Annotated in this window: 39 protein-coding genes (2 of these 39 cut by a window edge); 4 read left to right on the forward strand and 35 right to left on the reverse strand. The window is 40.7% G+C overall.

The window, feature by feature from the left end; all coding sequences use genetic code 11:
- The 3 genes from HXT51_RS02795 to HXT51_RS02805 form a co-directional block, all read right to left on the reverse strand.
- Nucleotides 1–7,163, reverse strand: the 5' portion of a protein-coding gene (locus tag HXT51_RS02795; protein WP_421776731.1) for a hypothetical protein. 2,692 nt of this gene lie to the left of the window's left edge; 7,163 of the gene's 9,855 nt are visible here — the first part of the coding sequence; it begins with the start codon at nucleotides 7,161–7,163; the stop codon falls past the left edge of the window.
- A 443-nt stretch (nucleotides 7,164–7,606) separates the two neighbouring features.
- Nucleotides 7,607–9,406 carry a SpaH/EbpB family LPXTG-anchored major pilin gene (locus tag HXT51_RS02800; protein WP_421776732.1) on the reverse strand — a complete coding sequence of 600 codons (1,800 nt, stop codon included), beginning with the start codon at nucleotides 9,404–9,406 and terminating at the stop codon, nucleotides 7,607–7,609.
- Between the two features lie 1,025 nt (nucleotides 9,407–10,431).
- The gene (locus tag HXT51_RS02805) at nucleotides 10,432–11,514 is read right to left on the reverse strand and encodes an ORF6N domain-containing protein (RefSeq protein ID WP_421776733.1); all 1,083 of its coding nucleotides are present in this window, start codon (nucleotides 11,512–11,514) and stop codon (nucleotides 10,432–10,434) included.
- Between the two features lie 710 nt (nucleotides 11,515–12,224).
- Between HXT51_RS02805 and HXT51_RS02810 the strand changes: the two genes are divergently transcribed.
- Complete coding sequence (locus tag HXT51_RS02810; RefSeq protein ID WP_415692261.1) at nucleotides 12,225–13,613, forward strand: hypothetical protein; 1,389 nt, start codon at nucleotides 12,225–12,227, stop codon at nucleotides 13,611–13,613.
- Between the two features lie 728 nt (nucleotides 13,614–14,341).
- Here the strand turns inward: HXT51_RS02810 and tuf are convergent.
- From tuf to HXT51_RS02970, 32 genes are all read right to left on the reverse strand, one after another.
- Entirely contained in the window at nucleotides 14,342–15,541 is a 1,200-nt protein-coding gene (tuf, locus tag HXT51_RS02815; RefSeq protein WP_103084883.1) for an elongation factor Tu, read from the reverse strand.
- A 168-nt stretch (nucleotides 15,542–15,709) separates the two neighbouring features.
- On the reverse strand, nucleotides 15,710–17,839 hold the full coding sequence (gene fusA, locus HXT51_RS02820; RefSeq protein WP_103084882.1) for an elongation factor G: 2,130 nt from the start codon (nucleotides 17,837–17,839) through the stop codon (nucleotides 15,710–15,712).
- Nucleotides 17,840–17,881: 42 nt separating this feature from the next.
- Nucleotides 17,882–18,352, reverse strand: a complete 471-nt coding sequence (gene rpsG / locus HXT51_RS02825) for a 30S ribosomal protein S7 (protein WP_075523050.1) — start codon at nucleotides 18,350–18,352, stop codon at nucleotides 17,882–17,884.
- A 3-nt stretch (nucleotides 18,353–18,355) separates the two neighbouring features.
- The gene (rpsL, locus tag HXT51_RS02830) at nucleotides 18,356–18,727 is read right to left on the reverse strand and encodes a 30S ribosomal protein S12 (protein WP_003813881.1); all 372 of its coding nucleotides are present in this window, start codon (nucleotides 18,725–18,727) and stop codon (nucleotides 18,356–18,358) included.
- A gap of 308 nt (nucleotides 18,728–19,035) precedes the next feature.
- Nucleotides 19,036–20,229, reverse strand: a complete 1,194-nt coding sequence (locus HXT51_RS02835) for a cell division protein FtsQ/DivIB (RefSeq protein WP_421776734.1) — start codon at nucleotides 20,227–20,229, stop codon at nucleotides 19,036–19,038.
- Between the two features lie 172 nt (nucleotides 20,230–20,401).
- Nucleotides 20,402–22,012, reverse strand: coding sequence for a UDP-N-acetylmuramate--L-alanine ligase (locus tag HXT51_RS02840; protein WP_421776805.1), 1,611 nt, complete (start codon nucleotides 22,010–22,012; stop codon nucleotides 20,402–20,404).
- A gap of 110 nt (nucleotides 22,013–22,122) precedes the next feature.
- Nucleotides 22,123–23,316 (reverse strand): UDP-N-acetylglucosamine--N-acetylmuramyl-(pentapeptide) pyrophosphoryl-undecaprenol N-acetylglucosamine transferase, encoded by a 1,194-nt coding sequence (locus HXT51_RS02845; RefSeq protein ID WP_421776735.1) that lies wholly within the window; start codon nucleotides 23,314–23,316, stop codon nucleotides 22,123–22,125.
- A 121-nt stretch (nucleotides 23,317–23,437) separates the two neighbouring features.
- Nucleotides 23,438–24,979 (reverse strand): peptidoglycan glycosyltransferase FtsW, encoded by a 1,542-nt coding sequence (locus tag HXT51_RS02850; protein ID WP_421776736.1) that lies wholly within the window; start codon nucleotides 24,977–24,979, stop codon nucleotides 23,438–23,440.
- Nucleotides 24,972–26,522, reverse strand: coding sequence for a UDP-N-acetylmuramoyl-L-alanine--D-glutamate ligase (murD, locus tag HXT51_RS02855; RefSeq protein WP_103084879.1), 1,551 nt, complete (start codon nucleotides 26,520–26,522; stop codon nucleotides 24,972–24,974). The genes HXT51_RS02850 and murD overlap by 8 nt, the downstream gene beginning before the upstream one ends.
- Nucleotides 26,523–26,575: 53 nt before the next feature.
- The gene (gene mraY, locus HXT51_RS02860; RefSeq protein WP_103084878.1) at nucleotides 26,576–27,679 is read right to left on the reverse strand and encodes a phospho-N-acetylmuramoyl-pentapeptide-transferase; all 1,104 of its coding nucleotides are present in this window, start codon (nucleotides 27,677–27,679) and stop codon (nucleotides 26,576–26,578) included.
- Nucleotides 27,676–29,355, reverse strand: a complete 1,680-nt coding sequence (locus tag HXT51_RS02865) for a UDP-N-acetylmuramoyl-tripeptide--D-alanyl-D-alanine ligase (protein WP_421776737.1) — start codon at nucleotides 29,353–29,355, stop codon at nucleotides 27,676–27,678. The genes mraY and HXT51_RS02865 overlap by 4 nt, the downstream gene beginning before the upstream one ends.
- Before the next feature lie 121 nt (nucleotides 29,356–29,476).
- Nucleotides 29,477–30,511, reverse strand: a complete 1,035-nt coding sequence (locus HXT51_RS02870; protein WP_103084876.1) for a UDP-N-acetylmuramyl peptide synthase — start codon at nucleotides 30,509–30,511, stop codon at nucleotides 29,477–29,479.
- Nucleotides 30,512–30,538: 27 nt separating this feature from the next.
- Complete coding sequence (locus HXT51_RS02875; protein WP_103084875.1) at nucleotides 30,539–32,383, reverse strand: peptidoglycan D,D-transpeptidase FtsI family protein; 1,845 nt, start codon at nucleotides 32,381–32,383, stop codon at nucleotides 30,539–30,541.
- The gene (locus HXT51_RS02880) at nucleotides 32,383–33,123 is read right to left on the reverse strand and encodes a hypothetical protein (RefSeq protein ID WP_421776738.1); all 741 of its coding nucleotides are present in this window, start codon (nucleotides 33,121–33,123) and stop codon (nucleotides 32,383–32,385) included. The genes HXT51_RS02875 and HXT51_RS02880 overlap by 1 nt, the downstream gene beginning before the upstream one ends.
- Entirely contained in the window at nucleotides 33,124–34,185 is a 1,062-nt protein-coding gene (gene rsmH / locus HXT51_RS02885; RefSeq protein ID WP_103084874.1) for a 16S rRNA (cytosine(1402)-N(4))-methyltransferase RsmH, read from the reverse strand.
- Nucleotides 34,185–35,048 carry a division/cell wall cluster transcriptional repressor MraZ gene (gene mraZ, locus HXT51_RS02890; protein WP_421776739.1) on the reverse strand — a complete coding sequence of 288 codons (864 nt, stop codon included), beginning with the start codon at nucleotides 35,046–35,048 and terminating at the stop codon, nucleotides 34,185–34,187. Before mraZ ends, rsmH begins: the two co-directional genes overlap by 1 nt.
- 389 nt (nucleotides 35,049–35,437) lie before the next feature.
- Nucleotides 35,438–35,917: a GreA/GreB family elongation factor gene (locus HXT51_RS02895; protein ID WP_103084872.1), complete on the reverse strand. Its 480-nt coding sequence runs from the start codon at nucleotides 35,915–35,917 to the stop codon at nucleotides 35,438–35,440.
- 31 nt (nucleotides 35,918–35,948) lie between these two features.
- On the reverse strand, nucleotides 35,949–36,356 hold the full coding sequence (locus HXT51_RS02900) for an FKBP-type peptidyl-prolyl cis-trans isomerase (protein WP_103084871.1): 408 nt from the start codon (nucleotides 36,354–36,356) through the stop codon (nucleotides 35,949–35,951).
- Nucleotides 36,357–36,520: 164 nt separating this feature from the next.
- Nucleotides 36,521–38,035 carry an L-serine ammonia-lyase gene (locus tag HXT51_RS02905; RefSeq protein ID WP_421776740.1) on the reverse strand — a complete coding sequence of 505 codons (1,515 nt, stop codon included), beginning with the start codon at nucleotides 38,033–38,035 and terminating at the stop codon, nucleotides 36,521–36,523.
- 124 nt (nucleotides 38,036–38,159) lie between these two features.
- Entirely contained in the window at nucleotides 38,160–40,757 is a 2,598-nt protein-coding gene (locus tag HXT51_RS02910) for an HAD-IC family P-type ATPase (RefSeq protein ID WP_421776806.1), read from the reverse strand.
- Nucleotides 40,758–40,806: 49 nt separating this feature from the next.
- The gene (locus HXT51_RS02915) at nucleotides 40,807–41,616 is read right to left on the reverse strand and encodes a hypothetical protein (RefSeq protein WP_415692249.1); all 810 of its coding nucleotides are present in this window, start codon (nucleotides 41,614–41,616) and stop codon (nucleotides 40,807–40,809) included.
- Nucleotides 41,582–42,085 (reverse strand): DUF3180 domain-containing protein, encoded by a 504-nt coding sequence (locus tag HXT51_RS02920; protein ID WP_103084868.1) that lies wholly within the window; start codon nucleotides 42,083–42,085, stop codon nucleotides 41,582–41,584. The genes HXT51_RS02915 and HXT51_RS02920 overlap by 35 nt, the downstream gene beginning before the upstream one ends.
- Nucleotides 42,085–43,773 (reverse strand): hypothetical protein, encoded by a 1,689-nt coding sequence (locus HXT51_RS02925; protein WP_415692248.1) that lies wholly within the window; start codon nucleotides 43,771–43,773, stop codon nucleotides 42,085–42,087. The genes HXT51_RS02920 and HXT51_RS02925 overlap by 1 nt, the downstream gene beginning before the upstream one ends.
- A gap of 156 nt (nucleotides 43,774–43,929) precedes the next feature.
- Complete coding sequence (ftsH, locus tag HXT51_RS02930) at nucleotides 43,930–46,155, reverse strand: ATP-dependent zinc metalloprotease FtsH (protein ID WP_415692247.1); 2,226 nt, start codon at nucleotides 46,153–46,155, stop codon at nucleotides 43,930–43,932.
- Between the two features lie 174 nt (nucleotides 46,156–46,329).
- Nucleotides 46,330–46,884 (reverse strand): hypoxanthine phosphoribosyltransferase, encoded by a 555-nt coding sequence (hpt, locus tag HXT51_RS02935; protein ID WP_103084905.1) that lies wholly within the window; start codon nucleotides 46,882–46,884, stop codon nucleotides 46,330–46,332.
- 1 nt (nucleotide 46,885) lies between these two features.
- On the reverse strand, nucleotides 46,886–48,031 hold the full coding sequence (tilS, locus tag HXT51_RS02940) for a tRNA lysidine(34) synthetase TilS (RefSeq protein WP_421776741.1): 1,146 nt from the start codon (nucleotides 48,029–48,031) through the stop codon (nucleotides 46,886–46,888).
- A gap of 7 nt (nucleotides 48,032–48,038) precedes the next feature.
- Nucleotides 48,039–49,505 (reverse strand): D-alanyl-D-alanine carboxypeptidase/D-alanyl-D-alanine-endopeptidase, encoded by a 1,467-nt coding sequence (locus HXT51_RS02945; RefSeq protein WP_421776742.1) that lies wholly within the window; start codon nucleotides 49,503–49,505, stop codon nucleotides 48,039–48,041.
- Nucleotides 49,506–49,539: 34 nt separating this feature from the next.
- Nucleotides 49,540–51,246, reverse strand: coding sequence for a signal recognition particle protein (gene ffh, locus HXT51_RS02950; protein ID WP_421776743.1), 1,707 nt, complete (start codon nucleotides 51,244–51,246; stop codon nucleotides 49,540–49,542).
- Nucleotides 51,247–51,334: 88 nt separating this feature from the next.
- Nucleotides 51,335–52,999 (reverse strand): cysteine--tRNA ligase, encoded by a 1,665-nt coding sequence (gene cysS / locus HXT51_RS02955; protein ID WP_421776807.1) that lies wholly within the window; start codon nucleotides 52,997–52,999, stop codon nucleotides 51,335–51,337.
- Nucleotides 53,000–53,141: 142 nt separating this feature from the next.
- Nucleotides 53,142–54,191: an endonuclease/exonuclease/phosphatase family protein gene (locus HXT51_RS02960; RefSeq protein WP_421776744.1), complete on the reverse strand. Its 1,050-nt coding sequence runs from the start codon at nucleotides 54,189–54,191 to the stop codon at nucleotides 53,142–53,144.
- 212 nt (nucleotides 54,192–54,403) lie between these two features.
- Nucleotides 54,404–54,790, reverse strand: coding sequence for a DUF3039 domain-containing protein (locus HXT51_RS02965; protein WP_421776745.1), 387 nt, complete (start codon nucleotides 54,788–54,790; stop codon nucleotides 54,404–54,406).
- A 196-nt stretch (nucleotides 54,791–54,986) separates the two neighbouring features.
- On the reverse strand, nucleotides 54,987–56,330 hold the full coding sequence (locus HXT51_RS02970; protein ID WP_421776746.1) for a nicotinate phosphoribosyltransferase: 1,344 nt from the start codon (nucleotides 56,328–56,330) through the stop codon (nucleotides 54,987–54,989).
- Nucleotides 56,331–56,680: 350 nt separating this feature from the next.
- Between HXT51_RS02970 and rpsP the strand changes: the two genes are divergently transcribed.
- The 3 genes in view from rpsP to rimM are tightly spaced (at most 27 nt apart) and all read left to right on the forward strand, a layout consistent with a single transcriptional unit that may run on beyond the window.
- Nucleotides 56,681–57,139: a 30S ribosomal protein S16 gene (gene rpsP / locus HXT51_RS02975; RefSeq protein ID WP_103084859.1), complete on the forward strand. Its 459-nt coding sequence runs from the start codon at nucleotides 56,681–56,683 to the stop codon at nucleotides 57,137–57,139.
- Between the two features lie 2 nt (nucleotides 57,140–57,141).
- The gene (locus HXT51_RS02980) at nucleotides 57,142–57,375 is read left to right on the forward strand and encodes an RNA-binding protein (RefSeq protein WP_103084858.1); all 234 of its coding nucleotides are present in this window, start codon (nucleotides 57,142–57,144) and stop codon (nucleotides 57,373–57,375) included.
- Between the two features lie 27 nt (nucleotides 57,376–57,402).
- Nucleotides 57,403–57,671, forward strand: partial view of a ribosome maturation factor RimM gene (rimM, locus tag HXT51_RS02985; RefSeq protein ID WP_421776747.1) — the start only. The gene runs 328 nt beyond the window's last position; only the first 269 of its 597 coding nucleotides appear in the window; its start codon is at nucleotides 57,403–57,405; its stop codon lies off the right edge, out of view.

Consider the following 57,671-nt stretch of genomic DNA (forward strand, 5'->3'; position numbering starts at 1 on the left):
TTTGCAACCTCATCTGTTTCACCATCATATGCAACAACGGATGGCTTAACAACATTTTCCCACGTCGCCTTGAAGCATCCAACAACAGTTCTTTCACTTTGCTTTCCAGCACTATCCGTAGTTTCAGCATACATTGTAAATACAGTTTGCTTCTCTTTGATTGGATTTTGCAAATCCGTACTTCTGTATTTTTCAACAAACCTTCTAATCAAATGTTTATTTGTAACGCCGTTACTAACAAACTTCACCATTGGACTAGAAATTTTACCGTCAGGATACTGAATGTTGTTCGCTTTAATATACACATTCAGATTATTAAGCAACACTTTACTGTTTATACTATCCGGATACAAAGTAACCTTTATTCTATCTTTTTTATATGGTATACCTTTACCCTGTTCGTATACATTGAAATCATCGTCTAACTTTAACGCTGAAGGCAAATTCATTGTGGCATTATCAGCTTCATACCAAGCTTTAGTGTCACCTGCATAAGCTTTCTTATCCAAGAAAACAAGATTATCGTTATTTACAGTGCAGTTATTCACATCACCATTAACCATGCATTTTCCGTGAATATCCCATGGATTACCATTACTATCAATACTCTTCGCACTAATAGTTGGCTTCTCACTATCAACCGGCATAAACCACACGTTTATTACGTTCGTTGTGTTATCTGGCGTCTTACCAGGTTCGCGAAGCAAAAGATCGTTCGTAACCTGACCATTATTCACATAAAGTTGCGCATGCGTGAACGGCCTGTTATTTGCGTATCCCTCAGGCGTTGAAGCACCCTCACCGTACGCGTCGTAGTCGTTCATAGTGTCAACATCAATATTCTTAGTTATAATGTCGCCAATATTTTCGCCATCCGCTTGACCGTTCAGATATTCACCGCCAGGCATAAGGAAGTCCTTGTGAATAGCATATTCACTAACATACTTATCTTCACCAGCATGTTGACTACCCTTATTTTCAATAAGCCTATCTGTAATATGTACTTCACTTCCGTTCTTCATATTTACAGAAGCATTGTAATCAAATGAAGAATCCTTCATAATAAATTCATTAGGCGTATACTTAACTAAATTAAGCTTATTTCGCCACTGGCACTTACCTTTTTGCGCAACATGAGTATCAGCATTCATAGATGCGGCACATGTATTGTCGCGCACAGCGTAATTTATTCCACCACCATCGACTGCCTTAGGGTATTCTCCACCCCATGCGTCAAATTGCTTATTATCCGCCGCGCTCATAGGAGTTAGAGAAGGCTGTGGATTATTTTCATCTTTCGTATTGATACTAGGCGTACCTTTTACAAGCTTTAGCACATCCTGAAGGTTTAACGCCTTACCATTGCCGCCCTTGCGGTATGAGTTTATGTTCCACTTGTACACAAAGTATTGCGTGCCATACTTCTGATTTCCATACAAGCCATTTTGCGGCCCGTCAAATCCAGGATCGTTTCGCCCATCAACACTCTTCTTGTTGTTATCTACTAATCCCCACGTATAGTCCTTACGCATATCAACGAAGCGCGTCACCTTATGCTCAATCGGGTTAAGCGTAGTCTCGTCATCAGCTTCCAACTTATTGAAAACAAGCTTCTTTTCTGCATACTTCTTTTCGGAAATTTCTCCTAGCGTGCCAATACCAGTAACACCACCTAAGCACAGCTTCCACTGCTGCTCCCTCTCCACCGCGCATGAGTATTGAGGCTTATCTTCACCATAAGCATACTTTGCTGTAGTTTTTGCAGGATTAAAGCCATTGTCGTACTGATCGTAAGTATCGTACTTATTTTCACCCTTAACGCCAATTTCTTCCTTGCGGTAGCCAAAGATTCGCTCGTTTCGCTTATCGTGCCTCATCCAAGAAAGCATTGCCACGATTTCGTTATTATTAAGCTCAAACGGGTTCACTTGCACTAAGCCGTTTGGCCACGCAATATCGAGCGGAAGCGGGTCAGACTCTTCGTAATCCTGCATATTGCTTGGATCCATAAGCTTCCAAAGTTTATGTTGACTCTCATCTGGATTTTTATCCGACACAGAGTAAGTGTCTACGTAAATTCTGGAACCAATTTCCGCAAAGTATTCCGGAATCGTAATATTTCCAGTTACAGGATCAAAAGTGATTTCGCATTTATCGTCGCCGTTAGCAGTGCAACCCTTGATATGGTCTCCAAGATTTGCTGTAATAATGCGCTTACTAAATTCTTTACGCCAATCATCGTTACTTTTCGCAGTAGAACGATCTTCGCCTTCAGCACTGCGATCCTGATCCTTAGATTCTTCTGACTTATCTTCAGAATCCTTGGCATCCTTGTTATCTTTACTGACTTTATTATCTTTGCTTGCGCTACCGTTTTCTGCAGTATTAGCAGCATCACTCTGCTTGTTACCATCACTTACTTCAGGTTTTTGTACTTCAGATTTCTGTGTATTGTCCTTCTTAGAAGAATCACCTTCGTTTAGCACAGCAAGCTTTACACTACCGCGCCTTCCAGGAACATTGCGCTTCTTAGCATTCTTCTTAGAAATATTCTTAGCTGTCTTATTCTTAGCATTCTTCTTAGAATTCTTCTTAGAATTCTTCTTAGTCGCTTTAGAAATCTTCAAAGAAGCAGGCTTGTTGCTAGTTTGAGGCTTATTAGTCTGCTGCTCCTGCTGCTTATTTTCTGACTTCTGCGACTTCTGCTGCTGACCTTGTTCCTGCTTACCCTGCTGATTTTGGGTAGATTTCTCCCCTGGTTTAGCATTATCAGTTTTTTCGCTATCAGCTTTAGCTTTGTTGTCAACTTTCGCCTTGCCGTCAGCAGCCTTACCGTCAGCCACTTTATCGTCAGCAGTCTTATCGCCAGCTTTAGATTTATCTTTATCCTTGCCGTCAGCCGACTTTCCATCAGCTGCCTTATCGTCAGCTGCGTCTCTGTCCTCTAAAGCAGCTCTATCCTCAGCAGACCTATCCACTGCAGCTCTAGACCCATCCGGGCTTGCAGCATCATTATTGTGGTTATAAGTATTAACCTGATGCCAAAGATCAGTCTTCTTATTACCGTCTCGCTGAATAACAATGCCGTAGCAGCTGCCATCCTTTGGACAAATCTTATCGTAGTTGTGCTCATTCCCCGGCTTTTCTTTACCTCGCGCCCAAATGCGTACCATAATCGAGCGCACGCGCTTATCTTCATCCCAAGGATTCACGCGCCCAACATAATGTCCATTCGGCTTCTTATCCCACCAAACGTTTGGCAAACCATAGCCAGGAGATACAATAATCAGCCTAAGTTTCTTTATTACGGAATTACCTGCAGCATCCCAACCGTGGAATATCAAATCATGCACACCGTGATTTCTAGTCTGATCGCCCACTAATACTGTAGGAGAACCATCATCTTTAGAATTACCGCTGTTAATAACCCATCCAACTTGATCCGTTTTATTATCAAGTTCACCATTTTTATGAATGAATTGATTGTAGCTTATTGTAGTAAAATCGCCGCAGCCGCGGGTATCGCAATCATTCTTCTTATCACGATTAGTCGTAATCATATCGAAATCATTGCGAACAGCGACTTTTTTACTATCAAAGAATCTCTTATTTTTATTGTTAGTAAAGTATTCAGTAGCTTCCTTCGGCTTTACGCCAAGCAAAATCCTCTTATCGTCATGGCCCTTAACCCAGAACTTAATTTTGCTATCAACAGGAATCTTCAAACCATCAGCTGGAACGTCAACAGGATTTCCGTTATTTACGCTCACTTTTACATCCAACGTTGGCTTCTCGTAATCAACATACGGGAATACAACAGGTATAACAGTAGTCGAGTTATCCCAGAACGTAATCTTTACGTACTTTACAAACACGTAATTTGGCAAAACTTTAGGTTCCTTGCCATCTTGCAGCTGAGCACTATACTTGTTGCGCATCCAAGTTCTGTAAATACGCTTGATTTTAGCCAAGACTTTGTCATGCAAGTCTTGCTTTACAGGATCTCCAGGCTTCAACTCCTTACCATCATCACCTGTCTTAGGAGCATCGCTTACAAACCAAACATTACGCTTAGTAGCATTTTGCGCTTTAGGCCAGCATGCAGGCATACTGTCTTCACGATCCTCACCAAGAGCTGCACGATCGTCATTCACAGCAGAATCATCGCCGCTATCTACAGACCTAAATTGAATAGAAGACCTAGATTGACCGGTAATTTTATCCTTGTACTCATCAAGAATCTTAGAGTGTCCGCAAGGATTTACAACGCTGACAATAGGCACTTTGGCAGCAACGCTTAAATCAGCATCTTGAAGAGTATTCGAGCGAGGCTCATCACCCCACTTATCCGTCCACTCAGCTTTGTAAACAGCAAGATTCTTAAGAGGAGTATTAGAATCTCCATCCGGATCATTAGTCAAATAGTTAGCATCAAGTGGATAAGGGTTTGCATTAGCGCCCTTCTTCTGCCTTATGGAACCATACCTATTTCTTGTACCATAATCATCCTTATTAACAGGCGGGAACAAGTTAGGATCAAAAGCCATTACCTGCCTATACAAATCAGAACGCTTACCAACAAAATTCACGAACCCAGCATTATTATCACGATCATCAATAATAAGAGGATTAGGAAGCGGCTGATCGTAAGAATAATACTTAGGAGTCTTGTTATTCTCGTCATATTCCTCAGTTTGCAAAGGCTTAAACACATCCGCTTGCGTAATAATCCTATACCACAAATCCTGAGTTTCGCTCATGTGATACGTTCTATCGTTATATCTAAGCTCAAGCTTGTGTCTACCAGGCTCTGAATCCTTCGTATTATGGTCGTTCATACCAGGATTACGGAACCACTGATTGCCTCGAGCGTAGCCGTTATTCGGGGAATAATAATCAGGCAATAAGCGTATATCTTGGCCTTCTTGCATAAGATGTGAAGATCCCAAAGGCTGATTTACTATTCCAAGCAACACGCTAGAGAATGAGATATTCCTGTGCTCAAGATAATTACCGCTGTCACTGTTGTACGGACCCAAACCAGTACCCTTAAGGAAGTGGTATCTAGGAGCCTGAATATCCATAATTCGCGGCGCACCATACCACTGCTGATGCATGATAGTGTACATGTAAAGGTTAGCGTCACGTCCAAAATTAGTCATGGAGTATTTACCGGCTTTAGTCATACCGAACGGATCATTAGCACCATAAAAGCCGCTACTCATATCTCTATGACCGAAGTAAGATCCTGCAGCGTAGAAGAATGAAAAGTTTTCGCAACCTGTTCCATCTCCCTCGTTAGCAGCGCAATATAGGTCGTTTTTATTCGTAGCAGTTGTAGTAGTGAAGTGAATCTTGTAAGTATAAGCAATCTCACCAGATTTAATATTGTTCACGAAACCAAACACGCGCTGTGTGTCACTTTTTATAGACCAATAAAGATTTTGCACAAGAGCAACATAAGCAGGACTATAGCCTCTGTTATAGCTTCCTTCAACTTTAGGGACAACTCTAAGATCGCCTTCATCCAAAGCAGCATAGCTACTAGACTTAATGCAGTCCAAACCTTGACCACCATCACGGCACTTACCAAAATCCTTACTATTCAAATCAGTAGTTGTCATAGCGGATGGAAGGAGCCTAGAATAATTGCCGTTCTGACTGTCGTTGTCGCCTTTCATCTTTCCCCAAGCTGCGGTAAGATCATCACCCGGAGCAAAATCGCTACTCTTCACTTCCTTGCTGCACAAACCGTTAGGATTATCCCAAGAGAAGGAGCAAGTTTCGCGAGGAGGCTTATAATTACCAAGATTTCCGCCATGATTCTTCTTGTACTGATTCTGCTTATACAAAGCAGTTTCTTCCCTGCCGCTGTAAAGAACTCGCTGAATATACTGCCTTCCGCCTTCGCTACCTTTGTCTAGAATCTGACCTTTTGGAATCGTAAAGTAATTAAAAGCAGCACCAGCGCCCTGAGTACGACCGCCAGCGTTAAAAATAATATCCCACACGAATCCGCCGCCGGAAAGCTTAGGCGTGCGCTTTACAAACACGAAGTCTGCAGTGTCGTCAACAGGCACGTTCATTCTATCGACGCCGGCACCCTTATGGTTAAATGCCATATTGCGGAAGCGGCCCATAATAAAAGTGCCCTTAGGGTACGGAGTGAAGTAAGTTGCGCCGTAATGATCCGTGCCGGAAGGATCTTCAGGCACAGGACCGTTCTCGTAGTGGCCACGAGGTCTCGTTGCTGCACCAATGAATGGGTCGCCGGAATCCAAGTTGTATCCAAGACTATTAACATCCAAATCGTGGCCGTTCGTGGCTCGCAAACCAGCACCGTCGCCGTCAGTAGTAATGCATGCGCCTAAAGCGTAATCCTTGTTGCACCCAGGGTGATACACTTCGTAAGATTCGCGAGCTGAGTAATTCTTAGCTTCGCGGTTTTGTGCTTTGGCTTGGGCTTCTTCTGCAGCGCGCTCAAAAAGTGACGATCTTGATTGGGAGCCGTACAGGGAGGCTAAGCCTGATGATGAGCCGAATGGGGAGGCTGCGCCATTACCCGAGTAATATGATCCTGCGCCATTACCTAAGCTATTGCCTGCTCTATTGCCTAGCAGAGAGCTATTGCCTAGCAAAGAGCTATTGCCTAAGCCATTGACTAAGCCTAAGCCTAATGGAGAGCCTGCTCCTGCACCAAAGCCGTTGCCCGCGCCGTTGCCCGCGCCATTGTCTAGCTGAGAAGAATTGATATATCGTTGTAATGAATTTGAATCTAAATTATTTGATCCGTTTGCGGATGGATTGCCGGAAGTAGCCGAAGTTCCGTTGCCGTTAGAGTTGCCGGAATTAGCGGAATTGTTGGCATTACCGGATTTCTTTGAAGTATTATTTGCAGTACTATTTGCAGTATTAGCAGAAGATGCAGTATTAGTAGAAGTATTAGATGCAGATTCGTGCGAATTTGTCCCCGTTGCATTAGTTTCTGCTGCTTGCGCAGTATAAGTAGTGATGCACATCGGCAGCCACATCGCCACCGAAATCAGGCAAATAAGAATAGTTTTAGCAATATTTTGGGCATATTTATATGAATAGACGAAAATGTTTCGCAAAATCGTCAAAATACTGCTCATAATTCCACTTAAACTCTTCATTATAATCATTTTATTGTGCACCCCAATGCACATATTCGTACGCGCGACGACCTGCTTTAGCACTGCGATATAGCGTGCGAAAGCAACTCGGAGCGTGAGCTTGCTCAGACGGAAAGTCCAGTGGACTTTCCGTGCAAGCTCAGCCGAACGGCGATTAGCCGTGAGGACAGCGCTTCGCTTTTATATTGCTCGACCAAGCAATTCTTATCCCACACTACCAATAAACCGATAGTGTTCTCTAGAGCGCTCCGGATTTATTTGAAGCGCTGGACTATCAAACCTCCCGGATTTGCCGAAGTGTTAACACACAAACTTGGCCGGTAAGTCTGGCTAAAAGTCAGCGCTTACAAGCCAAGTTTGCGCAAATCCACAAAACTATTCAAAACATCGTATTAATAATTCGAGTATTGAATAATTCAGTATCGAATAATTCGAAGCATTCAGCTTCCCGACTATTCGGCTTCTTGCTCCTTGCGACGCTTCATCACAATGTAGAAGAACGTGCCAGCGATGCCAACAATGCCGCAAACCGTCAAAATCACCAAGCCGCGAGCACCAGTCATAGGCAAGTTGCCGAGGATTTTGTCGAGTTCAGTAGCCTGGGAATTAACGATCTCGTGAGCGTTATCAGTATTACCTGTTGTTGCCTGAGCTTCGGTTTCTACTTTAACCTCGTAGCAGTGAGGTTTTTCATCCTTCTTGAAGCCGGCAGGAGCCTTGGTCTCAGCAACGCAGTAGATCTTGGAAGCAACATCATTAGTTCCAATGAACAAGTCTGCAGTCGTTACACCCGCATTATCAGTTGCCGCAAGCTTAATAGCGTTGGCATCGTCCTTGCCTTTATCAAGCTTTCCTTCGATAGTTTCCTTAGTTACGTTCTCACCTGAAACATCAGTAAGCTTTGTACCTTCTGTAACTGGATAAACAGTGAACTCTGCACCCTTTAATGGCTTCTTGCCTTTCTCTTTAGTATCAGCATCATTAACCTTGGTGATCTTCAAGGTAGCAAAATGCGAAGTGCCGTGAGGATTACTATCGCATGGATTATCTGCAGTTGGGACACATGGGTTGTTTTCGTCACCATCACCAATCTTGCTGTCGTCAATCCAGCCAGTAATAAAGTTAGAGAAGTTCTTGGTTCCCTTAGTAACCTTAGTGTTTAAAGTGACCTTCAAAACGTAAGTATTGGTGCCGAAATCTTTGGAGATCTCTTCCAATCTCGAAGCAGAAAGGTTAAACGTTACCTTCGCAGGAGCCGACTCAGTCTTTTCTGTTAATGTAACCGTGTAGTCAGTAGTTACAGCAAGCGGTACATCAGTTGCTTTAGCAGTAGCAGGCGTCTTTGCTTTCTTAACGAGCGTAACGTCAGATACGTCTTTATACGTCAAACCCTTAGGAAGAGCATCGATGAATCCAATCTTCTTATAAGCTTTATTGTCAGAAGGAGGCGTCAAAGGAATAGAAATATCCCACGGAATAACAGTGCTACCATCTTTATCAACATAAAGCTTGGTTGGAGTCTTTGGCGTTTTAGTAGGAACGTCGTCACTTGTATCATTCTTTGGATACACATCAACGTTGTACAACCATTCCCATGAAGTAGGAGTCTTGTGAGGCAAAGGCGTTGTGATGAAGAACGGATCAACCTTACCAGTAACAGTTACAGACTTCCAATTGTTTTTTTCATCCTTAATTTGAGCACCTTTTGTGTCAGTTTCTTCAACGTAGTAAAGCGATTCGTCAAGATTTTCAAACTTTGCGGAACCATCTTCACCAGTTGTTTTAGTATCTGTACAATTATCAACCAATTTGAATTTAGGAGAATTGCCTTCTAAGAATGAAGCAGCCTTCTTAGTAGAAGGGTCGAGCTTCTGAATATCTTTGATTTTCTCCCAGCCTTCAGCCTTAGACAAATCAATCTTCTTGTCATCTTCAGCAATGCCTGTTGCAAGCTCGACCCTGCAAACCTTGAACACAACGCCCTTAACTGGCTTCTTACCGAAAAGCAGATCGCTTTTATTGGCAAAAGGTTTCACAGAGCCATCAGATTTAGTAGAAGTTGCAGGACCTTGGTACTTGTGAATGATTATAGAAGTTTTTTTATTAGAATCAATGTTTGCAGTATTTGCACTGTCGGCATTATTTTCACCATTAGCCCATGCGATGGATCCGGCGATGCAGCAGGTGCCAAGTGTACATGCAGCGGCTATGAGTGCTACCGCGCGCTTTAATGAATTTGGTTTTGTACCCATAATTCCTCGATTGTAAAATTGTAATCTCTTGCGAGATTTATTCCTGTTAATTTCAATGATCATAAAACATCGCCAACGTAATAACATCTTCCATTCATTGCAAATGTTCACTGTTGTTAGTTGTATAATCATTTGTTATAAGGCTAAACGCACACACTTAACCTTATTTATACTAAATAGACTACTTCGACGCTAGACAAATTTGCGTTTCAAAACACCAACAAAAGCTTGTTAATACTAGCAAATTGATACCCCCCCCCCAGGTTTGTCAATAATACCAACGTTTTCTGGGCCTGTACTAAAAATATAACAAAAAAATTTTTCATTTTTAATACAAATAACTCCCCCCATTGCCCCCTACTTAATGCGTAGTCTCGCTTGCAATCTCAACGTGAGTTTCGTTCGCGCTAACGAGCGAGCTCCCCCCCGATTTTGTTTACTTACACACCACATAAGTAAACAAAACCAAGAACACCTCCCCGAATTTGTTTACCAACACACCCTATAAGCGCGACGACTTGCTTTGCTATTAATTAGGCAGAGATTTAAGATTTTTCGCCCATTTATTTTTTTATGTGTGCATTACCAGGTACTAGTGAGGGATAAGGATTGCTTGGTCGAGCAATATAAGAGTGGAGCGATTCTAAATAAATTCCCACATAATCCAATCCTATTGGGAATCAAAACTTAACTAAGAATCTAAAGACTAGTAGCACAAGCATAAAAACCATGTACTGTACGAGAGCGTAACGTCTGCGAGACAAGCAACCCTCATCACTCACCGCCAGAGTAAAAACTAATTACTTCGCTGACGGCGGGAGTCCACTGGACTTTACATTTAAGCCAAATCACGCTTTGAAGGAGCCTGAAATTCCAATAATTTCAGACTCAGTCAAAGCGCGCGCAAATGCTGTACTCTAATTTGCAGCAATTAAAAAGACGATAGATTTTCGATTCTACCGTCTTGCTTAAAGCTCATACAACTATCTAAAGCCCATACAACTGTCTACTCCGTTAAGCGTGTATTAAATTTTCAAATTCTTATTATTTAACATTCCAGCAAACATTGTATGATACATATCCTTCGATGATTCTTCTATTCGGGTAATACTCGATATTTTATTTCCCGCATCCTTTGATGACGCTCCACAAAGATAAAAGGCTTCATTTTCTGCCCCAAAGTCTAGTGCAATATATCTATCGTGGTATTTTTTATCGGATACCTTCAGATTCATGTCTATGTTAGGATAATCTTTTCTAAAATCATCTAAAATATTTTTTGTAAGCATATCTTTATTTCTTACATTATCGCTAAAAATTATGATTTGTACGTTATCTCTTGCAGCCCTTAAAAGTTCCAAAGTTTTAAGCCCTATATAGTTATCTATAACATAAATGCTTTTCTTCGCTGACTTATATATTTTTGTATAGGCAACATCCGCTTCTATCTTATCTCCATTAAGCAAAAGAAAATGCTTGTAGGTGTTACTATCTATAAAATTATCCATTACATTTTTCAAATCTTCTTTTGTTGCCAATGTGCTAATTTTATCGTTTATATTTGCTATTTCTTTTGAATGCTGCATTATATCATTTGTATTTTGACTTGTTTGCAATGACAGTTGCGTCATTTCTTTTGAGCTAAGAAAGTCTCTATTTTCTACAATGAAGTCTTTCATCTGCTTAAACATTCGTATTAAAGCCTTACTTTGCTTAACTGCCAGTTCTCCCCTTAATACAGTCATAAGCATATAGATGCCCTGTTCTGTAAAGGCATAAGGCTTGTATTTAATGTTACTGCCTCTGCCTTGCCTTTTGTCCAAGGTCGCAAAATGCGACCTTGAAAGTTCATATACTTCCTCATCGTTCAAGGTACCAAAATGGCACCTTGAAAGTTCATACACTTCCTCATCGGTTAATTGGAACATAAAATCGTCATCGAATTTTTCAATATTCCTTTTAACCTGTTCGTTAAATCTTTTTGTAGAATAGCCATAAATTTCAGCTAAATCCGAATCAAGCATAACTTTTTGATTTCTTATATAGTGAATCTTACTTTTAATCGTAGTTTCATCTATTAACACAATCTCTTTATTCTCTTCTGCCATAATGCCCCCAACATTATCTAAATATCTTTTCCAATCCGCCGCGCACTGCGTAATTTTTACTGCATAACTTATACTGCGTAACTTATACTGCGCAGCTTATACTATGCAACTTTCACTGTTTAATTTATACTATTTAACTTATACTCTTTAACTTTTACTGCGCAGCTTTCACTACGCGGCTTTCACTGCGTGACTTTTTAAATCAATATCATATTCTTTTTAATTTTTCTACTCCACCTTCAGCTTTTCCGACGTGTTCTGCATTTCTCTAATACATAAGCACTCAGGCAGGTCATCAGCGCACCATAGCCACAACCAAACTGCACCAGTGTCCCACCAAAAACAAGCAAAATGAGACACTCGCGCAGCGCGACGACCTGCCTGAGATCAATAACGAGCGCTTCCACGAGTTTGTTTACTTACACACCCCATAAGTACACAAAACCAAGCAACCCTTCTTGCTTTTGTTTACCAACACACCCCAAAAGTAAACAAAACCAAGAACACTCCCCCGAATTTGTTTACTTACACACCCCATAAGTACACAAAACCAAGAACACCTCCCCTATTTTGTTTACTTACACACCACATAAGTAAACAAAACCAAGCAACCCTTCTTGCTTTTGTTTACCAACACACCCCAAAAGTAAACAAAACCAAGAACACTCCCCCGACTTTGTTTACTTATGCTCGCACTCGCATACCACTACATGGTACTTTTGTCAACCAAAATAAAGGTATGTGGACAGAACATAACTTCTGACCACATTAACCAAAATCTCTTGCACATAGTAAAAGATAAAAATAACATCATCATCATGAAATATTCAAAAACACTTTCAGACATTTTAGAAGCAGAAAATCAAGGCTCATGCTTTATGGCCTCGAATACACTATCACGTAAAACACTGCGCAAACACTTAGAATCACGCTATCTAATTGAACCTTACTACGGATTATACGCAAGGCGCGAACACTGGGAAAACCTCTGGCACAATGAAAGAATATGTCATATAGCTACATCTCTTACTCAAAAAATACGAATAAAAGAATGGAAATTTACCGGAGAAACTGCCGCAGCACTATTAGGACTCGACGTAGTTGAAGAATACAGCAATCAGTCAAAGAAGATAAACATATACGTATCATGCCCATACGCAGATAAACATACTGAATCAACAAATCAGAAAGATGCAATAAAACTAGCGAAACGTCAACTTAAGCGCATTCATCTTCCAGATATTATTGAAGATGACAATGGAATCAGGCTAGAAGACTGCCATAAAAAGTACAACGACGCAAAATTGACAGCTACTAGCCGAGCGTATACGGCATCGAATGACAGCATAATGCCACTAAAAACTTCAGAATTCGGACATGTTAAAGATCAAAAAGAAAACGCAATAAATCATGTTGCCAGTATTTACAACACTCTATTTGTTGAAGCTTGGACAAATACATTTAAAACTGCACTACCAACCTTCGACTCAGCAGCTCGAAATGGCATGGATCTTAAGAAAATTTACAACACTTGTATCGAATTTTACAAATTTGCGAGATACCAACAAAGCGCTCAATCCTTCTACAATAACGAGTATTTTAAAAAATCTCAAAACCCTTATTTTGCAAACATTGATGAAAATGACATTTTTGCACGACTGCGTATTCTTTGCGACTTTGCGTCATCAAAAAGCGAAAATGCCGGAGAATCTTTGGCTAGAGCTGCGATGATTGAACTAGGATTCGTTAAACCATATTTACAATATGAATTCCCAAATAACAACAATCCAGATTGGCCAATTCGCGCTGATTTTGCATGGAAAGTTAATGGAAATCTAATAGTTGGAGAATTAGATGGCACCGATAAGTATTTAATTGCATGCGGGAAAAATTCAGATAATTTTATTGATGACAATGCTAACTTAAACAAAAATCTTATATATGATCGCGATTCTGTTAGGCGAGAACGTGATAGAGAACGACATATATACGATTGCGGCGCAAGTAATATTGTGCGATTTGATTTCGCAGATGTTATAAATCCTAAAATCCTGGAGCAAAAACTGTTATCTGCAGGCGTTCCAAAAGTGCATGTGTAAAAAAATATTAGAACATGCACATGTCAACACGCGCTATAAGCGCGACGACCTGCCTGAGCACTGCTCCTCACGGCATAGCCGTTCGGCTGATTTGGCATGTGAAGCGCACTGTGCTTCACAATTAAGCCAAATCACGCTTTGAAGGAGCCTGAAATTCCAATAATTTCAGACTCAGTCAAAGCGCACAAAAGCAACTCGAAGCGCCGAGCTTGCTTAAAGTTGAAAGCACAGCGCGCTTTCAACGCAAGCGAGGTCTGCCTTCGTTCCTACTAACGAAGGCAGTGTGATTTATTCGGTATTGCATTGCGAGTTTCGTAAGCGAGCAAACAAACAAGCTTTCCCCAATTTTGTTTACCTACACACCCAATAAGTAAACAAAACCAAGAACACATCCCCGATTTTGTTTACCAACACGCACTCTAAGTAAACAAAACCAAGAACACTCCCCCAATTTTGTTTACCAACACGCACTCTAAGTCCACAAAACCAAGAACCCTACCCCGATTTTGTTTACCACAACACACCCCATAAGTAACCATAAACCAAAAAGACCCCGCGAGCAAAAGCCCACGAGGTCTTTTCAATAAAAGCCCTAGCTAATATTTTCAGTTTTCAGTTCTCAATTTTCAGCTTTCAACTTCCAACTTTCGGTTTTCAGCTTTCAGTTTTCAACTTCAATCAGAAAATCCGAAAGTCAGAAAATCCGAAAATCAAGAAATCAGAAAATACTAGGCAAGAATCTTGGTCACACGACCGGAACCAACGGTACGGCCACCTTCACGAACTGCGAAGGTCAAGCCCTCTTCCATAGCGATTGGCTGAATCAACTCAACAGTGAAGGTTGCGTGATCGCCAGGCTGAACCATCTCAACGCCTTCTGGCAAGGTGATAACGCCAGTAACGTCGGTGGTGCGGAAGTAGAACTGTGGACGGTAGTTGGAGAAGAACGGCGAGTGACGGCCACCTTCATCCTTAGTCAAGACGTAAACTTCGCCTTCGAACTTGGTGTGTGGGGTCACAGAACCTGGAGCAGCCACAACCTGACCACGCTCAACGTCGGTACGGTTGATACCACGGAGAAGAAGACCGGTGTTATCGCCAGCTTCGGCCTCATCCATCTGCTTGTGGAAGGTCTCGATGGAGGTAACGGTGGTGGTCTGAGTTGGACGCAAACCAACGATTTCAACTGGGGTGTTGATTGGGAGCTTACCGCGCTCAACACGACCGGTGACAACGGTACCACGACCGGAGATGGTGAACACATCTTCGATTGGCATCAAGAATGGCTTATCAAGATCGTGAACTGGAGTTGGAACGTACTCATCAACAGCCTTCATGAGCTCCTTGACGGTCTCAACCCACTTCTCGTGATCTGGAGCTTCATCATGCAAAGCACCGTAAGCAGAGGTGCGGATGACTGGGCAGTCGCGATCGAAGCCGTTTTCTTCGAGGAGGTCACGAACCTCTTCTTCAACGAGATCGATAAGCTCTGGATCGTCAACCATATCGCACTTGTTCAAAGCAACGAGAATCTTCGGGACACCGACCTGCTTAGCAAGCAACACGTGCTCGCGAGTCTGAGCCATAGGACCATCGGTAGCAGCGACAACGAGGATTGCGCCATCCATCTGAGCAGCACCGGTGATCATGTTCTTAACGTAATCAGCGTGGCCTGGAGCATCCACGTGAGCATAGTGGCGTTCAGCCGTCTGATACTCAATGTGTGCGATGTTGATGGTAATACCGCGTTCCTTCTCTTCTGGAGCGGCATCAATCTGATCGAAGTCGTACTGTGGGTTCAAATCAGGATATTCGCCATGCAGCACCTTAGAAATAGCTGCGGTCAAGGTAGTCTTACCGTGATCAACGTGGCCAATGGTACCAATGTTAACATGCGGCTTAGTACGCTCGTACTTTTCCTTTGCCATGTGTTTGTCCTCCTGGACGTCTAGTAGTTTGCCTCACAATCTTATGTGAAGCATCTCGCTACATATTTACTGGGTTTCTGGGTTAGGTGCCACTTCGGTGCCAGAACCCAGTCAACTTAGAAATTCTAACGTTGACCGGGGACAGAAAACACCGAAGTAGCGTGCGCTTTATTCGCCGCGCTGAGCCTTAATAATCTCGTCCGAAACGGCCTTCGGAACCTCCGCGTAAGAGTCCATCTGCATGGTGAACATTGCGCGGCCCTGAGTCTTGGAACGAAGATCGCCAATGTAGCCGAACATTTCGCTCAGCGGTACCTTGGCATCGATAACTTTCACGCCAGTGGCATCAGTCATAGACTGGATGTTACCGCGACGAGAGTTCAAATCGCCCATAACGTCGCCCATGTACTCTTCTGGAGTACGGACTTCGACGGCCATAATTGGTTCGAGAATTACCGGATTAGCCTTAGGAGCAGCTTCCTTGAAGCACATGGAACCTGCAATCTTGAAGGCCATTTCCGAAGAATCGACATCGTGGGTCTGACCGTCGGTGACGGTTGCCTTTACGCCCACAACTGGGAAGCCAGCCAAAACGCCGGATTCCATAGCTTCCTGCACGCCTGCATCGATTGAAGGAATGAATTCCTTGGTGATGTGGCCGCCGGTAACTTCGTTGACGAACTGGTAAGTTTCGCCGGATTCTGTGTCGAGAGGTTCGAAGTTCATCAAAACCTTTGCGAACTGGCCAGAACCACCGGTCTGCTTCTTGTGAGTGTATTCCTGGTTCATAACAGCCTTACGAATCGTCTCACGGTAAGCAACCTGTGGCTTACCAACGTTCGCTTCGACCTTGAACTCACGACGCATACGATCAACGATAATGTCAAGCTGAAGCTCGCCCATACCGGAAATCAAAGTCTGACCGGATTCCTCATCAGTCTTAACCTGGAATGTAGGATCCTCATCAGAAAGCTTAGCCAAAGCCAAGCTCATCTTTTCCTGATCAGCCTTCGTCTTTGGCTCCACAGCAACCTCGATAACAGGATCTGGGAATGTCATGGATTCCAAAGAAATTGGGTTCTTTTCGTCGCACAAAGTATCACCAGTGCTGACGTTCTTCAAACCAACGAAGGTGTAGATGTTACCAGCTTCAGCTGAATCTACAGGATTTTCCTTATCGGCATGCATCTGGAAGATCTTACCAACGCGTTCCTTCTTGGACTTCGTGGAATCGTACACGGAATCGCCTGGCTTTACTTCGCCAGAGTAAACGCGCACGAACACGAGCTTTCCATAGAATGGATGGGTTGAAATCTTGAAGACCAAAGCTGCGAATGGATCAGTATTAACTGGCTTACGGTCAATTTCAACGGATTCGTCGCCTGGCTTGAAGCCCTTAATAGATGGAACATCTTCTGGGCTTGGGAGGAAGTCGACAACAGCATCCAGCATTGGCTGAACACCCTTATCCTTGAATGCAGAACCGCAAGTTACTGGGAAGGCCTTGCGCTCAATGGTAAGCTTACGGATACCAGCGCGCATTTCTTCTTCAGTAAGTTCGCCGGTTTCGAGATACTTCTCAACCAGCTCATCGTCAGCTTCAGCAACCTGATCCATAAGCTCAGCACGATACTGTTCTGCACGCTCCTGCAAATCTGCAGGAATGTCAACGGTGTCATAGTGAGCACCCATATCGTCCTTAACGTCATTCCAGACGTAAGCCTTCATACGAATCAAGTCAACAACGCCGAGGAAGTCATTTTCAGCACCGATTGGGAGCTGAATAACAAGTGGCGTTGCGCCAAGCTTTTCCTTGATCGTCTTGACGGAGTAATAGAAGTCAGCGCCAAGCTTATCCATCTTGTTGATGAAGCAGATACGTGGGACGCTGTACTTATCAGCCTGACGCCATACGGTTTCAGACTGAGGCTCCACGCCTTCCTTACCATCAAAAACAGCAACAGCACCATCAAGAACGCGCAAAGAACGCTCCACCTCAGCGGTGAAGTCGACGTGTCCTGGTGTATCGATGATGTTGATCTGGTAACGATCATCAGTGTCATGGGTTTGACGCTTCCAGAAGCAGGTAGTTGCTGCGGACTGAATAGTAATACCGCGTTCCTGCTCCTGTGCCATGAAGTCCATGGTTGAAGCACCATCGTGCGTTTCACCGATCTTATAGTTCTTACCGGTGTAGTACAAAATACGCTCGGTGGTGGTAGTCTTACCAGCATCAATGTGAGCCATGATGCCGATGTTACGAACCATATTCAGGTCGTTAAGCACATCTTGTGCCATAATTTTTTCCTTAGCTCTTTACGATACCGAATATCTTGTGGATTACCAGCGATAATGAGCGAAGGCCTTGTTGGCCTCTGCCATCTTATGGGTATCTTCGCGACGCTTCACAGAAGCACCCAAGCCATTGGAGGCATCGAGGATTTCGTTAGCCAAACGCTCAGCCATTGTCTTCTCACGACGTGCGCGGGAGAAGTCGGTAAGCCAGCGGAGGGACAAAGTGTTTGCACGGGCAGGCTTAACTTCAACTGGAACCTGGTAGGTTGCACCACCGACGCGGCGGGAACGAACCTCAAGGCTTGGTCGAATGTTATCAAGAGCACGCTTCAAAACAGAAACTGGCTCCTGCTCGGTCTTTGCCTTCACCTGCTCGAGAGCGGTGTAGACAATGTTTTCTGCGATGGACTTCTTACCATCGAGAAGGATTTTGTTAATCAACTGAGCCACGACGGTCGAGCCGTAGATTGGATCAGGAAGCAACTGATGCTTTTTTGCAGGTCCTTTACGTGACATGTTTTACTTCGCCTTCTTTGCTCCATACAGGGAACGACCCTGCTTGCGGTCCTTGACACCCTGGGTATCTAATGCGCCACGCACGATGTGGTAACGCACACCTGGGAGATCCTTCACACGGCCACCACGCACGAGCACGATGGAGTGCTCCTGCAAGTTATGACCTTCGCCTGGAATATAGGCGGTTACTTCAATACCCGAGCTGAGGCGCACACGAGCAACCTTACGAAGCGCGGAATTTGGCTTCTTAGGAGTGGTGGTGTACACACGGGTGCACACGCCACGACGCAACGGGCTACCTTTCAAGGCCAAAGTCTTTGACTTCTTTGGCTTGGCCTGACGTCCCTTACGGACGAGTTGTTCAATCGTAGGCAACTTAAGTTCTCCGATTCATTGATATCTTCTATTTGGTGAAACCGCCACACTGCAGCACACCTTAACGCATGAATCAGTTAAGAAGTAAAAGCCACAGTCCACCGGCCCGATGGCCCTCGCGCCTCCAGCCACACATTACTGCGCGCTATCTTCAGCACTTGGGATATCCCAACACGCACGCCTATAACATAAGGCACGCCGTTGGCACACACGAATTACTATTATACAACAAGCTAAGACAAAAAATCCGATACCAAAACCGAGAGAAAAATCCGAAACAAAAAATCTAATACCAATTAGTCCCAGCATCACTTAAGTATCGGCCGCGTTGGAGCAGAAACATCCAACTGTGTTTTGTTGCCAATCTTACTTGGATCGTTAATGATTTTCTCTACAATCGCATTTTTCAATTTCAAATCAGATGAATCTCCCCAAACAATAACTCTGCCAGGAGTACCTAATTGAGTTTTTACAGAATCCTGAGTTTGCGCGCTGACTTTAGTTATTTTCGCTCTTAAAGACTCAGACATCGAGCTAACTACTTTTATTGCTTCTAAAACAGCTCTAGTATTCAAGCCCTTATTCACATCATTAACTTCTATAACCGGTATGCCCTGAATCGAAGCATTCGTGACCACGTTCAGCACACGCCCTTTAACGTCAACAGCTGTTAAACTTCCGTTATATTTGGTTTTCAGCATTGCAGCTGGCCTTTGAGAAATAACAGTAATTTTTAGGCTTTTTGGAAATTCTTTTTTGACTTTTGCTTCTGTAACACCAGGTATATCATTCAACTGGTTAGTCACATCCTGCGAGGATACCAAGAATAAGGATTTGTTGATTTGACCTGAAGCGATATCTGAAATTCGTTTTTCGCTCACCCATTCATTGGCCCCAGAAATGCTGATATTTTCTTTTTCTAACCGGAAAACTTGGGATAAAAATAGCAGCCATACTAAAGACGATATTACTACAAGCGCAATCAATACGTATAAAACTCTGATTGCAATTGTGCGAACTTTTACAGAAGTGCGTTCTTTTTTACGATCTTTAAAGTCAATAACTTTCGGACGAGAAACTACGCCTAATGGGCTGATAGTTCCAGAAAGTATTTTGGACGCAAAATCCGCAACAGCTAATTTTCTTGCATCTACAAAAGCCGAAAATTGGGATGCGCTAGAAGAGTATGAATTTTCGCTTTTAGAGGAATTAGACTTTGAAGCAGAATTAGACGAATTGGAAGCAGACCTAGCAGACTTAGAGGCAGACTTTGAGACAGAACTAGAAGAATTATACGAATCAGCCCCAGAATTCGCAGCCCCAGAATCCACAATCCCAGAATCTTTATTCGAAGTCCATAAACTACTTTTAGATACCCTAACTCTAGGTTTTACAGGCGTATCAAATTCTTTTCCAGCAGCATTAGAAACAGTTCTGCGAATCGAAGACTTACGTTTTCGAGAATTGTCATCATTAGATTTGCCAAATATCGTACGCGACATACCATACCTACGTATCTTTAGTGTTATTACAAGACTTACTTAATCTTACATAAAACCTTACATAAACCCTACATAAGAAACTACATAAACCCTACATAAACCCTACATAAGAACCTACATAAAACCTTACATAAGAACTACACAAGACCTTACACAAGCCATAATTTTTCTATTATAAACTCAAGCCTTTAAGCATAACAGATGTCATATTAGTAATACTTCCTGCTCCAACAGTAAAAAGAACATCGCCAGACTTAGCGCGATTACTCAAAATCTCAGCAGCCTCATTCATATCTTCTACAGCTTCGATGCGAGTTTTCAAACCGTCTTCATGAGAAGCATTAACAATCGTATCGGCATGAATATCTGGGAAATCCTCTTGCTTTTCGCGCGCAGGGAAAATTCCAGTAACAATAACGTCATCCGCAAAACTTAAAGCGTAAGCAAATTCGTGAGCAAACGAACGCGTGCGAGAGAACAAATGCGGCTGGAATAATACTCTAATATTAGAATCAGGGTACTTTCTACGAGCGGCCTTAAGTAAAGCTTCAATTTCAGTAGGATGATGCGCGTAATCGTCTACTACAGTAACGTTATTAACACATCCGCGAATATCAAATCGTCTAGAAGCACCACGGAAATCCGATGCACCTTTGGCGGCAAGATCAGGATCTAAGCCCAATAGTATTGCCGCAATAATAGCCGCAGAAGCGTTACGAGCATTATGCAATCCTGGAATCATTAAACTTACAGGCAAAACGCGCGCATTATCGCCATCAACACACGCACACCCACAACCGCCATCAACACACGCAGACTCGCCATCAACACACGCACACTCACAACCACCATCAACACGAGCACACCCACAGCCAGCAATCTTTGCCGGCAGCTTCAATGAAAATACTTCTTTACCGCTACCAGCTTTCTCATCTTCATGCTCAATTCCAGCAAACAAAACAGAATCAGAAACACGCTTACTTACTTCATTAGGCCAATTTTTTGCCAATCCGTAAACAATAGTCTTAGAAAGCAAAGATTCAGGCAACTTCTCCAATACCATGCGAGCGCCTTCATCGTCAGCACACAAAACTATATGATTTTCAGCGTTAGAAAGATGTTTTACGAAAGCTGCACGATAATTTTCAGCATTACCATAATGATCTAAATGATCTGCTTCAACATTTGTGACGATAGAAATATAAGGGTGATATTTTTCAAAGCTACCGTCAGATTCATCAGCTTCAGCAACCATTACAGATCCAGATCCAGCATGACCCCCATCCAATACAGCACCATTATCTGCTTGAATCGATCCGCCAATAGCATAACTTGGGTCAGCTAACTCCCCCACGCCTTGAGTTGTAAGAATATGAGACAGCAATGAGCTAGTGGTTGTTTTACCATGCGCTCCAGCTACAGTAACTCCGCGCTTTTCTCTTAGAAGCAAAGATAAAATATCGCTTCTGTGAACTATTTTCACGCCTTTATTGAAAGCTTCAACAATCTCTGGATTAGTAGGCTTAATCGCGCTCGAATAGACAATTACGTCTGCGTCATGAACGTGTGAAGCTGACTGACCTATATAAATTTTGACTCCCAAATCGCGAAAATGCTTAGTATGATCGTTTTCTTCACGATCGCAGCCGCTTACTTCCACACCATCTTCATGAAGCATTTGTGCAAGAACGCTCATTCCGGATCCGCCGATTCCGATGAAATGAACACGCCCTAAGGAAGATATAGTTTGATTGGAATCGAAAGCTTCACGCACAGGATCCATAGAATTTTGACGCACTGTATCTACAGAATCAACAGAATTCCCAGCATCCCCATTCATAGAATCAACAGCATCCCCATTAGCAGGATTACCACTTGCAATTTCGCTCATAATTATTTTCTTCCTTCTTCAACTATTTCAAGAATTCTCTGTGCCATAACGTCTGCAGCATTACGAATGCCATATCTCCACGATTTATCGCGCATATCTTCTAAGCGATTCTTATCGCTTAACAACTTCACGCCTTCAGTTCTCAGCCATTTATCCGTAAAATCAGAATCTTCTACCATAACAGCACCAGAAGCATTAACAACAGGTTGTGCGTTAAAGCGCTGCTCGCCATTACCAATAGGCAAAGGAACATATATTGCAGGCAATCCAAGAGCTGAAATTTCTGCCACGGTACCAGCACCAGCGCGGCAAATAACTAAATCAGCACACGCAAAAGCCCAATCGATTCGCTCTAAATATTCCGCTATATGATAATCCCCAAGACCTGCATGTTCAGGCTTAATATCATTAATATTCGAAGAACTAGAATGCACGGATACTAACGCTCTAACTGATTCTGCTTTTCCTCGACCCGTTAGATGTATGATTTGTGCAACTTTAAGTAGATCATCGGAAGCAGATGCAACAGCGCGATTAATACTTGCAGCACCAAGAGAACCACCAGTAACAAGTATTATTGGACGATAAGGATCTAATCCCAAATGCGAAGCACCTTCTACGCGCGCAGCATAACAATCAGCAGAACGTTCAATGCACAATTGCGAAATCGCAGGACGCAAAGGCAAACCAACTCTTTCAACACTAACGCCAGACTTGGTTCTAAGTCCAGTTGACTCATAAACTGATCCAACCATAGCAGCCCATTTAGAGCCTAATTTATTTGCCATACCAGCTCTTGCGTTTTGCTCGTGAACAACAATAGGAATATTCTGTGCATGCGCTTGAACATAAACCGGAGCTGAAGCATATCCTCCAAAACCAACAACAACGTCAGCTTTGCGAGAGATTAAAATATCACGCACTTTTTTGCGCTCGCGTAACCACTTAAATGGGAAATTGATAATGTCCATATTCAGCTTACGCGGGAAAGGTACTTTTTCTATAACATCAAGCTCATATCCAGCTTTAGGAACTAAATCTTTTTCCAAGCCGACAGCAGTGCCTATAACGCTAATTAAAGCATCTTCATCACGCTCTTTTATGGCATCTGCTACTGCTAATAGCGGATTTACGTGCCCTGCAGTTCCGCCTCCTGCTAGAACTATATGCGCATGCGATTTAATACTTGCTACCATTGATACCCCTAATCCACATTGAAACACAATGGAAATATCACAAAACTTCCTAATATTTTACACTAGATTTCCAAATAAATCTCACATTAGATTTTTCTAAATCTCATACTAAATCTTTAATTTAATGTAATCCTTTTTTATTTAGACCATCCGCATTTAGACCATCTGCATTCAACCCATCCGCATTTGGACCGTCCGCTATTGAGCTAAATGCACGTGTGCTAAAAGTGCCATCGACTGAACTATCAGATATAAGCGTGCGCAAATTTGCTCGTATTAGCGAATCCGCAACTCCAGCTGCAGCCAAACACATAACAAGCGATGATCCACCTGCAGACACAAACGGCATAGGAACGCCCATAACAGGCAATAATTGCACAACAACAAGAATGTTCACCAAACCCTGACCAACAATCCAAGCCGCAATGCACACAAGAACCATAGAAATAAATCTACTGCGCGATTTTATAGCGGAAACAATCAAACACCATCCAATAACAACATAAAGCGCAATAACAATAGAGGCACCTAAGAATCCCATTTCTTCGCCAATAATTGCAAAAATAAAATCATTATGCGCGTAAGGCAAATAATTCCATTTTTCACGAGAATTACCAATACCTACTCCTAGAAATCCTCCAGAAGCCATAGCGTATTGAGCGTGTATTGATTGGAAGCAAACTCCGCGAATATCTTTAGCATCGCAACCATAAAGAGTAGCAAAAATTCTTCGCATACGATTCTGGCTTGTTACAACCATTAACAACACGCCAAGCGCAGCTAATAAAGTAATTGTTAAAAGACCTTTTATAGGGAATCCGCCAATAAAGAAAGATATAAATGCTATAAAAATTACGATAAGCGCAGTACCAAGATCCTTACCAGCAACAATAAGCAAAAGCGGTACTGCAAGACTTGAAAGAACCGGCCAATAAGCTTTAAAACCAATATGTTTATAACGCTTTGCAGCAGCAATTAATACCATCGGCAGCCAGATACACAAAGCAAGTTTAGTGATTTCTGCTGGCTGTAAAGTAATAGGTCCAATCTTAATCCAACCAGCATTACCATTAACTTCGTGCCTTAAACCTGGCATCCAAGTCAAAGCTTGCATTACAACAGCAACTATGTATATAACGCCTACTTTTTTCTTATAAAAATTAGGCGGCATACAAGCTAAAACAATATACGCTACGAATCCAATAATGCAAAAACGGCCTTGCATTAAGCCCTGTGCCCACGGTGAAAGATTATTACTAATTAACGTCACAGACGAACTAGAAATAACCATAAAAACGCCGAATACTGAAAGAACAGCTATAGATAAACGCAGGCCATACAAGCACCATACCGGGTTAAAAATACTGCGCACACCGATATATTTACTAAAAGCTGACTTTCGCGGTTTTTTATAAGTTTTATCGGATTTGCTAGTTTTATCGGATTTATAAGTTTTATTATCTTTGCTATTGGTTTTATTAGATTTATTTTTGCCTAATCCAATATTGTTGCCGATGTCATTCCCAATATTATTTCCAATATTCTCAATATTGTTTTTAACATTCTTAGCAGCGCTACTAACATTCTTACCAACATTCCTAGCAACACCACTAACACCACGCTTCAAAGCGTTCAAAATATTAGATAACTTGTTGCTAGACATGATTTTGTACCCATCGTTGAGCTTCCTTAGCAAAACGATTACCGCGGTCTGCATAAGAAATAAATTGATCCATTGAAGCACAGGCAGGAGCCATAAGCACAACATCGCCCGCCTTAGCGTAGCTAGCAGCAGCTTCCACAGCGTTGTGCATAACATTCTCACCTAGTGATGCACTAGAAGCAATTACAGGATTATTTTCAATAGTTTTAAGCAAAGAATCATCTATTTTTTCATAAGAGCATACAGAGGATCCGTCCGGAGAAACTATTGAAACAGGAATATCAGCATCTGAAGCATGCAAAGCTTCAATAATAGGACGTTGATCTGTGCCAATAACAACAACGGCTTTAATAATATCTTTTTGAGAAGAAACTAAATCTTCAAAATGAGCACCTTTTGCTAATCCACCAGCAATCCAAACAACCGATTTTTTAGCAAAACTTGACAACGAAGCAGCAGCAGCATGCGCATTAGTAGCCTTAGAATCATCCACAAAACGAATACTATGTTCAAAAAGTCCATCTTGAGATTCAAAAGTTGCAACTGTTTGAATCCTATGCCCTCCAGGAGCAAATTCGCATAACGCTTGAACTGCTTCACTAAGGTCTACATTTAATCCAAGAGTTAAAGCTAATGCAGTTAAAGCATCAGCTAATAGATGCGGATAAATCGTGCCGTCTGGCTCGCATAAATGCTTTAAATCTTTGACGAGAACAATCTTGTTAGCTTCGCCTATTTCTTTACCAGAAATTCCACTTCTATCTACAATCCATCCGTTTTCAACGCCAATTTCTCCACTTTTAGGAGAATCCAAAGTAAAACCTACAAGCTTGCAACCATTTCCAACTTTGGCTTCATGAGCTAAAGCTGTAACTCTAGAATCTTGAGCATTATAAACTAGCGCTTTTTTTACGCGATTAAAAACTTTAGATTTATCTTTGGCATACGCATCCATGCCACCATGCCAATCTAAATGATCAGCAGCAATATTAGTAATCGCCGCACAATCAAGACTTAAAGAATCTGTGAAATGCAATTGGAATGAGCTTAGCTCAACGCATAATGCATCATGATTTTTTTCTAAAGCTGCATGAGATACAGATTGACCAATATTTCCAACCGCAGGAGCGTTCAAACCGCATGCGCAAAGCATAGAAGACGTCATTTCTGTAGTAGACGTTTTTCCATTAGTACCAGTAATACCAACCCATAATGCAGGAGAATTAGTTTTTTGTGAGTTTACGCGAATACGCCAAGCAAGCTCAACTTCGCTCATTACAGGAATATTACGTTTTGCAGCTTCTTGCAAAAATGGCGTACGAGGATTAAAAACTGGAGACGTTACTACAGCATCGATATCCGACCAATTAATTTCATTAAAATTATGCAAATCTGCGTCAGGCTTATTTTCGTCCACACTAATAGGAGTTGCACCTATTGCACGCAAAACTTCAACGGCACCACGGCCTGAAACACCTAAACCAGCAACAAGAACTTTATGGAATTGGAATTCACTACGACAATCTTTAGAAACGCCTTCCATATTCGCCATCCTTAAATTACTTTAAATTAATAACATACTTTTAAAGATTTTGATTAAATCAACAATCCTGTACGTCCAGCCCAATCCGCATAGAATAACATCAATGCAGAAAGCACGAACATAAGCTCAATCATCCAGAAACGAACAACGACTTTAGTTTCCGTCCAACCAGCAAGTTCAAAGTGATGATGAATTGGAGCCATTTTAAATACTCGCTTATGAGTTAACTTAAAGCATCCAACTTGTATAACATCGCTCATTGTTTCTATAACGAATAAACCGCCTAAAAGTACTGCTAAAAATTCTGTATGAGTTGCGATTGATAGCGCGGCAAATAATCCGCCTAAAGCTAAGGAACCGGTGTCGCCCATAAATACTTGAGCAGGATTTGAATTAAACCAAAGGAATCCGAAGCATGCAACTCCTGCGCAAACAGCAATAATAGTTAAGTCAAGAGGATCTGAAACAGCATAAGAGAATCCAGGCCTTACTCCGCCTCTAACATGGTATGATTCCCAAAAAGCTACAAGAGCGTATCCAGTAAAAGCAATCATTGAAGATCCGGAAGCTAAACCGTCCAAACCATCAGTCAAATTCACAGCATTTGACCATGCTGCCATAAGGAAATTAACCCAAATAATAAATACGATTGTTCCTATTACACTTCCAAAAATAGAAAAACTAAAGAATGGTTTTTCTATAAAACTCATGCCCATTTGAGCACTTGGGAATCCTGAAGGAGTTGGAAGCAAAAGAGCTAGCAAAGCATATAAACTTGCGAAAATAATCTGACCAGTGAGTTTAGCGCCTACCGAAAGACCCAAATTCTGCTTTTTACGAACTTTTGCGAAATCATCTATAAATCCAAGCAAGCCCATTGAAAGCATGGCAAATAATACAAGAACTGCAGACCACGAAGGAGCACGATTAACAGAAATATAACGATATAGCGCTGAAGCAGCCCACCCAGCAACAACAGACAGATTTATAACAACACCGCCCATTGTTGGAGTTCCACGCTTAAGTTTATGCGATTGTGGACCATCTTGACGAATATATTGCCCGTAATGCAAATGGTTAACTAAGCGAATCAAAAGAGGAGTGCCAATGATTGTTACTAACAATGACACTACGATTCCCACTATAAGAGCAATCAACGCTTAACCTCCATTTGTTCACAGGCTTTGCAATCCTCAACCTTAGTTTTCTCAGGCAGAGATTGCAAAGAATCCCACTTTTCAGCCAACGCACTCAAACCAGATGCATGAGATCCTTTTAATAACACTACACTACGCGAATGTTGCGCAACAAGCGACCAAACTGTTTCATCGGCTTCACTCACATCATGCGCATAAAATACTTCTACTTTTGAAGAATTTTCTGGAAGATTATCGCAAGCTTTTTTAGCACCTTCATAGATATATTTTGCTAAATTATCTAAATCTTTAGAAGTACTAGACCCAACTGCAATTACAGCATCAAGATTGTGCTCAATAGCGTATTCTCCTATATTTTCGTGGAGAATATTTTCATCTTTTCCAAGCTCTAACATGGAACCAAGAACAGCAATTCTGAAAATCTCTGTATCGTGATTGCAACTATTCTCATAAGCGTATAATCCGTTAATACCTGCCTTCATTGAATCAGGGTTGGCATTAAAAGAATCGTCAATAAGAGTAAAAGATTGATTATTTTTGCAAACAGTTGAAATTTGCATACGATGGGGGCTTATATGAGAAATATTCTTCAATACGCTAGCTATGCTGCTCCACTGCATGCCAAAATATCTGGCTACGTTTGCTGCAGCAAGAGCGTTCATAATATTATGCTCACCTTGGATTGAAAGATGAATATTTTGGCTAGATTCATGCGATTTAGATTCACTAACGCCAGATTCACTAGACTCAGATTCACTAACGCCAGATTCACTTGCATTAAACTCTTTAAATACAGCTGAAGCACAACCGTATTCGTCTAAATTCACATCTTCAGCAATAATGCAATACTGTGATTTTTTATTTTTAATTCCAAACCAACGTATTTTATCTTCATCAGCTAAAGATTGCATAGCAGCTACACGACTATCATCCGCATTCAAAACAGCCACACCGTGAGGAACTAAGCCTTGTACAATCTCACTTTTTGCTTGTGCTATTTTTTCTACAGAGCCAAATTCGCCCAAGTGAGCAACTCCAACTTTTAAGACGATAGCAATATCAGGAGGAGCGATATTAGTTAAATATGCGATTTCTCCAACATGATTAGCTCCCATTTCAGCAACTAAAAATCGTGTATTTTCGCCAACACGTAAGGCGGTTAAAGGAAGACCTATTTCATTATTAAATGATCCAACAGGCGCAACTGTTTCACCTAAAGTTGAAAGCAAAGCGTGAAGCATATCTTTAGTAGTAGTTTTTCCGACTGATCCAGTTACACCAACTATGCTGAACTCAGAATCACATTCTCTACGACGCTCAATATTATGTTTTGCAAGCAATCCTAAAGCCTTTACTGAATCTTCAACAACAATCTGAGCAAAGTTAGGATCCACATCCGGCACAACATGTTCTACAATCGCTGCAACAGCCCCAGATTTTGCAGCTTTGTTCACATAATCATGACCATCTACGCGTTCTCCGCGAAAAGCTACGAATAATGAGCCTTCATGAACTTCTCTTGAATCGCTACATGTAGCAATTGCAAAAACTTGATCACAATCATACGCGTTGTCGACATTAACAACACCGTGCACCGCTTGAGCGATTTCACTTATGCTCATGCGCATCATTTCAGCATGAGATTCGCTCTTATCAGTGCCTTTGCAGCAAGCCATCAATCCTCCTAATAACGTTAGCTATCGTAAGCTTAGCTATCGCAAGTTTAGCAATCGTAACTTTAGCCATCGTAACGCAACAAAATTTCAACTTATTAATTTCCAACTTTCACAAGCATAATCAATGCAATTCATGCGACACACGAAGAGCACTTTTAATTGTTCCACGTCTAACTCCTGCAGCCAATACCATTGCTATTGAAAGTGATAAATGACGCTGCAAATCTTTAGTTCCAATTTGATCATCTAATTGAGCTAATTCGTCAGATTCCTTGCTTCTAGTTATGCAATAAGAACGTTCACGGCAATAAAAACCATAGCGTTGTTGCAAAGAATAGAAGCTTACAACAGGCTTTACATCAACTTTCTTTATTAGAACTTCATCATCCTTGCCGTTTAACAACTCATTTTTATCATTCACATTTTCTGAAGAAGAAATATTAGAATGTGAATCTTCAGGAGGAGTTGGGATTTCTAAAGGATTTTTAGGCACTATAGAAACCTTACGCTTTTCTTCACTTTCAACACCCAAAACATCTATATTCACAGATTGCAATGCATCTTTTTGCAATGTTGCACTATTCAAAGCAATAACAACCGCAGCAGCACCATCTTCCACGCAAACAGACAAATTATGCTGTAAATCAGCAATACCAAGCGGATACTCTAAAGCTAAATCACGCTGCAGCGACGAAGATCCTGCTGCGCTAATAATGCCAATAGGATTTCCAAGCATATGGAGGAAATCTGCTAAGCGTATAACGTTAGCATATATATCATCGTCATCATCACCAGCTACAGCAAACGTAGCAACACACGATGAAGGATCGTTATTAATATCGCATGCGAGTTTTCCGAAAGCAACAGGATTTGGTGAAGAAACTAATAGCGGCAAACCAATATTATTAGCTTCAGATCTCAATTCTGGAGGAACTAAAGCAGCATACGCTCCAGCATCACGAGCAGCCTCTAATTGACGACGATCAACATGAGAAGTCGGAGCAAATAAAGACCCAGGACGTACTTTGCGTACATCGTCAGCAAAAGAAGTCACAGTAACATCAGTAGCAAACGACGGCACTACTTCAAAACCATAGTTCTCAGCTGCATAGCCTAAAGTCACTCTCGTTCTTGAAAATTCATCAACAGCATTCATATTTATACTCGCATTTATAAATAACACTCACCACTTAACAGGAATAGCATTAGATCGACGAGTAGACGCTGGAATTTCATACTTTTGCATTAAGAATCCAGCAATAGACTTAAGTACTGGACCTGCAGTATAAACGCCGAACGTCCCTTCAGGATCTCTAAATACTACTGTTATGGCAAATCGAGGATTATCTGCAGGAATAATTCCAGCGCAGTCAGCAACAATAGAAGTAAGGCTCCTACCTGCTCCACCAGCTACTTCTGCAGTACCACTCTTAGCAGCGATACGATATCCATCAACAGACACAAATTTATTATAGAACTCAGCAGTGCTTTCCATTGCATTAAGCATTTGCGCAGCTACTTTTTCATCTAAAACGCGCGTTCCTTCTGGCCTCTTATGCTCACTAACATTGCCGTTAGGATCAATCACAGACTTAATAATAGACTGCTTAAGCCTTACGCCTTTATTAGCAATAGTTGCGATAGCGTTAGTAACTTGCAAAGCGTTAGTTGCATATCCCTGACCGAACAAAACAGTATTCTGCTTACGAATATCCCAAGATTGAACGCTTGGCAACATACCACGGGATTCGCCTTGCAAATTCAAACCAGTATATTGTCCAATACCAAATCTTGAAAGGAATTCATAACGCTTATTGTTTGGATACTTTTCTCCAGCAAGAATCATGCCGACGTTAGAAGATTGCTGCAAAATTCCAGCTAAAGTTAAACGTTCAACACCGTGAGCGTGAGAATCGTGGAATTGCTGATTATTTACATTAATGCTTCCAGGAACAGAGAATTTATCGTCGAGCTTTCTAGCTCCAGATTGAACCATTCCGGCCATTGCAAAAACTTTTCCAACAGAACCAGGCTCGAAAGTTTGGCTAACAGCGCGAGAAACAACGCGCTTAGCATTTACAGTACCTGCATCAATATTATCTGTATCTTCTATAGCAAGAATTTCGCCTGTATGAATATCTTGAACAACTGCAATTCCCCAAGCAGCCTTGTACCTCTTCTTGCCATCCATCAAAGCTTTTTTAACATACCAATCGACATCGCTATCAATCGTAAGCTTAATGTCATTGCCATTAACAGCAGGCTTCGTTTCTAGAACAGTTCCTGGAATGCGCTGAGCACCAGTGCTATTACCCTGATAGCTTTGATATCCATCAACACCAGTCAATTGCTTATCTTGAGTTAATTCAAGACCAGCAACGCCAATATCACCCTTACGACCTTTAGTATCCTTAATATCTGTTTCACTAATATCGGAAACTGCGCCTATAAGAGAGCCTAAAATATGACCGCTTGAATACACGCGCTCGCTACTTTTTTCTGCATAAATGCAGCCAGACAAATTTAAATTGTCGATTTTACGCTTGTCTTCAGGAGTTACATTGCGCTTAATAAGCATATAGCGACCAGTACCGGCTAATTTTCCGCCGATTTCCATAGAAGACATATGCAAAATTGGAGCAAGCAAACGAGCAACTGCTACAGCACCAGTGCCTTCAACAGGCTTTCCATCAATAGAATGGCAATTACCTTTAGTTTGAGCATTGCAAGGAGTAGGTTTAAACGCTTGAGCATTCAAAGGATCACCAATTATGTTGTATCGCTCAACACTTTGTGCCAAAACTGCTCCATTAGCGTCGAGGATTCGACCGCGACGGGCCAATATAGGGCGAACTCTACTACGCTCTTCCTGTGCAGCTTCAGCAGTTGAACGTGCATTCACGATTTGCGTAGAACTAAGCTTAATTATTGCTCCTGCAGCGAGGAACACAAAAAGTACCATAATTACCATGCATTTACGAGTAAATACACTATAGCGAGATAGGAAATTCTTAATAGCTTTAAGCATTATCGTTTCTCCTGTTTTGCTGGTTGTTGCTGCTTAGTATTTGATGATGAAGTTTTATTTGAAGTTTTGTCGTTCTTGGATTTGGACTTTTCGTTCTTGGCCTTAGATTTATCAGTCTTGGACTTGTCGTTCTTAGGCTTATTTTCCTTAGGCTTAGATTTAGTCTTGTCATTCTTTGACTTTGACTTATCGCCCTTGGATTTATCAACCTTGGACTTATCACCCTTAGATTTATCGTCCTTAGACTTTGACTTAGTCTTATCGCCCTTTTTCGCATAATCACTAAGATCAATTGCAATAGTGTCTTTAGGAGGAATCATGCCCATTTTTTGAGCTCTAACAGGCAATTGCGCTTCTAACGAATCCAATTTTGTCTGCTTGTCCTCAACTGATTGACGAAGTTCAACTATATGTTCCTGAACTTGCGCTTGAGCAAAAGAAATCTCAGTCATGCGAGTACGAATTAACAAAGAAATTGTTAATGTTGTAACAAAGAAAACAACAATAATAACTATGTTAAAAAGCGGAACCATACTCCTATTGCTCCAAGCAATAACCCTATTAAAGTGATCTAAAATAGAAGCTTTGCTATTCTCAAAACGAGAATGAGATTGACTTGCTGAGCTTGAGTAATCACTGCGATTGCGCGCATCTTTTTCAGACGAACGACCTGCAGGAGCAGAAGAAGCAGAGGAGGACATTCGTGGCAAACGATTCTTTAGTGCTGAGAATTTCACCATTTATCTACCTCCTTTGCTTCGATTAGCGCGATTAGAAGCAGACTTTCCATCGAAAGATAAGAGACCAGAAGCCTCATTTTCTAAGCGCTTAATCCAACGATCAGGTAATTCACGTTGCAACTCAACAGCACGCAAACGAACAGATGAAGAACGAGTATTACGAGCTATTTCCTCATAAGAAGCTTTCATAGCTCCGCGAGTTAAAGAAGCAAAGAACGGCTGAGCGTCAGGCGGAATAACAGGCATATTATCTGGAACATCAACTGTTAAACCCTGATTCATAAAGCGCTTAACAGTAATATCTTCCAAAGAATGATAAGATTCAACAACAATTCGACCATTCTTACGAAGATTCAAAGTCAATTGAGGCAAAGTGCGAGCAAGCTTATCCAATTCGCCATTCACTTCAATTCTTAAAGCTTGGAATACGCGTTTAGCTGGATTTCCTGGAGCACGATGAGCCTTTGGAATAACGCTATCTACTAAATCAACAAGCTGACTAGAAGTAGTTAAAGGATTAGCATCGCGAGTTGCAACGATTTTTCTAGCAATAGGAGCAGCAAAACGTTCTTCTCCATAATCGCGGAAAATCTTCACAAGGCTATCAACATCGTAATTAGCTAAAATAGTTGCGGCAGTTGTTGCTTGAGATACATCCATTCGCATATCAAGAACAGTGTCGTGAGAGTATGAAAAACCGCGATCTGTTTCGTCGATTTGCAAACTTGATAATCCAAGATCCATAAAAGCAGCATCAATATAGTCGATGTTATTCGCGCGCAAAACATCGCTTACTTCATCAAATGCTGCGTGAGCTGGAATAAAGCGATTTTCAAGACCCTCATTGCGCATACGCTCAGTAGCTAATGAAAGAGCTTCTGCATCTCTATCAATACCGATAAGGGTTGCGGCAGGAGCAGCTTTCAAGAAGGCTGTTGCATGACCAGCAAGACCAAGAGTGCAATCAACAACTACAGCACCTTCATGATTCAATGCTGGAGCAACAAGATCAACACATTCTTGTAATAAAACCGGCTCGTGAATGGTGGTAAGATCAGTCATCACATCACCACCGGCAATACGTCATCTGCAATATCTGAATACCCTTGTTCACGATCTGCAAGATACTCGTTCCAAGCAGTCTTATTCCAAATCTCAGCACGCGTACCAACGCCAATAACAACAATTTCGTCGCCAAGATTTGCATACTCGCGAAGCATTGGAGGAACAACAATTCGACCTTGCTTATCTGGCTCTTGATCAACAGCTCCAGAAAGAAATACGCGCAAATAATCACGAGCTGATTTATTGCTCATTGAAGTGCGCTGAATCTGAGCTGTAATACGCTGGAATTCTTGCATTGGAAGCACGTAAACACAACGCTCTTGGCCTTTAGCCATCACAAAACCAGTTCCTAATTGAGCGCGGAATTTAGCTGGTAATGCAACACGACCCTTACCGTCAATTTTTGGCGTATAAGTTCCTAAAAGTACAGGAGAAATCGCTTGTTGTTGCATCTGTTGCGCCATCTGCGGCATTTGCAACGGCATCTGCGTAGCTTGTGGCACTTGCTGCGTAGATTGCTGAGGCATTTGTGGCACTTGAGAAGGCTGCACAACATAAGGCTGAGCAAATTGCTGAGGCTGATTTCCTTGAGCGTAATACATATAAGAAGGATCAGAAGGCAAAGGAGTGGTAAAAGCCTGCTGAGGAACTTGTTGCGAATAGTATTGCGCTGAAGGAATTGAATAGCCTTGAGAATAAGCTACATAGCTTTGATTATTGGCACGATTATTGGATTCACTCTGCTCTTGATTAGGCAGTGGCATCTGCTTTTGCTGAGCATCACGAACGGCATCAGACATATTTTCAGAGGAAGAATTGGCATTATTCTGCGGTTCTTTACGATTTGCATTACGTACCATACTTCCACCTCCTTAAATAATATGCGCTATGCCACGTGCACAATGCTCACCATTCTACTCCACCCTTCACCTAAAATCCCCACTTTTTTGTAAAAAAATACATTTTTTTGGGAGGATTTACCACTATTAATATGAACAAAAATGGAATCACGTTATTAGAAGATGAAATTCCTATATAAAATGAATAAAAATCATAAAAATTTGCAAAAATATCATTAGATTTTATTCATTAAACAAAAAATTAAGAATTAACGAATAGCAAGAAATTTACAAAAAAAACGACACCCGCATATAGCGAATGTCGTTTTTACTTAAAACAAATAATATCTAAATATTTAAATATCTAAATTATTATTTCAAGACATTATTGCTTTCAAGAGATTATTATTTCAGGACATTGGATGAGCGCTTTTAATCGTCACAGACATCTGACGACCATTAGGCGTGAAATAAGTCACTGTATCTCCCGTATGAGCGCCCATAATAGCAGCGCCGATTGGAGACTCAGGGCTTACAACATCATACTCAGTAGCAACAGCAATATCTCGAGAACCAACTACATAAGTCATCTCAGTTCCAGCTAATTCAAGAACCACTAACGAGCCATTTCCAACAAGTCCATCCTCAGGAGCTTCAAGAATTTTCGCATTACGAAGCTTAACAATAAGCTCGTTAATACGACCTTCATTCTTGCCTTGTTCTTCGCGAGCTGCCTGATAACCACCGTTTTCAGACAAATCGCCTTCAGCACGAGCTGCAGCAATACGCTCAGTGATTTCTTCGCGATATTTTCCTTCGCGATAATTTAACTCTTCCTTCAACTTGTCATACGCTTCTTGCGTTAACAAAATCGTCTTTTCTTCTTCCATAGCAATCTCCTAACTCAACTCTCACGCAATTTCAGCGAGTAGAAATAATATCAATAACGAATACGAGCGTAGCGCCGCCAGGAATTCCAGCCTGAGGTACACCATAATCTCCGTATCCGCACTCAGGAGGAATAGAAACAAGTAAACGCGAACCAACATTATGGCCAGGAACAGTACGATCCCAACCTTGAATTACTTGACCGACTCCAATACCAAAACTTGCAGGAGTATGACGAGCAAAACTGGAATCAAACGGCTTATCAGAACCCCACACAACACCATGATAATTTACAGTCACAGTGTCTCCAGCACGAACAAGAGGACCATTGCCCTCAACCAGTTCAACAATCTTAAGCCCAGCCGGCGGCTCAGACGTTGGGAACGTCACCGTTGGCGTAGTACCAAATTCTGCAAGTACTTCTGGCATATCCTGTACCATTTTGCCTCCTTTATGAACTTCTATCAAAATCATTAAAAGCTATTAACAACAGTAAATTATACAATTGCATAGTTTTTGTAGCGTGTTTTAGATTAGCACCCAATTGTTACGTTTGCTAGACTATTGCGCAAGATTTAATAAGATACTACTTCATGCATAAACATCTAACACTCTACTACGTTTACAGCCAAGCCGCCTTTTGAAGTTTCACGATATTTCGACATCATATCGTGACCAGTTTCTTTCATTGTTTTAATAGCTTTATCAAGGCTTACAATATGAGATCCATCTCCTAGCATAGCCATTCTTACTGCATTAATTGCAGTATTAGCAGCCATAGCATTACGTTCTATACATGGGATTTGCACTAATCCACCTACAGGATCACAAGTTAAACCTAAGTGGTGCTCAATTCCAATTTCAGCAGCATTTTCTACTTGTTCAGGAGTTCCACCTAAAACTTCACATAATCCTGCTGCAGCCATAGAACATGCTGAACCAACTTCACCTTGGCAACCAACTTCCGCTCCAGAAATAGAAGCATTGCGTTTAAACAGATACCCTACAGCACCTGCAGCTAACAAAAATCGCACAATGCCATCTTCATCAGAAGAATCAACAAATCTCCAATAGTATTGCAAAACTGCCGGTATTATTCCAGCGGAACCATTTGTAGGAGCAGTTACAATCCTACCTCCGCCGGCATTTTCCTCACTAACTGCGAGCGCAAAAAGATTAACCCAAGCAGAATCTGAACTTTCTAAAGCTAAATCAACTCTCCTGCGATTACTCTTAAGCATATCCGAATTTGCAGCAAGTCTTTCATACATATGCGGAGCGCGCCTTGGAACATCTAATCCGCCTGGCAAAATCGGCTGCTTTGAATTACAACCATTTTCCACGCATTTGCTCATTACATTCCAAACATGTAATAAGTAATTCCTCACATAATTCGAATCGCCTTCATGTAAAGCTAACTCATTTTGCCATACGACATCGCTTATAGACATATGTTCTTTACGGCAAATTCTTATAAGCTCATCGCAAGAAGTGAAAGGATACGGAACTGTAGAATCTTTAGTTTTATTATCTTCGCTACTAGTATCAGTGTTATCTTTGCCGTTATTTTCGCCGCTATCCTCTGCGCTATCCTTGCCGCTATCCTCAGTTTTATTACTTTCGTCCTGCTCGGTAACGCGATCGTGCAATCCAATCATTGCATCGTCGGCAAAACCTTGACGTATAAATCCGCCACCAATCGAATACCATACTTGTTCATCAACTAAATTCCCATCCGAATCTTTCGCAATAAATCGCATACCATTTGGATGAGAAACCATACGCTTCCATTTTTCAAAAATAACGTCTTCATCGTAATCAAAAGAAATCGTATGCTCATGAGCAAGAGTTAAAGTACCTGTTTTTTTACAATCCTCACGAATAGTCATCATATGTTCTGTATCAACATCATCTGGAAGATTACCTTCAAGACCAGCTACACAAGCACGATCTGTACCGTGACCTAAACCAGTAAGCGATAACGAACCATAAAGAGTAACAGTTATATGATTAACTTTAGATAATATGCCTTTATCTTTAAGTGACTTAACAAAAGCATAAGCAGCGCGCATAGGTCCCACTGTATGAGAAGAACTAGGACCAACCCCAACAGAAAACATTTCTAAAATACTGAACACATTTCTATTGTAAACATAAATCTAACGCGTTCCGACACACTTCTACATATTTTGATGTATTTTCGTGTATTTAAATATGCTTTCCTTAGATTATTTGCTTATTTGCTTATTTACCTTTATTATCTAAAGATTTCAAATCAATCAATTTTGAACTAATCAAATTAGATACTAATAAGCACAAAACCCATAAAACTATTGCGCAAATAATTGCAACAAGCATAAATATAAGCTCTATGCCATGCGTAGGTATATGCAATTCAAAGAATCGTGATGTAAATGGTATAAAAGCGCCTAAAATCCCAGCAATAGTGAAACATAAGACCATAATTCCGCGCCATGAGAATATTGGTTTTGAAACACGAGATAACACTAAAATACTTATTACAAAAACAATTACAGCGCATATGCTAGGCATTGCCGCAGAATTTCTTATCACGTTAGTATCTGGAACTTTTATACCCAAAACGCTTGGAGCAATTACAGAAGCAGCTAGCACAGATAAAGCTATTGCCAAACCACTTGGAATAGCAAAACGTACTACTCGCTTTAAGAATCCAGGCATATAACGACGAGTATTAGGAGCCAGAGCTAGCAAAAACGCTGGAATTCCAATAGTTAACGAGCCAATATAAGTAATATGACGAGGCAAATAAGGGAATTTCAATCCCAGCAATACAACTCCTGCAGAAATCAATGCTGAATATACAGTTTTAACTAAGAATAATCCTGCTACGCGCTCCATATTTGCCATAACTTGTCGCCCACGAGCTACAACATCCGGCATGTGAGAAAATTGAGAATCCACAAGAACTACTTGCGCTACAGCTTTAGCAGCAGGAGCCGCATTACCCATAGCAACACCAAGATCCGCTTCTTTTAACGCAAGAGTATCGTTAACTCCATCGCCAGTCATAGCAACAATATGACCTTGAGAATGCAATGCTTGAACAATCGCTTTCTTTTGATCTGGAAGAACACGACCAAGAACATCTACATTATCTAAAACTTTAGCTAATTCATTAATATCACTTGGAAGCTCTCGAGCATCCATTGCTATTGGCTTACGATTACCTGTTAAACCAACTTTTTCAGCAACAGCGGCCACAGTAGTAGGATTATCTCCAGAAATAACACGACAACGTACGCCTTGTTCACGGAACCACGAAAGAGTTTTATAAGCATCTTCACGCACTCGTTCACAACAACGAATTATTGCAACCGGCTTAGCTTCTTTGCAAATAGTAGGATTATCTGCAAAACTTTCAGAACCAAAACCCTTAAAATCAAGGCCCTCAGAAGCAGAAACCTCAGAAGCAGAAACCTCAGATTTATTGCAAATATGCGCTAATAGAAGCACACGCTCACCTTGTTGCGCATAGGAATTAACTCTTTGCAAAATCGACGAATAATCTTCGCTTGAATTATCGGATTTTTTAAACGCGCTTATTAAAACTTCCGGAGCACCCATATACCATGTGTCTAATTCGCCATTTGAACGCGAATAGCAAATCGCACTCCACTTTCGAGAAGACGAAAATGGCAGCCTTTTTACAATATTTTCGCGCGGCTTAATGCCACTTTCTTTCAAGCCTTCAATAATTGCTTTACCGGTAGCATTTGGATTTTCTTCATTCGACAAATCATAAAGAGCCTGATTAATATCCGCTTCAATCTCAGATTCGGTATCAGATTCAGTATCAGATTCAAAACTACCAATACTTTCAACTCCAACAAACGCAATACCGCCATCTGTAATAGTTCCAGTCTTATCAAGATTTAAACAATCAACTCTGGCTAAGGTTTCTACAGATTCAAGCTCCTGAACTAAAGTCTTCTTACGCGCAAGACGCATTGCAGCAACAGCAAAATTAAGGGATGTAAGAAGCACTAATCCCTCAGGAATCATTCCAACAACTCCAGCTACAGCAGAAACAATTGCCCCACGCCATGCTCCAGTGTGCCAAGCCTCAACAAATCCTCCAACCTTATACATCTGCGAGCACACTAGCAAAACACATAACGGCACAACTACGATAGTCATATATTTCAAAATCGTATTAATTCCACGACTTAAATCTGAAATTGTTTTCGTATAAACCTTGGCCTGGGCAGCTAATTTAGACGCATAACTATGCTCTCCTACAGCTGTTACTTTCGTTAAAGCAACGCCCGAAACAGCAGTAGATCCAGAATATACAGAATCTCCAATAGCTTTACGAACAGTAGCAGATTCGCCAGTAAGCATGGATTCATCCATTTCAAGACCCCAAGAATCCAATACTTCAACGTCTGCTGGCACCTGCTCACCTGCACGCACCCAAAGAATATCGCCTAAAACTATATCTTTGTGATCAATCTGTTTATTTTCACCATCTCGTCTAACTATTGCGCGAGCAGCAATAAGAATAGAAAGTTTATCTAAAGTATGTTTTGCTTTAAGCTCTGTAATAATTCCTATGCCGGTATTAACTAAAATAACACCGCCAAAAACAGCATCTTTCCACGATCCGGTTATTAATACAACAACCATTGCAGTAAAAATAATCGCATTAAATAAAGTGAAAACATTAGCTCGTATAATATCTGCAACAGAACGAGAAGTTCTTTTAGCTGTAACATTCACATTGCCTTTAGATACAGCTTCTTCAACTTGCTTGCTTAGCAATCCGCATTCTTTCACATCCGGAAGATCTATATTAGACATTGAATCTGCTTCAGATTTATCGCAATTTGTTTTTGAATGTTTGCGAATACTATCTACCATCTATAATCACTTCCCTTGAATGCGGAGTATCGTTAATTAACGCCTTTACTATATTTTGCAACGATTCGTATTTTGCTGATTTAGTTTTCGAAATAGATTTTTTATCTAAATAAGTTTTCGAATACGCTTTAGCAGCATAAAGCGTGCTATCTTCAGGAGCTTTAATAGGATTTACAAGCAGTACCGGAATTCCTGCTCTACGAACATCTTGCAAAGCTTCTTCAAATGATTTTTCAGTTGCTTTTTCAGTTGCTTTTTTATCTGCTTCTTCAGTTTTGGAACCAGATGATTTAGCTGATTCACTTGAATAAACAGAATCTTGCGAATCAACGTCAATTTCATCAATAATTATTAATGACATTTGACGATAAGTAGCTTCCTTAAGCGCATCATAAGCAGAACTAGAGGAATTCTTAATACCAAAAAGTGCAACATATGAAGCTTTCATACCATACTTTTTGCACTCATCTAAAATGTAATTATCAAGAGAAAAACGCGAAGATCCCAAAACGAAAATATTTATATCATTCAAATCGACGCCATCATGGACTATATCGTTAATACTTCCCGAATCCCCAACAGCTTTACCTTCAGGCTCACATGCCCCAAGAGATATAACCATAAAACTTACGATAAGTACAATAAAAAATTTATAAAAATCGCGAAGATTTATATTTAATAAACGCCTATCAAATACACGCATATTAAACGTAGACTTATCCATCATAGTTTTATCTATCGCATGCTTATCTATCGCAAAAAGATTACGAAATAGAAGCTGAAGCTCTTTGAGAATCATTAGTGGATTCACCGCGATCTTCTGGAGGTATTTGACATAACCATTCCCCCACAATTCCAACAATCATATCTAAAAAGCAAACAAAAGCAGCTATAGCACATTCGCGAACAACATTGCCGTATACAACAATATCAATATGCGAAATAGACATAAAAATCTGCCCAAGATACCAGCCCATTAGAATCGCAGAAGCCATACCAAGAGATTTTGAAAGCATAAGTGCAATAACAGAACGAGCGTGATTAGGCATTTTACGATCTTTAGGTTTAGCTGTTGCATATTGATGAGTTTGCAATGCTAGCACAAGCGTCACAATACCAATGAAAACAAGCACAACCAGGGCTATCCAAGGAGCGCCTGCAATTACAAGCGAACTTGACTCGGTTACAGAAACAGACATAGCACCAAGAGCTAGTCCTGCAATGCAACCAAGTACGAAATACCACCAAGGCGTGCGATAAGCTTTCATCAGCAATTCCCCATAATCCAATGTTCTGAGTAAATACCAACGTTAGCAGAATCTTCAGTAAATGCAATTAGATATCCTAAAGGATTACCGTCAAGGAAAGCATCTTCTTCAATCTGCAACCACGGACGCAAATCTGCTGCAGAAGGATGTAGTAATGCGATTGAAGCATCATTTGGATCTAAAATACTGGTATCAACAGATTGAGTGACCTTTGGCGGAGTGCTATACAATCTCATTCCAACAATAGTTGTTTTCAACTCTGGCTCATGAGCTTTAGCAACTTCTATAACTCGCTGAATAGTTTCATACTCATCAACATTAGAGCTAACAACGCATGCAGCAGTATATTCATCATTGCTACCTATAGTTGAAAGATACAAAGCAGAAATACCATCAATACGCATGATAATTTTCTTACTTTGCTCAAAAGCAACCATAGTGTCATACATAGCTAATCGAGTTTTATTCTTAGCAAGACCCCTCATTACAACAATAGTTACTGTGCGCATAGGGAAATAATCAGAAACCCTAGGCTTATATTCCTTATCAGTACCATCGTCATCTATATCATCGTAATTTGTATTGCTATATCTAGGGAAGATTTCTTCAAAGCGCTCATCATTAATAGCATCATAAGATAAGAAGGATCCGTGCTGCACAAATCCTAGATTCTTCATTGAAGGCATATGATTACGAATATCTCGATAGTCGATTTCATTTAATCCATTTTTACTATCGGAATCGTTGTTGTTTGCGTTGTTTACGTTGTTCTTGGTGCTATTTTCACTTTTGTTTTCGCTATTAATTTCGTCTTTATTACCAAAATTATTTCTAATATTTTGTGGAACATTGTGTGAAACGCCTCGCGAAACAGATGAATCTGCGTTTTCATCCAATTCAGAATCAGACTTTAAATCAGAATCAGACTCTATTTCGCTACTGCCAAACTTGTAAGGCTTATAAGAATCAGACTTATATAATTCAGGCCAATATTTTTCGTCGTCGTCATCGTCGTCATAATCGCCGTTATCGCCGTTATCGTTAGCGTCATTACTATCTGCATAATCGGCGTTGTCTTTAGCTTTATCAGCATTATCTGCATTATCATTTCTATTTTCATAAACAGCGCTATTTTCAACTACATTGCCAGCGTCAGCTTCATCTTCGTAGTCAAAATCATCGTAATCCAGATCATAATCAGGATAAGCTGGATTAACCATCGACGTCATCTGCGGCTCAAGCGGATCGCCAAGATTATCTGCTTGCTTGCAAATAGTTACAGCAATATCGTCTAATTCAAAGCCCAAACCATTAGAAACATTATTTTCATTGCCAGTACCATTTTCATTATCAGCACAGCAATCATTAGCTTGATTAAAAGATGCATGAACAGTTATTTCAGCTTCGTTAACCTGCCAAGATCTCAAAGCTGACTCAACTAATTTACCAGCAATAAGTTCAAGAGTTATAGAAGGATTCTCAAGAATATGCGAATCCTTCTCACAAGACTTCAAATCGCGAGCAAGGCGTTGAGTAACTTGCACTATATCAACTGTTTGAGCAACTTCACCTTTAACAGCCGCGTTAAGGAAAAGACGTAATATTACGTCAACTCCAGTAATACGATAGGGGCCAACAAGAGCTTTACCGCCTATAGGGCGAATTCCCGTAAATTTAATAGCATCCATGTTGACCCCCTCATATCAGCGTGAGAATCTATCAATCGATATCTTATGTTTATATTTTATACAACTAAAACAACTGAACGACAATATTAAGCAAAATACATTGCAAAATATTTACTAATCGCTCAAATTATTATTGTATATTCTACACCTAAAACATCATTGATTATCAACATTGCTGGAATCAGAATCAGACCTAGACTCAGACTCCGACTCAGACTTAGTATCCGCTTCAGAATTAGAATCAGAATCAGAATTAGATTTACCAGCAACGTTACGCTTCAAAGATTCAGGAATTTCCACAGGTGGAATATCAGAATCTGGACGAAGATCGTTAGAAAGCCACAAATTACGTTCAGGAGCTTTTCGAATATTAGCGAAGATTTCCTTCAACTCTTTTTCGTTCAAAGTTTCCTTAACAAGTAATTGACGAACCAACTCATCCAATACGTCGCGATTATTATTAATAATCTCCCAAGCTTCAGTATGAGCAGTTTCAATAAGCTTATGAACTTCCTCATCGATTACTTCAGCAGTACGATTCGAGAACTTGCGAGGTTGCAAGGAATCAATAGAGCCAGAAGAATCATCATCTGAATCCATCCACTTCACAGCGCCAAGCTTAGATGAGAAGCCATATTCAACAACCATCTTACGGGCAATAGCCGTAGCCTTCTCAATATCGTTAGAAGCACCAGTTGTTGGATCATGGAATACAACCTCTTCAGCTGTACGACCACCCATAGCATAAGCCATTTGATCAAGCAATTCATTTCGTGATTCAGAATAGCGATCCGCAGTAGGCATAACAGCTGTGTAACCAAGAGCACGACCACGAGGCAATATAGTTACCTTAGTAACAGGATCCGTATGATGCAAAGCAGCCGCAACAAGTGCGTGACCACCCTCATGATATGCAGTATTACGCAACTCGTCCAAAGCCATACCCTTTGACCTTCTACGAGGTCCAGCCTGGACTCGATCAATAGCTTCATCTATAGCGCGATTATCAATAAGCTGAGCACCTGAACGAGCACACAAAAGTGCAGCTTCATTAAGCACATTAGCCAAATCAGCACCAGTGAAACCAGGAGTACGAACAGCTACCATATGCAAATCGACATCTGGAACAAAAGGCTTACCTTGAGCGTGAACCTTCAAAATTGCTTCACGGCCTTCCAAATCAGGAGCTTCAACAGCAACCTGACGATCAAAACGGCCAGGGCGCAATAATGCAGGATCCAAAACATCAGGACGATTAGTTGCAGCGATGATAATCAAATTCGTATCGTTATCAAAACCATCCATCTCAACAAGCAACTGATTAAGAGTCTGCTCACGCTCATCATGGCCACCATTCATTCCACTACCACGGCGACGACCAACTGCATCAATCTCATCAATAAAGATAATTGCAGGAGCATTCTTCTTAGCTTCGTCAAAAAGCTCACGAACACGCGAAGCACCAAGGCCTACGAACATTTCCACGAAGTCAGAGCCAGCCATAGCATAGAACGGCACACCGGCTTCACCAGCAATAGCACGAGCCAATAAAGTCTTACCAGTTCCTGGAGGGCCATAAAGCAACACGCCTCTAGGGATTCGCGCACCCAAAGCCTTGTATCGGGAAGGATCTTTCAAGAAGTCTTTAATCTCTTCCACTTCTTCAACAGCAGATTGCTCGCCAGCAACATCAGTAAACTTAGTATTCGGAGTTTTACCTTCAATAAGCTTTCCGCGACCACGAGCGCCGCCCATTCCAAGAAGACTACCGCCACTACCCATGCGGCTAAACAGCAGCCAAATCATTCCAAGGAAGATAATTATTGGAAGCATAGAAGTGAACAAGTAAGAAAGAATACCCGACTGCTGAATGCTTACATTCCAACCGTTTACAGGAGCAACTTCCTTAACTTGCTTAACAATATCTTTAGATTGAGCAAAAACGTAATAGAACTGTACTTCTTTGCCGTAATCACGATTCTGCTTATTGCGCTTATCAAACTTCTTGAAGTTATCATTCAAAGTAAGCTTAACTAATTGCTTATTATCAATAATCTCTACGTAATTTGCCTTATGAGACTTCAACAGCGCAATACCATCATTAGTATCAATATTCTGCGGACCTGTATGCACAAATATTTGGAATGCAGCAACAGCAAGAAGAACTAAAACGATAATCCAAGTCCAAGGCGACTTCCAGAACGGTCTACGACCTTCATCATTGCCGTTGTCGTTACGATTATTTTGATTTTCACCATTCTTATTACTTTTATTACCATTATCCTTACGTGGAGATCGTGGATTCACAAACGGATTTCCGTTATTACCCCCACCAAGAGGATTACCCATTGGACCACGTGGTGCCATAGGAGAAGCGCCCATAAATAAGGCTCCTTTCAGACTCCCTGATTGATACACATAAATTCAGACAAATAAATACTGATATAAAGCATAAATCACTAGCACAATAACATCAATCAAATTATTGGCAGTATTTTATAAAAGTAGCGTTGCAAAACAACCATAACAAGTATATTTACAACACTACTTTTAATCTCAAGACTCGTATACAGATGGCTTCAAAACTGCTATAGAATCTAAATTCCTATAGTGCTCGTCATAATCCATTCCAAATCCGACTACGAAAGCATCTGGAATTTCAAAGCCAGTATAAGCGATATCAACTTCAACTTCGCGACGAGCTGGCTTAGTGAGTAAAGCAAACACTTTAACACTTTCAGCACCGCGTCTTTTAAGCTCTTTAATCAACCAATCCAAAGTACGGCCAGAATCTACAATATCTTCCACAATCAGAATATTTCTTCCACGAACATCAGTAGTTAAATCTTCGCGAACAGTAATCTGACCACTTGTTTTAGTACCTGAACCGTAACTGGAAAGACTCATGAAATCCATTGGAGCATCAAGGCCTAATTCCTGCGAGAATACTGCAAGAGTATTAACAGCACCTTTAAGTACTGAAACAAGCAAAATATCGCGGTTCTTATAATCTTCAGTAACCTGAGCAGCAACCTCACGGATGCGCTTCATAAGGTCTTCATGACTAATTAATTCATAGTCAATATCATCTCGTATATCTGCAATCTGCATGTTAACTATAATTACATAAACGAATGACGGGCGTGTTTTTAACACTCGTACGACACGCCTGAACATGTTTAGGCAAAGAAACAGCTTTCTGACCATGCCAATTATTTATAAGATCGTCTATTGCGCTTACATGAGTTGAAGAAAATCGCAAATTCATAGTATTAAGCGCGCGTGCGATTACACGACGTCGAATAGAAATATGGCAATTTTTTAATTTTTTAACGTCTAAAATAACTTCTACATTCCCAGAAGAACAGTTGTCTGCAAAATTCACGCTCATAGAATTCACATTCATAGAATCCACGCTCATAGTTTTAGAAGCAACATCATCCACTTGTGAATTAATATAATCTAAATCGTCCTGAGCAATTTCAGCGCCTCGCGTTAAAAGATTCACCATATCAGCATTGAAAAATCTGGAAATATACGGCATAAGCGTGTGTCGTATTCGCGAGCGCAAAGGATACTTTTTATCCAACTCTTGATCTGAAGGAACTAAATCACCATTAGTGGGATCATCCCACCATTTTATTGAGCAATCTTCACAAATACCTGTAGTATCATCGCGAGTGATTCGTAAAAGAGGGCGCGCGAATTTCACGCCATCTCGTACAATAAACGCACTCATACCTGCTATCGCTTCTAATCCTGCAGAATCGCGAAGACCCATAATAACAGTTTCAGCTTGATCATGAGCTGTATGAGCTAATAGCACAACAGCAGCGTTAAGCGATTTTGCACGCGAAATAATAGCGGAATATCTTGCATCACGCGCAGAAGCTTCAACACCTGTTCCGCAATCTTTCACAGTAATTGATTCAATATAAATTAAATCTTTCGAAATACCTAATTTTTCACACTCTAAAGCAGCATTATTTGCGACTATATGTGAAGAGCTTTGCAGATTATGATCAACAATAACTACTGCGCATCTCAATCCTCTACTAGCGCATACTTTTGATGCTAAAGCCACCAAAGCTAAGGAGTCTCTACCTCCTGAGCAAGCTATAAGCACTAAAGGGGCATCGAATAAAGGCTCATGAGTACCATGCTGGAGGAATTGATTTCCTTGCACATTTAAATGCAATTCGTCAAAACAACGGCTTAATTCGCCTATACCTGCACGCCAACGAGATGAATACACCATGTTTTTATTATAATTCAGGAAGATTTTTTATAAATTGACTTATTGAATTAAAAGCCAACCAATAATCTGTAGGATTGTTAATAATAACAGCAAATGTAAGAGTCCCGCCTTTTTTGCGAGTTACATTACCTGACATTGATGTTACTTGTTCTAAAGCGCCTGTTTTAACTCTTAACATTCCAACAATAGAATCATCGTGCAAACGTTTGCGAGCAGAACCTATAAAACCTGGGATAGATAAACCTTGAGCAGCCGCAGGGCTTGAGCCTGAACGCAAATTATCTGCTTGAGCTTGTACAAGAGTAGTAACTAGCACAGTCGACTTAGGTGAAAGACCGGAACAATCAGACATATGCAATCCGTTTGTGCTTATTCCAAGTTCTCGCAACGATTCTTTAACTGCAATAGTTCCTCCTTCTGGAGAATTACTTTTCCCGCGAGCTAAAGCAATTAAACGCCCAAATTCTTCAGCAAGAGTATTGTCTGATCTTCTAAGCATATATCCTAGAATTTCACCTAAAGTTGCAGATGAAATATGAGCAATCGGACTGTATTCATTAGTAATCAAAGATTTTTCTTTACTTATATCTCCAGAAAAGTTTACTTGAACGCCTTGTTTAGATAGCAAGTTTGAAAAAGTTTTACCGACTTTTTCTGCAGGATTTTTATCTAAAATAGGATAATCATCTAAATCATCAGCATCAAAACCAGCTTTAACCCATTGAGCAAAATCACGCTGGCGAGCGCAATCTATAGCCATAGATGAAGTTGGCGCATAAAAACGACCTTCTGAATCATTTTCACTTACAAGACTTGGGAATCTCTTAGACCCAAAAAGCGAATCGTCAACAGAAAGAGATACTTCTGATATTCCGCGAGACTTTAAAACTTTGGCAGTTTTTTCTGCTAAAGTTTTTAGCCCAGCTCTACCGTTTACATGCTTAATATCGTTTTCTTCAACGCCTAATAACATATCTCCATTGCCTTTTAAAACAATATGAGAATTATTGTTATTAGATAAATAAACAGTTGTATCTAAAGTAGAACCCATGTCTAACACATGCGTTGCAACATCTGCTGTTAAAGTTTTCATTGTAGAAGCTGGCTCTCTAGGAATATCAGGAGCATGAGAAGCAACAACTTTCCCACTAGCATCCGCTATTACTACAGAAACGTCGTTACCAACGCCAGCAGTTTCTACAAGTTCTTTAATAAGTTTTTTAGCTTCATTTTGATTTATCGGACTACCGTCACTCGCGCCATTAGCGAAATAAGGAACAGACCTAACGCCCTGTGGGTTTTGAATAACAGTAGCATGTTTTTGCGCTGATACAGTAAGAGGACCTGGAAGAACATCATACACGTCAAGCGCAATATAAGAGCATACTAAAGAAGCGCTTAATATTGCGGAAAGTATAACAGTTAACCAGCGTAATCTATAAGAAAATCTACGAGAATAATCACTGCTAATCATGCTACGCGTCCATAATCATATTAAAACGCTTTTATCACTTTGAGCCGAAAAGACCAGCTAATCCTTCTCCTAAGTTTGGCGGCAAATCAGGCATTTGAGATAAATCAGGGAAATTACCTTGACCTTTTGAGCCAAGCAAATCCTGTAAACCTGAAGGAAGACTCATCGTATTAGGCTGATTATATTCTTGATTGTTCTCGTTGTAATCATTCTCATACGAATTTTCAGAAGTCTTATAAGATCCAGATCCGTTAAAGCGCGCGCGTAATGCTTGTTCTTCAGCTTCACGACGCATAGGATTTCCGGACTTTCCACCTTTTTTCTTTGAGTTCTTCTTGTCTTTACGCTTTGATTTGCTAGGTCCACCAAAACCAGGCATACCGCCTGCTCCCGGCATTCCACCACCCATTCGTTTCATAAACTTTGAAGCTTGTTCAAAACGCTGCAATAACGTATTAACAGCACTAACGCTACATCCTGAACCAGCTGCAATACGAGCACGACGAGAACCGTCAATAATCTTAGGATTTCTACGTTCAGCTGGAGTCATAGAACGAATAATAGCCTCGGCCTTATCGATTTGACTATCGTCAAATTGCTCTAATTCTTTACGATGCTGAGCCATACCTGGAATCATTCCAAGTAATTGCTTCATAGGGCCAAGCTTACGTACTTGCTGGAGCTGATCCAAGAAATCATCAAAACCAAATGTACCTTCTGAAAGCTTAGATGCAGCTTTACGAGCTTCTTCGGCATCAAACTGTTTTTGAGCTTGTTCGATAAGAGTAAGAATATCGCCCATATCGAGGATTCTTGAAGCCATTCGATCTGGGTGGAAGATTTCAAAATCTTTCAAACCTTCGCCAGTAGATGCAAACAAAATCGGCTTACCTGTAACGCTTGCAACAGATAATGCAGCACCGCCTCTAGCATCACCATCGAGCTTAGAAAGTACAACGCCAGTAAAATCAACGCCTTCATTGAATGCTTGAGCAGTACGAACAGCATCCTGGCCAATCATTGCGTCAATAACAAACAAGATTTCTTGAGGCTGTACAGCATCACGAATATCACGAGCTTGTTGCATTAACGCTTCGTCTACACCTAAACGACCTGCAGTATCGATAATAACAGTGTCATACATTTTTGCGCGCGCAAAATCAATTGCATCGCGAGCAACTTTTACAGGATCACCAGTCGTACTTCCTGGAACAACTACGTCATCTCCACCAGTTTGCACGCCTTTTTCTGGAGCATACACTTGCACACCGGCTCGTTGACCAACAACTTGCAACTGAGTAACAGCGTTAGGACGTTGTAAATCAGCAGCTACAAGCAAAGGGGTATGACCTGAATCTTTAAGCCAATATCCCAACTTTCCAGCAAGAGTAGTTTTACCAGCACCTTGCAAACCTGCAAGCATGATTACAGTTGGCGGATATTTTGCGAAGTTAAGAGGTCTATCAACACCAGCACCAAGCACTTGAGTTAATTCTTCATTTACGATTTTAACTACTTGTTGCGCTGGATTTAATGAGCGAGATACTTCTTCCCCAAGAGCACGCTCACGAACTCTACCTGTAAAAGATCTAACTACTTCAAGAGCCACATCAGCATCAAGTAAAGCACGACGAATTTCGCGAATCGTACCATCAATATCCGCATCAGAAAGCTTGCCTTTGCTGCGTAAATTCTTAAACGCAGAAGAAAGACGGTCTGTTAAAGAACTAAATACTGCCATAGTTTCTCTATTCTATCTATTGCGCTGGAATGAACATGCGCGGTTGTATATATTTGTTTATCACCTGTTTTAGAAAGAAATCTTACTTTTATTTATCTAACAAATGCCATGAATACCCGTTAGGAGTATCTTCTATTACTACTCCCGAAGCAATCAAAGAATCACGAATAGCATCTGCAGTAGCAAAATCCTTAACGCTACGAGCCTTTGCTCTAGCTTCAAGTTGAGATTTTATAAGAGCAGATAACGCTTCATGCTCAGAACTATTGTTTTCGCAAGACTCATCTTTAGAAAGATTAGACGACCATTGCTGAGAATACGGATCTAATCCCAAAGTATCGAGCATAGCTCTAACGCTTATAACAGAATTTCGAAGATTATTAATTATTTCGCAATCAGCATTACTATTATTCGCATTTTCCTTAAGTGAAGCCTTGTTAGGTGAAGCATCCTTAAGCAAAGCATCGTTAAGCAAAGCATTACCTTTACGAATCGCAACAAAAATAGCAGCTTGAGCGCCAGCAACATTAATATCATCATTCATAGCGCGAGTAAAATCTTCCGGCAATGAATCAGCATCGACAGAAATAACTTCATCTCTAGAAGGCTGCTCACCTAAAACGCGACCAGCTCTTTCAAGGAAATTCATAATTCTATCGTATGCAGACTTAGCTTCAACTAAAGCTTGATCAGACCACTCTAACATTGCACGATATTGCACAGCACCCAAAGCATATCTAACAACCCAAGGGCTATTATTTGCTAAAACAGATGGCACAGAAAGTCCATTTCCCAAAGACTTAGACATTTTCTCACCTTTGGCAGTCACCCAAGCAGAATGCATCCATACATTCGCACTCTTCCAACCAGCTGCTGTTGTTTGTGCCATCTCATTTTCATGATGTGGAAAACGCAAATCTAATCCACCGCCATGAATATCGAACTCATCTCCAAGATATCTATGACTCATTGCCGAGCATTCAATATGCCATCCTGGGCGACCAATTCCAAAAGGAGTTGACCATTTAGCATCATCTTGATCAAAATCACACGGAGCTTTCCAAAGAGCAAAATCACGCGGATCGTGCTTATCTTCCGAAGCGTCAGCAGCATCAACTGGATTGTATTTATCTTCTGCAGAATTATCTACACTCGGACCTTTAGCGTCTGCAATTTGTGAAGCATCGTCACTTGTATTTTGCAAATCGTTCTGCTTTTGATGCGTAAGCTCTCCGTAATGCTGCCAACTTGGAACATCGAAGTAAACATTACCCGTAGGTTTTCCAGAATCATCTTTAATTACATACGCGTGACCAAGCTTAATCAAACGCTCAATAAGCTCAACCATATCTGTAATATGGCCTGTAGCTCTTGGCTCAACTGTAGGAGGCAATACACCTAAAGTATTGTATGCTTCAGTGAATTCTCTTTCGTAAATATAAGCTCGCTCCCACCATCTTTGACCAGCTTGCGTAGCTTTCTTCATAATTTTATCGTCAATATCCGTAACATTTCGCACGAAAGTGACTTTATATCCTAAACGAAGCATCCATCTACGAATAACATCAAAAGCTATTGCTGCACGAATATGACCAATATGCGGAGAACTCTGAACAGTCGCACCGCAAACATACATTCCAACGTGCCCAGGTTTTATAGGCTTAAATTCAGAAATTGTATGCGATGCAGTGTTATAAAGTCGCATTCCAGAAGCGGCTTTTGTTAAAGATTTGTTCTCTGTATTGTTAAGCATAGTTGTCATTATAAGTGTCTCTTTATACTGGACTCGTAAAAAATCAAATAAAAAATAGTTAATCGCTCAATTATTTAATAGCTCAATTACTTAATCGCCTATTAAATCCACTAATCGCCTAATCGCTCAATTACTTAATCGACTAATCGCTTAACCGAATATAAGTAATATAAGCTAAATGATCTGTACCATCAATAACAATCGACTTATGAAATTGTGGCTTAGCAAAACAATTATTTGATTTAAAAAGCACATGATCAAGAGTTATATTAGGCCATCTCAACCAAGCAGGCCACGTACGAAGACGCATTCCAAGTTCTATTGCAGTATCGCGCAATCCTGATTTTAATAATTTCCTAAAGCTTGGATGATCGAAAATTGAATTAAAATCTCCAGCAATAACAGTGAGAATCTTACTATTTTCGTCTTTTTCTATTTCGCAAATATTAGAAAGACTTAGTATTCCTTCGCTCCACGCTGCGCATCCTCTCATCGGAGATTTTGTGTGAGCCGAAGCAAAATTAACAGTAATATTATCTATTTTTGTTGTTATTAAAGGGATATTTGCCGCATTAAATTTTATGGACTTGCCTAAAGATTTTTGAACAGAATATTTTGTAAAAATCGCATTAAATCCGCCGTTATCGTTAGCGCTTTTTTCTCCTATTTGATGAGTTGTAAAAAGCTTATCAATGTCACAATCAAATAATTTTTTTACTAAGGTTTCACTTACTTCTTGCAATAAAAGAGTGTCAACATTGTATTTTTTCGCAATATCTATGATTTGTTCTGCGTTTGCACGACCATAACGGCAATTTAAAGTCATAACGCGTATATTTGCATTAGATTTAGAAGTATTAAATTTAGATTCACTGGACTCATCTATACAAGGCTTAGCTTTACGATTAACCGTAAATATTCTTTTAATCCCAAAAAACACATAAGGAATATTAGAACTAAAAGAAACAAGTAAAACTACTATACTTGCAAAAAACGCTTCTCTCATCGAAAGCAACGCAGAAACTAACGCAATAACAAGTATCGGCATATACGAAAACGGTAACAATCCTATTATGTACGGAAGCGGCTTATATTTATCTGCTCCTGCAGGAATCCATCTCAACAATTGCCATATTGCTAATATTGCGACGATAATCCATACTACTAAGGATGACACGAAGTGTACGTCCATATTATGTTACTCCTGAACATATTATTCGATTGTTATTGAATTTTATATAACAAAAGTCTTATAAAGCCTAATAAATTCTAATAAAGTCTAATAAAATATTACGAAATCTTATAATCCCACAAAGCCAATAAGAGCACTCTTCATAAAAATCTTAAAATTATTTAAACCTTAAAATCTCAAAGAGTACTCTTATTTATGGCTTTATGACTTGTTCACATTCCGAATGATCCCATTTTCCCTAATTGATCGTAAATCTTTTGACATTCAGGGCATACTGGATAATTCTCAGGATTTTGCTTAGGAATCCACACTTTTCCGCATAAGGCTACTACTGGTCGACCTGTAAGCATTGATTTTTGAACTTGCATTTTGTCAACGTAATGAGCAAAACGATCAGAATCTCCACCATCGTCTAAACGCGCATCTTCTTCCGTTTCCGGACGCTCAAGTATTGCAGTACCAGTGCTAGAACCAGAATCTGGAGCAGATTGTGAATCCGCTGAATCAAATATATTTGCATTCAAATTTTTCGAATACACATCTAATGTTTTAGCTTCGCTAAGCGACTCTAAATCGCATAAGCTAGTAGCGATATTCATACTATCCCCTTTACAAAAATCATCGACAAATTTGCCAAACTAATTGCCAAACTAATTGCCAAAATTACTTTTATTTATCTTTTTATATCCTATATTCCTTCTATATCCTATATTCCTATTATTTTATGATATTTTCACACTCATTATTTCACACTAATTATTTTATTCGTGTTATTTTATTCGTGTTATTTTGAGACTATTCGTCAAGAACATCAATTTCAGTAGGAATAGCAGGATCTCCTCGCATTAAACTTTGAGCAGCTATAGGCAAACGATTTAAGGCAGTAGCACAATATTTTTGAGCATTCATAATCGCATCATGGCCCATATACTGTGTATCAGCCTCGCCATTAGTCATATAATCCACAATCAGATTTTCCCAATTATCTTGAGGCTTAAAACCTGCAAGTGCTTTTTCAGATCCAGAAATAATATGTTCGCAATCAGCTACACCATCTTTCGAAGTTGAAAAATCATAGGATCTATAAGCAAGCTTTCTACCTGGAACAGTCGCCTTATTCTTAGACTTTTTGGCAACAGGATGCATAACTCCATCTGAACCTTCTCGTTCAGTTAACTTATAAACCATAGCGCAAGTTGGAGCTCCGGAACCAGTTACAAGCATTGTTCCAATTCCATAAGAGTCAACAGGAGCATTTTGCAATGAAGCCAGAGCGTATTCATCCAAATCATTTGTGACAGTAATTTTTGTATTCGTTGCCCCAAGAGAATCCAATTGCTCACGAACACGTTTAGCCATTACACACAAATCGCCAGAATCAATACGCACTCCTCCTAAATCTGGTCCTGCAACTTCTACAGCAGTTTTTACAGCTTCTTCAACGTTATACGTATCAACAAGCAAAGTAGTACCCTTGCCAAGACTTGCAATTTGCGACTTAAAAGCATCACGTTCACTATCGTGTACAAGAGTAAAGCAATGCGCAGCTGTGCCAATAGCTTTCAGATCGTAAAGTTGCGCTGCTAACAAGTTTGCAGTTCCTTTAAATCCACCAATAATAGCAGCTCGCGATGCTGCAACAGCTGAAAACTCATTAGTGCGTCTGCCACCCATATCCATGCAAGGTCTTCCGGCAGAAACAGAAACCATACGAGCTGCTGCAGAAGCTACAGCGCAATCGTAATTTAAAATGGAAAGAAGCAATGTTTCTAATAAAGTGCATTCGCCAAAAGTGCCTTCTACTTGCAAAATTGGTGAATTCGGGAAGAACATTTCACCTTCGCGATACCCTAAAATATTTCCTTTAAATTTGTAATTTTCAAGCCAAGAAATCGTTTCTTTACTTACAATATGACGATCTGAAAGGAATTTTAAATCTTCATCTCTAAGACGGAAATTCTTCAGCTGCTCAAGAATGCGACCAGTTCCAGCAATTACTCCGTATCGTCTTCCTTCAGGAAGATGTCTAGTAAAAATCTCAAACACACATTTTCTATTAGCACTGCCATCATGCAATGCAGCATCAAGCATCGTATATTCATACATGTCTGTCATAAGTGCCGATGAGAACTCAGTCATAATGTTCCTTTCAAAAAACGAACGAATCGTTAACAACAGCGCAATACAAACATTGCTAACATCTTGTATAACGAATAGGCACGTCATGTACTATCGAAAATATCATATCTCTATGCCTATGCACATGTATCACTTATTTTGATTATTTATCTCTCTATTTCTTTGGGATATAAGCGAAGGTATATAAGCGAAAAAGATAAGTAATCGTCCAAGCCGATAGGCATAATAGAAAAGTTATTTGCGTATGTTGTAGCCCTCTTCACAACTGCGTGAGGAACATAGTGAATTCTCGCAAGGAGTGCCCCACACCCAAACGATTTTTCACGACTCTAGATACAAGGAGAGCCATCTTGGCAACCAAGATTCGTCTTAAGCGACTGGGTAAGAAGTTCTACGCCTACTACCGTATTGTGATTTCCGATTCACGCAATAAGCGTAACGGCAAGTCCATCGAAGAGATTGGCGTTTACGATCCAAACAAGCAGCCATCATTGATTCAGATTGATTCTGAGCGCGCACAGTACTGGCTTGGCGTTGGCGCACAGCCAAGCGAACCAGTATTGAAGCTTTTGAAGATCACTGGTGACTGGCAGAAGTTCAAGGGTCTTGACGGAGCAGAAGGCACATTGAAGACTTCTGAAGCCGGCCCAGACGCACAGGCCCGCGTTGAAGCTGTTGAAGCTGAAGCGCAGAAGTTGAAGGCTAAGAAGTCTGAAGCAGCAGCAAAAGCACAAGCTGCCGCAGAAGCTGCTGCAAATGAGGCTGAAGAAGCCCCAGCAGAAGCCGAAACTGAGGAAAAGGCTGAGTAATTATGTTGGCTCAAGCTGTCGAACATCTCATTAAAAACATCGTGGACTTCCCTGACGATGTGTCTGTACGTTCACTTGAAAACTCTCGCGGAGAATTATTGCGAGTTCGCGTGAACCCAGAAGACATTGGCCGTGTAATTGGCCGAGGCGGACGTACCGCTAATGCCATTCGTACAGTTGTTCAAGCATTAAGCGATCACAACGTTCGAGTGGACATTATGGATGTGCGTAAGTGATTTAATCATACGTAAGTGAGATTGAACGTGGCACAAAACCAACACGCTTATGGCAACCCTCAGCAAAGTCGAAATGACCTGCTGAGGGTTTGTCGTATCGGTAAAGCTCAAGGCCTTAAAGGCGAAGTAACAATACAAGTATTCACAGATGAGCCTTATGAGCGCTTTAAAATTGGTACTAATCTGTACTCTTCTGACGGATTACAAGAATTTGTAATCAAAAACGCTAGAACTTTCAAAAACAAGTGGATTCTATTATTTGAAGAATCACTTAATAGAAATGACGCTGAAGATCT

Source organism: Gardnerella sp. KA00255, from assembly GCF_049244095.1.
Classification (GTDB): Bacteria; Actinomycetota; Actinomycetes; order Actinomycetales; family Bifidobacteriaceae; genus Bifidobacterium; species Bifidobacterium vaginale_F.

Coding starts and splice junctions, on each gene's coding strand:
- rpsG (WP_075523050.1), bottom strand. CDS start 18,352: ATGTCACGTAAAGGACCTGCAAAAAAGCATCAGTTGCTTCCTGATCCA.
- HXT51_RS02910 (WP_421776806.1), bottom strand. CDS start 40,757: ATGTCTAATATAGATCTTCCGGATGTGAAAGAATGCGGATTGCTAAGC.
- HXT51_RS02920 (WP_103084868.1), bottom strand. CDS start 42,085: ATGAAAGCTTATCGCACGCCTTGGTGGTATTTCGTACTTGGTTGCATT.
- ftsH (WP_415692247.1), bottom strand. CDS start 46,155: ATGGGCGCTTCTCCTATGGCACCACGTGGTCCAATGGGTAATCCTCTT.
- cysS (WP_421776807.1), bottom strand. CDS start 52,999: ATGCTTAACAATACAGAGAACAAATCTTTAACAAAAGCCGCTTCTGGA.
- HXT51_RS02895 (WP_103084872.1), bottom strand. CDS start 35,917: ATGGAAGAAGAAAAGACGATTTTGTTAACGCAAGAAGCGTATGACAAG.
- HXT51_RS02925 (WP_415692248.1), bottom strand. CDS start 43,773: ATGGATGCTATTAAATTTACGGGAATTCGCCCTATAGGCGGTAAAGCT.
- HXT51_RS02835 (WP_421776734.1), bottom strand. CDS start 20,229: ATGTCGCGTACGATATTTGGCAAATCTAATGATGACAATTCTCGAAAA.
- tuf (WP_103084883.1), bottom strand. CDS start 15,541: ATGGCAAAGGAAAAGTACGAGCGTACTAAGCCGCATGTTAACATTGGT.
- murD (WP_103084879.1), bottom strand. CDS start 26,522: ATGGAAGGCGTTTCTAAAGATTGTCGTAGTGAATTCCAATTCCATAAA.
- HXT51_RS02960 (WP_421776744.1), bottom strand. CDS start 54,191: ATGGACGTACACTTCGTGTCATCCTTAGTAGTATGGATTATCGTCGCA.
- HXT51_RS02850 (WP_421776736.1), bottom strand. CDS start 24,979: ATGTCTAGCAACAAGTTATCTAATATTTTGAACGCTTTGAAGCGTGGT.
- HXT51_RS02865 (WP_421776737.1), bottom strand. CDS start 29,355: ATGGCTTGCTGCAAAGGCACTGATAAGAGCGAATCTCATGCTGAAATG.
- hpt (WP_103084905.1), bottom strand. CDS start 46,884: ATGCAGATTGCAGATATACGAGATGATATTGACTATGAATTAATTAGT.
- mraZ (WP_421776739.1), bottom strand. CDS start 35,048: ATGGTACGTAATGCAAATCGTAAAGAACCGCAGAATAATGCCAATTCT.
- HXT51_RS02980 (WP_103084858.1), top strand. CDS start 57,142: ATGTTGGCTCAAGCTGTCGAACATCTCATTAAAAACATCGTGGACTTC.
- HXT51_RS02845 (WP_421776735.1), bottom strand. CDS start 23,316: ATGGTAGCAAGTATTAAATCGCATGCGCATATAGTTCTAGCAGGAGGC.
- HXT51_RS02900 (WP_103084871.1), bottom strand. CDS start 36,356: ATGGTACAGGATATGCCAGAAGTACTTGCAGAATTTGGTACTACGCCA.
- tilS (WP_421776741.1), bottom strand. CDS start 48,031: ATGGTGTATTCATCTCGTTGGCGTGCAGGTATAGGCGAATTAAGCCGT.
- fusA (WP_103084882.1), bottom strand. CDS start 17,839: ATGGCACAAGATGTGCTTAACGACCTGAATATGGTTCGTAACATCGGC.
- HXT51_RS02915 (WP_415692249.1), bottom strand. CDS start 41,616: ATGATTCTCAAAGAGCTTCAGCTTCTATTTCGTAATCTTTTTGCGATA.
- HXT51_RS02810 (WP_415692261.1), top strand. CDS start 12,225: ATGGTACTTTTGTCAACCAAAATAAAGGTATGTGGACAGAACATAACT.
- HXT51_RS02880 (WP_421776738.1), bottom strand. CDS start 33,123: ATGGTGAAATTCTCAGCACTAAAGAATCGTTTGCCACGAATGTCCTCC.
- HXT51_RS02875 (WP_103084875.1), bottom strand. CDS start 32,383: ATGCTTAAAGCTATTAAGAATTTCCTATCTCGCTATAGTGTATTTACT.
- HXT51_RS02840 (WP_421776805.1), bottom strand. CDS start 22,012: ATGGATCCTGTGCGTGAAGCTTTCGATTCCAATCAAACTATATCTTCC.
- HXT51_RS02905 (WP_421776740.1), bottom strand. CDS start 38,035: ATGTTTTCTGTTGGGGTTGGTCCTAGTTCTTCTCATACAGTGGGACCT.
- HXT51_RS02965 (WP_421776745.1), bottom strand. CDS start 54,790: ATGAATATCGCTACTAGCTTATGCGATTTAGAGTCGCTTAGCGAAGCT.
- HXT51_RS02870 (WP_103084876.1), bottom strand. CDS start 30,511: ATGAATGCTGTTGATGAATTTTCAAGAACGAGAGTGACTTTAGGCTAT.
- HXT51_RS02805 (WP_421776733.1), bottom strand. CDS start 11,514: ATGGCAGAAGAGAATAAAGAGATTGTGTTAATAGATGAAACTACGATT.
- ffh (WP_421776743.1), bottom strand. CDS start 51,246: ATGGCAGTATTTAGTTCTTTAACAGACCGTCTTTCTTCTGCGTTTAAG.
- HXT51_RS02945 (WP_421776742.1), bottom strand. CDS start 49,505: ATGATTAGCAGTGATTATTCTCGTAGATTTTCTTATAGATTACGCTGG.
- rsmH (WP_103084874.1), bottom strand. CDS start 34,185: ATGACTGATCTTACCACCATTCACGAGCCGGTTTTATTACAAGAATGT.
- HXT51_RS02800 (WP_421776732.1), bottom strand. CDS start 9,406: ATGGGTACAAAACCAAATTCATTAAAGCGCGCGGTAGCACTCATAGCC.
- HXT51_RS02970 (WP_421776746.1), bottom strand. CDS start 56,330: ATGACTGAGTTCTCATCGGCACTTATGACAGACATGTATGAATATACG.